Origin of the sequence: Sinomicrobium soli (genome assembly GCF_003285545.1) — a bacterium.
Classification (GTDB): domain Bacteria; phylum Bacteroidota; class Bacteroidia; order Flavobacteriales; family Flavobacteriaceae; genus Sinomicrobium.
The window spans coordinates 173,014-230,684 of the sequence record NZ_QLNV01000007.1; the positions used below are offsets into that span (position 1 = coordinate 173,014).

Consider the following 57,671-nt stretch of genomic DNA (forward strand, 5'->3'; position numbering starts at 1 on the left):
GGTGTATTGTATGTCCTGGCCGGATTATTGTTCCTTAACAGCTGTAAGACTTCCCACCGGGCTGAAACGGCAACATGGCTGGAGAAATCCGTAAAAACAGCTACGCATCAACTAAGCCGGGCAGCGGAGCATTATACCCCGGGGATGAATCCGCGTTCCGTAAAACCGGACGGGACCGTACGCCTTGCCCCGCCGGATGACTGGACCACCGGTTTTTTTCCCGGAAGCCTCTGGCTGGGATATGAAATAAGTGGTGAGAAGAACCTGAAACGGCAGGCCGAACGCTTTACACTGGCATTGGATACCATAAAGAATTTCCGGTATACCCACGATCTGGGCTTTATGCTCTTCTGTTCCTATGGCAATGCCTACAGGATCACTGAAAATAAAGAGTACCTCCCTGTTCTTCGAAAAGGTACCGCAAACCTTTACAGCCGTTACAATGAAAAGATAGGCTCCATACGTTCCTGGGACTTCGGCGAATGGCAGTATCCCGTGATCATAGACAACATGATGAATCTCGAAATGCTGTTCTGGGGTTCGGACAAATTCGGGGAGCCGAAATATGCAAAGGCTGCCGAAAGGCATGCCATGAACTCTTTAAGGGATCACTACCGCAAGGATTACAGTTCATACCACGTGGTGAGTTATGATACATTGTCCGGAAAACCTGTTCAAAAAGGGACCCACCAGGGATATGCTGATGACACTGCCTGGGCAAGGGGACAGGCCTGGGGACTTTACGGCTTTAGCATGAGCTATAAAAATACCGGGGAAAAGAAATTTGTAGACCAGGCAGAACACATCGCGCATTTTATGATGAACCACCCCCGGTTGCCCGAAGATAAAATACCTTACTGGGACTACGATGCGCCTGACATACCCGACGCACCACGGGATGCATCGGCCGCGGCGATTACGGCATCGGCCTTACTGGAACTGAGTACACAGGTAGAAGACGGACACCGGTATTTCGCCTTTGCGGAAGATATTCTGAAGTCACTTTCTTCGGATGCCTACCTGGCTGAACCCGACAGTACGGATTTCTTTATTCTGAAGCACAGTGTCGGGGCCCTGCCCAATAACTCTGAAGTGGATACCCCCATCAATTATGCCGATTATTACTTCCTGGAAGCACTGTTGCGGTATGCACAATTAAAAAACATGGATCTGACCAAAATATGATCCGTTATCACTTAATATTCCTGATATGCGACATTTAAGAGTATTTTTATGGCTCCTTGCCCTTCCCCTGTGGAGCCTGGCGACAACTCATAAACCTCTGCCGGACCAGGAAGGATCCGTATTCGAAAAAATCGACCTCGATTATCCGGGCCTGGAAAAAGTAAAGGCACTGGTACACCATAAACAGTATGAACAGGCTGCCGGAGCGTTACTGCAATATTACCGGAACCGCACACATATCAGACATCCTGAATACAACAGGGAAGACCGTGGCGCGTATTCGGGAAAACGATTACCTGCAGACATCATGGAAAAAGCCGACAAGGGACTGGAGCACTTGTTTTTTGTTCATAAGGGATACGGGTACCTGGACTACGGAAAGGATATCAACTGGCAGTACTGGCCCGTACGTGACAATGAAATACGGTGGCAGGTAAACCGCATGTACTGGTGGGAACCGATGGGATTGGCTTACTGGTCTACAGGAAAGGAAACCTATGCCAGGGAGTGGATATTTCAGTACAGGGACTGGATCAAAAAGAACCCGGAAGGATTATCTGATGAGAATGACCGGTTTGCATGGAGGCCGCTGGAAACCTCACGGCGCCTTCAGGACCAGACGGCACTGTTTAATATTTTTATCAGTTCCGAAAACTTTACGGCACAGTTCCTCACGGAGTTCCTGGAGAATTATTACCGCCATGCCGAACGTGTCCTGCACCACTATTCGGAAAAGGGAAACCACTTGCTCTTTGAGGCACAGCGCATGATCTATGCCGGGGCTTTCTTTCCTGAATTCAAAAGGGCCGGGGAATGGCGGAAAAGCGGTATTGACATCCTGAATAAGGAAATTAAAAAGCAGGTATACGCCGACGGGCTCCAATACGAATTATCGCCAAATTATCACACCGGGGCTATCAATACTTTTCTCAGAGCCTACAGCATGGCACAGCTTGCAAATCTTGAAAGCGAATTTCCCGAAAGTTATAAGGCCACCATTGAAAACATGATCACAGCCCTGGTCAATTTCTCCTTTCCGGATTACTCCTACCCTATGTTTTCCGATGCCAAACTGGAACAAAAATCCGGCATGATCAAAAAATTCCGGACCTGGGCCAGGGTTTTCCCCGAAAATTCCGTTATCCGCTATTACGCCACCGAAGGGAAAGAGGGAACGCCACCTCCGTATACATCACACGCCATGAAAAAAGGCGGGTTCTATACCTTCAGGAACAGCTGGAAAGACACGGCCACCGTTATGGTCATGAAGGCCAGTCCGCCCGCATTCTGGCACAGCCAGCCTGATAACGGGACATTCGACCTGTGGGTAAAAGGACGAAACTTCATGCCCGATACCGGGGCATACGTCTACGGAGGTGATGATGAGATCATGAAGTTGCGGAACTGGTACCGACAAACCAGGGTACATAAGACCCTTACCCTGGACGATGCCGATATGGATATCTGTGATGCCAGTCTCCGGTTATGGAAGACCTCAGACAGCCTGGATATACTCTCGTATACCAATCCCAGCTATAAGGACCTGGAGCATACGAGAACCGTACTTTTTATCGATAAAAAATACTTTGTCATTTTCGACAAGGCCGAAGGGCCTGCCAGGGGTAAGGTCGCCATTCACTTTCAGCTGAAAGAAGGCAAGGCCGTCATAAACAAAAAAGACCATAGTGCCCGGACAGCGTACAAAGATGGTAATAACCTGCTGGTAAAAAACCTCGATACCGGACAGGCAGGCATGGTTCGTGAAGAAGGTAAGGTTTCCTATGCCTACAGGAAGGAAGTAAAAAGACCTGCATTTGCTTTTGTCCGGGACAAAAAAGATCCTGCCGCAGTAAGATTTGCCACTTTGCTCTACCCGTTTGACGGTAAAAAGCCCCCCGTGATAGAGGTCACGGAAAACGAAAAAAATGATCCCGAACGGGGAGTTATCGATATTTCGATAAGCATAAACGGCAAGATACGGAAAGTAGAGAAGGATTTTAGCCTGTAGACCGGATACACACTCAGTACATGTCGAATATTGAAAAAACAGGGGATGGCCTTGATAACAGCCATCCCCTGTACTACTACAAAAAGATGCTAATTCAAATAATCTTTTTGAGAACAAGGTTTGTGGTGATTACAGCTGGTCACTGTCTTTTAAGCAGCTGATCGAGTTGCTCCCGCAATTCGGGATTCGAGGGACGGAGAGCATCTGTTGAAACGATCTTACCTTCCCTGTCGAAGAGTAGGAACCTCGGGATACCATTGATGTCATAATTCTTCGTGATCCCTGATTGGAAGTCCTTATCGGCCATTAACTGTACCCCTCCCAATGCCTCCTTTTTCACAAAATCCTTCCACTTTTCGCGATCTTCGGGTTTGTCTACAGAGATACTCATAAAAACAATATCCCGGTTGTGATAGTCTTTTTCGAGTTCTTTAAGGAAAGGTATTTCCTTTTTACAGGGCCCGCACCAGGTAGCCCATACATCGACATATACGTACTTTCCTTTAAAATCACTGAAGGAAACGGGTTTTCCTTCCGTATCGTCATACGTAAATTCAAATCCGGGCTGGCCTACATCCTTGTGCAGTGCTTTTTCGAACTCCAGGAGAAAATCTCTGCCTTTTTCAGAGACCACATATTGATGGGCCAGGGCCTTTATCTTTCCGTATTCCTCAATTTTCACATGACCGTTCCTAAGTCCTTCCCGCACATAGACTTCCTTAATTTCGGGAACGACAATGGTATTTACAGCATTTTCCATAACCTCTTGCCTCGGGGTCCTGAAACCATTCTGAAAATCCCAGTAGGTAAAATACGAATTTACAAGCTCATGCCCGTTGCCAAGCCTGAGTATACCGGGATTGGCAAATTTGGCTTCCTGCCTATACCGATCGTATATTTCCGGTCTGGGAGTATCCTTTCCCGGATGTTCCATACGGGGTAAAAAAGGAAATTTGTACATGGTCACTTCCAGGTCGGTATCTACAGTGAGCTTCAGCAATTCGTTAAAGTTCTCATCTGCCGTGTTGATCTTTTTCTTAAATTCCTCTACCATGGCGGGTGCCTCCTGTTCGATAAAAGGGTAGAAATTCTTATATGTGGCATTCATCTTTCCCAGTGTCGTATAATGTGACAGGGTATCGAAGATCTTGTTAGCCTCCCGTACCAGGTTGTTATGTCCTGTCTTTTTTCCGGATAGTTCATAGTCCTTTTTGGCTATGTCAATATCGATATCCAGCCCGGGCTCCATATACAAACGTATCAGCTGGTCTTTCCTGTTAGCTCTCATCTGCCCGTAATCCACATAATAAAACCCGGGTTCTTTTACCGGAACCATAAACCCGAAATCCCCTTTTTCATTTTTCAATGTGGTGGCATACGTTTCGGTCATGCCGTCTACCACATATAATAGTTTAACTTCTTCTGTACCGGTATCAAAGTCAAAATGTCCCCTGAGCCCGGCAAAATCAGACTGGGGGGCATTACATGCCGAATTCAGCATAAACAGGCCATACAAAAAGGAATAGACTATTTGATTTCTTATTTTGTTCCTCATCTTGAATACTTATATAGATTTTACTTGATTTTATCTTTGGGAGGTCCGGAGTGTCTTCGCTTCCTTTATAAAGTTTCTTTTCACTATTCCAGGATCATGGGCTTGGGGTCGAGAGCTGCCTTGGGCTGGAAAGATGCGGTATCCCCTGATGCTATAGCCCGTTGTAATGCCGTTATATCCTCTTCGTTCAGATAATAGGAGGTTTTTGCTCCGGAAATATGCTGTAAGGTTTCAGTAGCCTCATCATGCTTTCCGAGATAAAACTGTATCAGGCCCATTTTATATATGTCAGCGGCCGTGGAATGATCAGTCCGGTTCTTTTTATATAAGGAAGCCAGGGTACTCAGAGCCTGTTTATTGTTTCTGGAATCGATAATTACCTGCGCATAGGCATTGCTTCTCTCCTGCCAGTCATATGCTCCCTCTTCCACTTTCTTAATAAACCAGAACGTATTTCCGGATGCCTTGTAATATGGGGTATAGAAACTTCCTATACTCAAACGGTTCCAGTCGCCTTTATCAAACATTTTCCTTATATCTTCCAAAACAGTATCGTAACCTTCTATATCGTTATCTTTACCCAGCTTATCCGCTTTTTCCCGTATCTTATCCAACAGGCTCATGGCTACGCGTTCCTTTCCGTACATATCGCCCAGTTTCCGGGAATTCCGTATATAGTAATCGGCATATTTTCCGCGGTTTACCAGTTTCATCATGATGAGAAAAGGAACTTCAGCCATTTTATCATCCCGGGCATCCAGGTAAGCTTCGATATCATCCGGAGTGGCCGTCAATTTTTTACTTTCAAAATAGGCATTATAAAAATCCGGGAATTCCATATCAAAGGAAGTACTGTATTTTTTGTATTCCCTGCTTTCGTTTTTCCTTTTTGCATCCTTCAGCAGTCCCACCAGCTTGTCTACCCCGGCAAAACCTCCTTGAATGTTTATCACATGCTGATCCGGGGAGAGCAACAGCAGTGTCGGAAAACCTGTTATAGCATATTTTTTCATGAGTTTCTCTCCCAGTGCCTTTTCCTGGTCATGAAATACATTGACTTTACAGGTTATAAAATCGTTGTTGAGCAGGGCTGCCACCTTTTCATCGGGGAATACCCTCTTATCCATCTGCGCACAAGGCATGCATCCCGTAAAGTACAGGTCTACAAATACAGGTTTGTTTTCATCTCTGGCTTTTTTCATGATATCTTCCCAATCCCCTTGGAGAAAGCGGGTCTGGGCCAGGCCGGTATTGATCAGTATCAAACAGATCACAACCGGCAGAACTTCTCTTAAGTGTATCATTATGCTGCTTTATATTGAAATTATACGTTAACTATCGCGGCCTATAGGCCACACTGACTATTTTTCCGAAACCGCTGTAGGATTCCTCCAGGATCAAATCGCCCTGTACCGGGGGTACAGTATACAATTCCATGGTTCCGGTTGTATCATAACTGCATACGACCAGTTTGTTCCTGAGGTTTTCTCCGGATGAACCGGGAGCTGTCTTATCGAACTTCAGCAGGGTGATCTCCTCCGTTCCCTTATCGAGCATGAGCTTTGATGATTTCGCCGAAAAATTATATTCGTAGACCTTATTTCCCACAGTATAGAAAATATATCCGAAATCAGGGTTTATGGCAAAATGATCTGCCGCTGCCATATCTGCTGCTATGGCTTCGGGAACCTCTTCGTAATATACCTGGTTTATATTGTATACCCCGGAACTCATACGCGCGAGATAAACCCTGTTACCGGAAGGGTCTTTCAGAAGTGCAAAGACCTCTCCTTCATTGTATTCCGTCCGCTGCATATACAACAGGTCTTTGCCGGTATTATAGTCGAACAATGTCCCCTCGGGCATTACACTTACCCCTTTGGTATATGGCATCTGCCGGACAAAACGCTTATGAGTATCATCATAGAGAAGTGTAATCCCCAGGGTATTGGCTCCTACACCTATAAAAGGGGCTGCTTTAAAAGTTGTGGTCTCCCCCTGCATAACATTTATGGGCAGATCGTACCGGTACTGATATGTCCTGTAATAGTAATAGAGATCTCCATCCTTGTACATCATGCTCTCGTGTCCGTTCCCCATGGGCTGGATAAAATCCGCTCCGAAATCTGTGGGTACATTGGCCATCATTTCAAAGGACAGGGAATACTCTATATTCCAGTCGAAGGTTTCGGGATGTATCTTGGTGGTTCCGTTTCCTTCCGTGGTCACATAAATACCATAGAATTGCTGATCGTAGTCATAGCAAAGTACATTTACCGGTGTCCCCTCCAGTGTCAATGCGGAACCCGAACGGTACAGCACATCGTAAAGCGGAGTATATTCTCCTTCAATTTTCGATATCATGTCCAGTCTCGCCGTCCCGTCTACAGCTCCCAGTACCATCCAGCCTTCGTAAATACTGGTTACAATATGGAGATCGGCCAGCTGTTCCCAGAAAACCCCGGTTTCCGTATCGGTCACCTTATAACGGAGTTCGTATTCACCCGGAACCAGGGCTATGGCATCCATATCCAGGTCTCTGGTATAGGCCAGTTCGTGCCGTTGGTCCATCGGCAATGCACCGCCTCCTCTGAAAGCCACCCATTCATAAGTATACCTGGCTTCGTCATCACCTGCAGTATCCTCGGTGAAGGTCAATTCCGGCGTTATGGAAAAAGGGTCCCCGGAATACGCGGTGTACTGCTCTTCAAAACCATTAAAATGTACTTCATTGATCCCTATATAGTCATAATTGCCCAGGTCTTCTGCACAGGACCAGAAAAACAGGCTCCCCCCGATCAATATCAAACAGAATTTTATACACTGTAACATACTTGTTTTTTTAGTTAGATTATTTTGTAATTACCCCTACATGGTCATTTCCGTTCCGTCTTCTTCGTATATGGTCTCCCCGGCCGCTTTCTTTTCATCCAGATAGCGTTGCATAAAGAGTCCGTGATACTGGGTTTCGGGGAGCGACGGCCGATTGCTGTTGTAATAGTCGAACGGTATATTCAACAGTTCGCTCATCAGGGTCATTTTCTTGATTGTAAATTTTCCCAGGTAAGGTTCGAACCAGTATTCCGGAGTCTCCAGAATATCGTTTACAGTGAGTTCGAAACGGGTATAGCTCCTCATTTCGCCGGTAGCGGCATCAATAATATCTCCGTCCATTTCCGTATTGAAATCTTTGTTGGGAAGTATTTCGAGCACTATGGAGAATACCTCTTCTTTCATATCGGGGGTTCTGTAGAGGGTAACCGGGATACTGTCTTTCCGCGAATTGGCCCTGAACGTCACTGTTTCCGGAATGCTGAAATGGGTACCTGCAACAGCGGTCGATGTTTCGAGTACTTCGACCTGTATCAGCCGGTCTGTCTCCGACAGTTCCCCCTGTACATACACCGGTATCTTATACACATACTCCACTGCTTCGGGAGGAAAGAAGCCGAAACTGAACCCGATACTGTCTATCCCTTCTACAGTGCTGCCACTAAAAATGCTGTCTACCGTCCATTTGAAATAAATGCTGTCCTTACCTTCATAAGTGTTTATTTCATCTTTGGAACACGCTGTCAGTAGTATTGTAGTTACCGTACATACTACTGTGATATAACTAAATATATTTTTCATGTTTGCCCAGTTTTACTGATATTTTGTCTCTGAATCGGGTAAGGGAATTACATATACTTCTTCTCCCGTGTTTATGGTCCCTGAAGACGATGAACCGTCAGGGATATTCGCCGTGTTTTTTCTCTTGTAGTAAAAAAACAGCTGACCTTCCCCAAAAAATTCTTTCCGGTACTCCTTGAGCAGTTCGGTATCTATATCCGTCCCGGTTTCCAACGCATGCAACCCCCTGTTATATCTTACGGTATTAAGATATTCCAGTGCCTGTGCCTCACTGGTTTCCGCTTCTGCGGCGATATAATACATTTCCGACATCCTGATCAGGGGCTGCATAAACCTGAAAACAATATTTTTATCCTGTATATCCTCATATTTAAAGAAAGTACGCCCTTCCTTTCCTCCGGATGCCGGTATTTTCCAGGAAGAATTATAGCGATAATCACTTTCGTTATTTTCAAAAACCTCTTCGATACGCGTTTGCTCGGGTGCCAGTATATTTGCATCTTCCAGGTCACTGGAAAAAAGATCCCTGTGCTGGTTGTACAGATTGAGATTGGACAACCCGAAAATCACCTCGGAGGAAAATATCCTGTCGGGATTACCTCCTGCCGAGACTACGGCTTCCGGGACGGTCCAGGGAAAAGTATCCCCTGCCTCTTCTATAACCATTTTGGCAGCGGCAAGAGCTTCCGGTCTGTTTCCTGCATAGAGATACGCCCTGGCTTGCAACGCTTTAACCGCATAGTAATTTAGCCTGTGATTTCTCCGGGAGGCATAAAAATCCACATCGCCCTCCCATGTAATTGCACCGTCCAGAACAGGATCATCCATCAGCAGTTCCTCAGCGGCCTCCAGATCGGCTATGACCATTGCCATAACTTCAGAAGCCGGAAGTATCTCCCCGTTTTCAGTTTCTACCTGCGTATAGTATGGGATAGACAAACTCCCGGGGTTTGTACCGTATACAGGGCCAAACAACCTCAGCAGGTCGAAATGCAACATCGCCCTCAACCCGTAAGCTTCTCCCTTTACCAAACTGGCCTTATACGCTGCCAGGGCCCCATAGGCATCTACATTGGCTATCAGATCGTTAATTTTAAGAATATTGCCATACATAGAGGTCCATATTTCATCAAAATACTCCCTGGGTTTATTCTCTTCATAGGCATAGTGACCGGTATCATACCATCTGGAATCAGTTCCACTGACAGCTACATAGCGCTGGGCCAGTAATTCTACGACACTCATGGTCAGATATCCGCCGTAACTCTCATTTCCGGCCATATCGGTATATATACCGTTCAACACACTATTTATCCCGGCTTCTGTAGTATATACCTGGTCTTCCAACAATTTATCTTCCGGTTGTACATCGAGATAATCACTACAGGATATGAGCAGTCCCGCAAATGCCGGAAACAGTATTTTAAGTATATTTTTTTTCATAGTGCTTCTGGTTAAAATGATGCGTTAATACTAAATGAAACAGTACGTGCAAAGGGATAGTCTATCCCACGTTCGACCCTTACGGAAGAGATCCGGAATATATCATTCATATAGGCCGTTAAGCGTAAACTTTCTATTCCCAGGGTTTCAAGCCAGGGTTTGTTATACACATTATACCCGAGGTTAAAGGACTCTCCTACAATATTATTGTTGTCCTGGACAAAACGCGATGAGATAGGAGTATTCCTGGATATTGATATGCCCTTAAACCTGGCCTGGTCACCCGGCTGCTGCCAGCGGTCGTACAGTGCCCTCCTGTCCTGATTCCAGGTAATTTCCTGCTGCCCGATATTTTCTACCTTGTTATACAGCGCCCCGTTAAACAATTGTCCCCCGACCCTGTATCGCATATTGATCCCCAGGTTAAATCCCTTATATGTAAAGCTCGTACTGATCACTCCTTCCACATCCGGCCTGGTATTTCCCACGATCACTTCGTCCTCGTAGTTGTGATCAAAGGTGGTTTTGCCGTTCTTTTTCAGAAATACTTCCCGACCTGTAGCCGGGTCTATTCCCAGTGAGGGCACGGCCCAGATATCATCGGGATTTGCCCCGTCCCTGAAGCGTCTCAGGCTTCCGCTTTCAAGGGCGTCTTCATCGAGATTCCGAAGAGCATTGCCCACATCCCGATATTCCATATCCTGGATCAGGGCAGTAATCCCGACCCTCCAGATTACCTGTTTTTCCAGATCGTAAACAGGTCTGAAATTCAGAATGGCCTCAATACCATTAACCCTGAGCTCTCCCACATTCAGGGGGTAAGCCACCAAACCTGTCGAAGATGCCAGGTTTACCGGAACTACCAAGGGTTTCGTCTTTTTGGTAAAGAGGTTGATCTGTCCGTCCAGGCGGTTTTCAAACATGGCTATATCCAGTCCGAAATTAGTATCAAAAGTTTTCTGCCATTCCAGGTCGGGATTCCCGAGTGTTCCTATACGGATGGCATTCCCGAAATAGTTGTTTACCGAACCGTAACTGTATACCGAGGTCGAAGCTACACTCCCCATATTCTGATTCCCCGTATACCCCAGGGTTTGCCTGAGTCTCAGAATATTTACTATCGATTTGTCCATCTGGATTTCCTTGTGCAGGTTCCACCCCAGACCAATCGCCCAGAACGGTTCATATTGTTTGTTGGACCCGAATGCCGTTGATCCGTCGAGACGGTAATTGGCATCGAGGAAATACTTATCGGCATAACTGTAATTTACCGAGCCCAGTATATTGTTTCTCCTGTAGATATTACTGTAATAGTAAGGTTTTGCATCCGGTTCGTAAGAAATTGAAAAGTTCGGATTGCCATTGGACCCCATTGGAAACCCAACTGCAGTATACGATTCTCCCTTACTGTTCTGTTCTTCTATATCAGCTCTCAAATTCAGGTTTACGGTATGTTTTTCGTTCAGCACCTTGTGCCAGATAAGCATAGCATTGGCCATATAGGAAAAAGTATTGCCCCGGGTATTGGTATACCTTCCTTTTTCCAGATAACTCACATCGTCGAACTCGGCATTTTCGGGGGCAGCGAATATTTGGTGTTCTGTCGTTCCCTTTCGCAGCTGTATCCCGCCCTGTAACCTCAGGCTTTCGTCAATGGTCCAGATGGCATTCAGGTTATTTCTCAGGTTAAAACCTTTGTTATTATCCGTATTTGCCACTGTAGCCCGGTATAGCGGATTGGTTACTTTATAAGTCCTCCAGCCCTCTATCCAAGCTTCTTCTTCCAGATATTTCGGCGCTTCGCCAAATTCGTTTCGCTTTCTGTAATACGGACTGGCCCTGGCAAAATCTGCAAATGCTCCGTAGGGCGATTCGTCGGCTTCCGATCCGTTGACATACAAACGGTTGGAAATATTCAGTTTTCCCTTGCGATAGGTGAGATCTATGTTTCCTCCCCAGGTTTCCCTTGCCGAACCTTTCATCACCCCTTCCTGTTTGCGGTAATTGATATCCACCCCGAAGCGGATCTCTTCATTTCCCCCGTCTGCCCTGACCGAATGTGTCTGTGTAATTCCCGTACGGGTAGGTTCGTTCAGCCAGTAGGTATCCACTCCCCGACGAACCTCCTCCAGTTTGGCATTGTACAGACTGTCTAACCATACCTGTGTATTCGGATTATAACCGCCACCATAAGTATATCGCCCGGCCAACCTTTCAAATTCCAGCTTTTCTGCAGCATTCATCAGGTTGTAATCAGAGAGATCAGGGATATCCACGCTGAAATCGCCCGTATAGGTTATATTTACCCTTCCGGGTTTTGGCTGCTTGGTTTCTACCACTACAACACCATTCGCAGCTTTAGAGCCATACAGGGCCGTGGACGCCGCATCTTTCAGGATAGTAATGGATGCCACCCGGTTCATATTCAGGTCTACGATGCTCTGCAGGTCGGTCTCAAACCCGTCCAGTATAAACAATGGACTGTTCGGGTCTGCCCCGTACTCGTCTCTCAGGCCATCTGTAGACACACTGGTCTGCCCCCTGATCTCTATGGTCGGTAATACATTCGGATTGGCTCCCTGTATATTGTTCTCCATCACAATAAAAGAAGGATCCAGTGTTTTGATGCTTTCAATGACATTCCTGTTCCCGACAGCCTTCAGCTCCTCTCCTGAAATACTCCTTACCGCCCCGGTAAACGTCTCTTTTTTACGCTCTACGATACCTGTAACCACCACTTCATCCAGTTCGGAAACATCAGGCTGAAGCTGCACGTCAAGCCTTGTCCCCTCTACCGTTACCTCCCGGGTAACATAGCCTACATAACTAAAGGAAAACACCGTTCCCGCAGAAGCGCGGATCTCGTATTTCCCGTCAAAATCCGTAGTGGTCCCGCGCCGTTCCTTCATGATGATCACCGTAACCCCCGGAAGGGGTGTTCCATTTTCGTCAGTCACCATGCCTTTTACGATAAAGTCCTGAGCTTCGCGATCTTCCGAAGGGACGATCAGGAACAAACGGTCGCCCTGTTCCTCAACCCTGAAATTGTGCCCTACCAGGCTGGAGACAGCCTCGACAAGGTCTACATTGTCGAAGTGAACTCTAACCACCTGGTTTACATCCAGTTCTTCATCGCTGTAAAAGAAATCGGTATCGGTAAGTTTTCTGATCTCTTTTAAAGCCTCATAAATGGTAACTTCACCCAGGTTCAGAGTAACTTTCTGTGAAAAAGCAAAAGCCGTAAAATTAAAAAACAGGATAAAGCACAAGAAAAGCGATCGTTTCATAATCAGGATAATAGGTCGCTCATACCGTTGGAAAAATCGCAGGATTTCCCCCGATAGAATTTTTTTCATACATTTACTCGTTTAGTTAGTTAATTCGCCAAAAACATTTAACAGCTAAATACCTACCGGTGAGTGCGGCCAACACTTTCCGGTTTTTTATGCTGTTATTTTTCCGATATGGTTATTTCATATTGTGCATTGTCTTTTTTGGTTGCCCTGTAGGAAATACGCGCCGTTTTACGGATCATTTCCAAAAGATCTTCTATAGGGGCATTTTTCCTCGCTACTCCCGTAAAGAGTACATTTTTGAGTTTTTCCTGTTCGAATTTCACTTTCACTCCATACCAGCGCCCCACTTTTTTCAGGATATCGCCCAGGGGCTGCCGTTCAAAATAGAACCTGCCGTCTTTCCAGGAAGTATAGTTTCGGGGGTCTACCGTTTTTACCGCCACCGGAACCTCCCGGTCAAGATCGAGGTATCCGCGTTCTCCGGGAGCGAGAAATACCGCGTTCGTACCGCGATGCGACAGTTGTACCTTTCCCTCTACCAGGGTCGTTGCAAAAAAACGGTCATCGTCATAAGCGCTTACATTAAAGGAGGTTCCCAATACGGTAATATCCTGTTGTTTTGTCTGTACTACAAATTTCCGGGCATCCTTTACAACTTCGAAATAGGCTTCTCCCGTAAGTTCGACCATCCTTTGACTTTCGCTAAAAACCTCGGGATATTTCAGGGAAGAACCGGAATTCAGCCATACCTTGCTTCCGTCGGGCAGTATCACCGTGTATATTCCCTTTTCGGGTACGTATAATGTATTATAACCTGTCACAATACTTTGATTGTCATCATTTTCCACCTGGTATTCCAGGACATTGTTCCGGTTTTTGATAAGTGTATGTCCCGAAGACCGGATAGCCTGGTCCTGATCCGCTTCCAGGGTTACGGTCTTTCCGTCCGAAAGCAGCAGCACGGCTCTTTGGTCCCCCGGTTCTATTTCGGCAAGTGTCTCTTCGGTCATGGCCGCTGTCCTGTCTTCCATCCCGGAAAAATGATTCCAGGTCAGGATAACAGACAGGCAGAGCAACAGCACTGCGGCATATCTGCCGGCCGTGTAAAAGAGTTTTATCCTGTTTTCCTTTTTCTGTCGCAGGATCCTGCCTTGTAACTTCTGATAGATCTTTTCCTTGTCCAGGCTTGCATAAAACTCCTGCTTGGCATTGATATTTCCGGAATGGACAATCCGGTGATAGAGCTTCCGGTGCTCCTTATCCTTCAGCCAATCGTTCAATACCGCCTCTTCTCCGGCTTGTAGTGTTCCGCATACCGAACCGGCGATAAGCCTTGCTATCTCGTCTCTGGAAAATGTGTGCTTTGCCATATTTTATATTAACATACTTTTCACGAAGAGTGTTAATCTTATGTTATTTATCCATAAGAGCAGGCAAAGCGTAAAATGGGTGGAAAAAAGTTTAAAAAATCTGGTCTTTTAACAAAAAAGATAAATATACCATGAGTACAGGGTAATCTTTCAGCCGTATTTTAAGCAATTCAATAGCCCTTGCCCGCTGTGATTTTACGGTATTGACCGATATGTTCATATCTTCGGCTATATCCTTGTACCTGATCCCTTCCAGGCAGGACAATTCAAAAACCCTGCGGCATTTTTCGGGCAGGGTATCCAAAGCAGCCATCAGGATGGCATGTACTTCCTCTTCCACGACATACCCTTCATCGATATCCGGAACGGTTTCGGAATGTGCTTCCATACGAACTACCCTGCGATGCTGTTTCAGGTAAGCCAGGGCTTTATTCCTTACCATCATATACAAATACGATTTCAGGTCTTTTACCTTTTCCATATCGCGTTTCCGCTCCCATAAATAAAACATGCAGTCTTCCACTATTTCATCGGCTACAGACCTGTCGTTCACATATTTTAAACAGAATGAAAGCAATCTCGGGTACATGGAATGGAATATTTCCTCAAATGTACTTGTGGTAATTTCTATATGTCCGGTATGAGATTTAATGACAATGTGATTTTTCGGTTACCATATCTTCGGAAATTGCGATAAATATAAATTTTCTTTTTTGTTTCTTAACACTCTTTCCGAAGAACAGTGCATAAAAACAGGTGATTTATCCATTATTATATATCGTATAGTCAATTCATCAACAGTGACTCAAAAAGTATACTCCTTCCGGTCGCTATGAATACATAAAATTCTTATGTTAAAAAGTACTTTTATAAGTACTTAATATGTATTTTTGTGATATGGAAACTGTAAACTATACTCATTTTCGTTCCAACCTGAAGTACTGGTTCGATAAAGTGGTTAATGACGTCAGTGATATCATCATCAAACGTAAAGGAGGAAAAGATCTCGTACTTATTTCACTGGACGAATACAATTCCCTGAAAGAGACTACGTATCTCTTGTCCGGAAGAAACAGGGATGTATTATTAAAATCCATCAAAGAACTGGAAGAAGGTAACGGAACACAAAGAGACCTGATCGAAGAATGAAGCTGGTCTGGTCTTCATCTTCCTGGGAAGATTATCTGTATTGGCAGAAAGTGGATAAAAAGATCTTAAAACGTATTAATGATCTTATCAAAAATTGTATGCGTACCCCTTTTGAAGGGATCGGAAAACCTGAAGCCTTAAAAGGAGATTTACAAGGGTATTGGTCCCGGCGTATTACTTCAGAACACCGTTTGGTATATAAATATGACCGGGAGCAATTATGGATTGCTGCCTGCAGATATCACTACGGAAAATAGGCCGGTCTACGGTCACTTGCAGTATTTATCTAAGGAATAACCAAAAAAAGGAAGAACCCCGGTAGTTTATAAATCACGGGATTCTTCCTTTGTTTTCGGGATCAGCCTGCTTCTGAAAGCGGCCTATCATTATACCATATACCGAATCAGGATTTTGGCAACAACACTCCTTCCACAATATCGGCCTTCTTTTCCATATTCCGGACCGTCTCCTTGATATCTTCGGCAGTGATTGCATTCACCGTATTGATATAGTCATCCAGCGTATGAATCTCTTTGCCATAGAACACATGAGAAGATAGTACACTCATCCAGTAGTTGTTATTATTCACCGCCTCTTTCCGGGACTTGATCATGGATTCCTTCACTTCCCTGAAATCTTCCGCATCTATGGTCCCGGTCAGCTTTTCTATTTCATTGTATACCACCTGTACCAACTTATCGGCCATTTCCGGATTACAATCGAAACCTACCGACATGGAGAACGCTTCCCTGGGGCGGTCACCCAGCGATGCCGAGGCCCCTACCCCGTAACTGCCTCCCTCTTCTTCCCGGATCACATCATGGCAGCTTTTCTGCAACAGCTGGCCTGCCATATACACCTTTATGCTATTGCTGTAGCTATAGGGCATCTCCCCTTTGTAAACCACATTTACCGTCGCCTGCGGGGTTTCCATTTCCTCGGTTACCCGGACTACCGTCTTGCCTTTGGCAGGATTGTAATTGTGATCTACATAATCCTCTTTTCCCTTACCTGCGCTGATATTTCCTATATATTTCCTGGCGAGCTCTACCAGTTGTGCTTCATCAATATCTCCTATGAATACAAAGGTAAAATCATCAATCCCCTGAAATCTCTCCTTGTATACTTTCTCTATTTTACCAAGATCGATCTCATCGATAAATTCCGGAGTGAACAGCAGGGTCCTCTCATTGTGGGAGGTAAGCGCCATAGACATGGAATCCTGTAAAATGCTCTTTTTATTCTTCTGTTTCTGTTCCAGGCTCTTGGAAAACCTTTCCCTGGCCAGGTCATAGGCCTCCCGGTCGAACCTCGGGGCTTCAAAGCTCAGGTAGATCTTCTGGAACAGTACTTCCAGGTCAGACCTGGTACTTTGCCCGGACATGGATTCCGACAGTTCGTTAATATCCAGTCCTAACGAAGTATTCGTCCCGGCGAGTTTTTTTCCCAGCTCGATTTCATCGAAATCCCCGAGCCCGGATTGCGACGCCACATAAGTAGCCACATTGGCGGAAGGCAGCAGGTCTTTACCGAGCAAAGAGTTTCCTCCGGGACTGTAAGCGCTGAGATAGATCTTGTCTTTGTCATAAGGAGTGGGAAAGACAACCACACGGGCACCATTACCCAATTCATATTTACGCGCATCCATCCCCGGGATATCAGTCTTGCCGGTCACAGGCTGTTCTTCGAGGGTCTCTGCGATCAGGGGTTTATCGTCTACCGTATCCTCATAAGGTTCCAGTTTCATGGCATTTACCTTATTGAAAATATCGACAAACTGTTCTTTTTCCGGATAGGTCTTGTCTGAAGTGCCCTTTACAGCGATCACGATATCTTCCTTTTTGTAAACCCCTGCCATATAGTTCAGGATATCTTCATTGGTAATGGTTTCCAGGCGATCTACCCTGTAGTTCACATTCCAGGTCACATCCGGCAGGGGGTCGCCGGTAAAGAAATGTTGATAAATGCTTTCCGCATAACTGTCGCTGCTGATCTTGTCCTTGTTTTTCAGGTACGACAGATTGCTGTTCTTTATCGATAATTTTGCCCTTTCGAGTTCACTGTCCGTCGCGCCGTATCTTACAAACCGCAACAATTCTGTCAGGGCAAATTCAAAACTCTCCAGTTCCTTATCGGTTTTGGGCTGAACGGCCAGCCCCATAACATCAAGGGGCCTTACAAAGTTCGAATACGAATACCCGGCAGACAGTGCAGGACAGGTTTTCTTTACGGTCTGTTCTTTAAACCTGTTATTCAACACATAAGAGGCAATTCCTTTTACCAGGTTGTCATCCAGGTAATCATATCCTTTCAGCCTCCGGGCCTCGTTCTTTACCGAGAACTCGATCCTGGTACTCCCCACTTCCTTATCCAGGGATTCGATAAAGGTAATGTCGCCGTTCATCTTTGCCGAAAAGGGCTTTCGTTCCGGGAGCCCTTTTTTCAGGGGAACAGGCGAAAAAACATCTTTTATTTTCGCCTCCATATCATCTACATCCACATCCCCCACAACGATAACAGCCTGCTGGTCGGGGCGATACCACTGCCTGTAGTAATCCCGCAGCTCGTCGTATTCGAAATTGTTGACCACGGACATCAGTCCGATAGGCATACGCTCTCCGTACAGCGATCCCTTGAGTATTCCCCTGGTCCATACTTTCTCGGCTACCCGGAAAGAGGGGGTGTTCCGGGTTCTCCACTCTTCGTTGATCACTCCCCTTTCCGCATCGATCTCCTCATCGGTAAGCGACAGGTAGCCCGACCAGTCGTGCAGGACCAGTAATGTGGAGTCGAGCAGTTTCCGATTGGTTACCGGAACCTTGCTGATGTTGTAAACGGTTTCGTCGAAAGACGTAAATGCATTGATCTCGGCCCCGAACTTGATCCCGTTTTTTTCCAGGTATTGCAACATGCTTTTTTCCGGGTAATGCTCGGTTCCGTTAAAGGCCATGTGTTCCAGAAAATGGGCCAGTCCCCTCTGGGATTCCTTTTCGAGGATAGACCCTACATTCTGGGCAAAATAGAAAGAAGCCCGCTCTTTGGGTTCTTCGTTGTGCTTGATATAATACGTCATTCCGTTGGGCAGGACACCATGCCGTACAGAAGGGTCAAAGGGAACTTCTCCCTTATCCTGGGCATTCAGCAGAATCCCGGACCATAAAAAAAGGCTTACAGTGGTAATGATCTTCATATAAATCAGGTTTTTCTATATCCTAAAGAGTCCGAAAGGAACAAAATGGGTGAAATATTTCCGGTTTATTTAATATACTTTAACATTTCAGGTCCTGCTTAATTGTATTACTCTTCCGCTATCGTAAGAAAACCCGCAGGATATTCCAAAAGCACGGAACGACTTCCGCCGTCCCGTGCCGTACTTCAAAAAGACACTAATTCAAAATAATCTTTCTGAGACCAGGTGTTGTTTTTGTCCGGAACCCGGAGATCCTTCGCTTCGCTGCGCTACGGCCCGGATGACATGACACCCTACCTGAAAACCGGTTACAATACCTCCTCAAACAGTTTTTTCAATTCAGGATCGGAAGGGCGGGGAGCATTGGAAGACACTATCTTTCCTTCGGGATCGATAAGGATAAACTTGGGGATTCCTTTTATGACATAGGCCTTGACAAAGTCGGATTCCCAGTCTTTATCAGCGAGCAGCTGTACTCCTTTAAGCTCTTTTTCTGCTATCATGGCTTTCCATTTGTCCCGGTCCTTATTCCTGTCTACCGAAATACTGACAAACTCTACGTTCCTGTCGCGGTACTCCTCTTCAACCTCCTTCAGGAACGGGATCTCCGCCTTGCAGGGCCCGCACCAGGTAGCCCATACATCGATATATACGTACTTCCCCCTGAGGTCGTTCAGGGACGTGGTTCCTCCCTCGTAGTTTTCATAACCGGAAAAAACCGGGGAAGGGTTTCCCCCTGAAAGTGCTTTTAGTTCCTCGTAACTTTTTTTGATAACGGCATTGTTTTCCTCGTCGGTAGAAGCCGACGCATATATGCTGTAATACGCTTCGAGATCGCTTACGAAGGTAATGTTGTTACTGGCATGCCCGAACAACAGGCCATTGCGGATAGTTTCGTCAGGAATTGTTGTCAATACCTTCATATAAGCTATCTCCCCGGGGAGCGAATCCGATTCCGACAGTTTTCCGGACCTCTCCCGGTAATGGTCCTGTAACAACTGCCGGTATGACGAAGAAAAATTATAATCCTCTACAAGGTTGTAATCCATCCCGGCCAGTTCATCCAGAAATCCATCAGATACCTTAAAATCCGGATCATCGGCGAAATGGGCATAATAGTTCTGATAAATATTCAACGCATTTAAATACTCATAATGCAGGTTTCTTTTTTCTTTCCGTATAAAACCCTCATCCAGTCCGGGCATGGAATCGAGTATTTTTTCCAGCGCTGTTCCTATTCCTTTGTTAGCCTCTCTATACGCTGTTTCATCCTGTGCATAAAAGGATTTCATATCCCCGGTCAGGTCGGTTATCGTTTTTCCCTTTAATTTCAGGTACCTGCCCGAAGCGGCATCTTTGCCTGAAAAACTCAAGGTATTGTCAAAATCACCGGCATCTGCATTTACCCTTACCTCGTTTCCGGGAGCCAGGTACAGCCGTACCACATTTTTCCCGTCCCGCAAAAAGAAATGCCCGGGCTTCGTTCTTATGGTATCTGAAAAACTACCGTCTTTCCCCGATTCGAGTGTTTTTGAAAAAGTCCTGTCTTCAGACATGAGCGTCAGCTCTCCTTCCTTACCGGTTATATTGCCCGATACCAGGGCATAGTCTACGGGCCCGGTTTGCTTACAGGAAACCAGAACAAGCGTCATTACCAGTAAGATGTATATCGTTTTTTTCATCGGGTTTGTTTTTATGGTGTCCATTTCTGATCAAAAATAAAAAATTATGAGAACTCTTCTTCAACAGGATCTATTCTCCGAATATTTCCTGTAACCTGGCATCGAGAGGCTCTTCTTCGCTTCCGTACCTCCCTATGATCATCCCGTCCTTATCTACAAGGATTTTTGTAGGCAGATAATGAATATCATACGGTTCCGAAATTCCGCCATCCAGAATTTTATATCTGTTGGACCTGTCTACTCGTAATCCCCGCAAAACATGACGCCAGATCCCGATACCATCGTCTTTTACGGCTTTTTTCCACGCTCCTTCATTTCTGTCGTCATCAGAGATCCCTATGATCTCAAAACCTTTCTTGTTATACTTTTCGTATAGTTTAACCAGATGTGGGTTTCCTTTTCTACAGGGTTTGCACCAACTCGCCCAGAAGTCCAACAGCACGTATTGCCCCCTGAAATCTTCGAGTTTAAGAGTATCTCCGTTAATATCCGGTGCCGAGAACAGCGGAGCCTTCGCTCCCGGCGATGCCCTTTTTAGTTTTTCCAATTGTTTTGAAACCGATTTACCGTAGAAACCTTCTTTCACTTCAGGGCTAAAAGCATTGTAATAGCCGGTGGATTTCTCCAGGCCGTAATCAGCGATCTTTGCGGATAGCAGATAGGAAGATATATAGGAATCGGGGTAAACTTTTATATAGTTTTCATCTACAGCATCAAGACCTTCCCTTATCCCGGACATCAATTCCCTGATACTGTCGAGTCTGGCATCAAGAATGGCCGCTTCAGTTTCATTCTTTCCCTTTTTTGCTGCAATATAGCGGGTATTCAACGTATCAAAAGAAGCATTATGAGGTTTTAGTTTTTCCCTGATCTTTTTCCCGAGATCCAAATATTCCTGATATTCATCCTGTAATTCCGATCCCCGTACCTGTGCTATGAGCGTGCTGTAGTTCTCATTCCTGAAATCATACCTGGCAGTATCCAGTTGTACCTGTATACCGGAGTTTTCTGCAAAGAAATTACTGTATAATGTTTTTTGTCCTGTGCGGATCACAACCGATAATTGTCTGGGAGAAAGCAAGCTTCCCTGTAGTTCGAATTTTCCTCCGTGTACCATACCCGAATCGATTACGGTTTCATTCCCGGCACGCATATCCCTGGACACTATACGCACCTCCCCCTGTTCAACGCCCCTGATATTCCCCTCTATACGAAATGTATCTTCCGGTAATAGCTTTGTGCCGGAATTACATCCCAGAAGAAATACGGGAATTACCATACTTAAAATACGTATACCATTCATGATGTGACTTTTTTAAGTGTTTTTTGAATCGTAGTATATCAATACCCCGGATTTTGTTTTACGACATTTCCCCCGGCCTCGATAGTATTTCCGTCTATGGGCAGAATATACTTATCAGGATCTGTTGCCGAAGGTTTTATCGCAGTGATATCCAGACCGTCGACAAAGTGATACCGTACCAGGTCGAACCATTCTTCTCCCATCTCGGTTCCGAATTCCACGTATTTTTCTATCCGCACGGCTGTCAGGAACTGCTCCGGTGTAATAGTGGCAGGGTATATTTCAAACCCATCTCCCCCGGTAGAAGTAGCCCCGACACGTATACGTACCGCATTCAGTGCTTCCAGGGCTTCTGTCGTCACACTGTTATTACCCCGTACAGCCGCTTCGGCATAAATAAGGTAAACCTCAGCCATTCTGAGGTGATAGACCATTTCATACTGGTCGCCATTCTCCGCATTTCCCTTGTAAGTATCAATACCCATAATGTCGGCATCGAATGTTGTTGACGTTATTCTTTCGCCATCATGAGTAATGTCCTGACCTCCTACCGTCATCGATTGTTCCCCGAAAGTAATATAGCCGGGGGCAATCGATGCCCAGAATCCTGTAAAGTTTCCCATACCAACTCCGGCCTGTGGCTCTCCCTTCGAGGCAAAGAGAATTTCAGGACTATCGAACAAGGCCGGGGTAGAGTGGTCTGTGAAGATACCGGCATAATCTGCAGCCAGGGCAAAATCTGGTCCGGAACTTTCAATAACTGCTCCGGCCAGTGAAGCCGCAGCAGCATAATCACCCTTGTAGAGCAATACTTTGGCTTTTAACCCCCTGGCATAGGTTTTATTCACATAATATTTTGCCCTTAAATCTGGAGCCCCTGCAATGGCTTCATCCAGATCGGCAATAATAGCGTCATAAACCTCGGTTACGGTATTTCGCGGAAATGCTTCATCCGACCTTGCCGGTTCTGTTCTCAAGGTAATGCCATACTCCGATGTGGTATCGTAAAACTGTCCGAAAAGACGCAGGAGGTAAAAATTTGCAGTGGCCCTCACGGCTCTGGTTTCGGCCAGTATTTCCGTTTTCCGGTTCGGGGTCGTAAACGCATTTTCCGAAAGTACCTCGACTTTTTCAATGAGCCAATTACAACGATTAACAATATCGTACATACACGTATAAACTCCCAGCCCGGATGTGGCCCCTATGGCTATGGGGTTGTTATTTACATATCCCAGAACCTCAGCAGTGTTATTAAACAACGAATTATTGATCATACTCCCACTCATCAGGGAAGGGACCAGGTATATTTCAGGGATACCTCCGGAAGAACTCCGCTGGCGAAAGCCGGAATAGACTCCTGCCAGGGCCAGCTCTGCACTGGCTTCATCCACAATGGCCTTATCTGCATCCAGGGCATAATTGGGTTCATAATCGTCCAGGTCCTTTGCCAGTTCACACGATGACAGGCTCATGATAAGCGTCCCTGTCACAGTGGCATATATATATTTTAATATTTTCATTTATCTGTTTTTTAACGGGTTACAGGCTTAGTCTTGCTCCTATGGTAAAGGTTCTCATCTGCGGATAGAAGATACCTTCATCGCTCATCAGGTCCATGGTAGCTCCTCCTCTCTGGGGAGATACACTTTCCGGGTCTATGCCCGGATATCTGGTAATCGTAATCAGATTGTTACCGCTAACCGAAAGCTGTATATTGCTGATTCCGGTATTGGCCAGCCAGCTTTTGGGAAAGTTATAGGCTATCGATGCCGACCTCAGCCGGATATATGAAGCGTCTCTCACATTCCTGCTGGTCACCAAATGCGTCTGCGATCCTACCCGGGCATATTCGGCACCGGTATTTTCAGGGGTCCAGGTATCAAATACATCGGTGGTTACATTGTTGAAAGCCTCGACAAAGGCAAACTGGTCAGCTCCCCTCCTCCATACCTTGTCATTACCTTTTACAAAATTAAAGTTGAATCCGAAATCAAAGTTCTTATAGGATATACTATTGTTCCATCCCCCGAAAAAATCGGGATTGATATCCCCCAACGGGGTCCGGTCGGCGTTGGTAATCTCTCCATCTCCGTCCATATCCCTGTAAATATAATCACCGGGCTGCACCAGGCCGCTATAGTAATTGCCGTCCGGAGCCCCGGCGTTGAGGGCATCGATCTCTTCCGGAGTCTGTGCAATAGATACCACGTCGTATCCAAGGGTTACCCCCACAGACTCTCCCTCTACAATCCCTGCACTGCCATAGGCAGAAGTGGCACCACCATGTAACGCATCTACATTGTTATTTACAAAAGATATGTTGAACGATGAGTTCCACCTCCATTGCGACGACCTGATGATATCACCGCCCAGTGCAAATTCCCATCCCTTGTTCGAAACGTCGGCAATATTGGCATTCCAGTACGAAGAACCCGTCTGGGCCGGAATGGGAACCATTAAAATTATACCGCTGGTCTTCTTATCGAAATACACAATCTCGCCGCTGAGCCTGTTATTGAACATGCCAAATTCAAGTCCCAGGTCTAACTGGTCGGTCTGTTCCCACCTGATCCCGGAATTCGGGACTCCTTCCACCACAATCCCGTTAATGCCATCATAAAAAGAGTCGCTATTGCCCATGGCACGGTAATATGACAGATAGGTAAAGGCAGGCAGGTTATCTAAACCGGTACGTCCCAGGCTGGCCCTTAATTTCAACTGATCCAGCCAGCTACTGCTGCCCTTTAAAAAATCTTCATGATGTATGTTCCACGCCAGTGCCCCGGAAGGGAAAAATCCCCACTGGTTATCCGGGCCAAATTTTACAGAGCCGTCATAACGTGCCGTAAAGGTAGCCAGGTATTTATCTTTATAATTGTAATTCACTCTTCCGAATACGGAATTCAATGCAGTTTCACTAACATCACTGTTTGCATTTACAAAATCATTGGCCGAATTGATGTCAGTCAACACTTCATCATCCGGGAAACCTGCATACTTCTGTGATTCGAGATCAAGCCTATAGTGGTCCCAGGAAACCCCTGCCACGGCATCTATGGTATGCGCCTCAGCAAAGGTTTTGTTAAAGTTCAGCGTGTTGGACCAGGAAGTACTTATCCCTGAATTGTGTTGCACATTGAGTAGAGCCCCTTCGGTACCATCATAAATTCCCCACAAGGCTTCGCGGGTGAACGACGGACTAAATTCAGAAGTTCTGTCATTCGTCAGGTTTATACTCAATTGTGATCTGAATTTCAGGTGGTCCAGGATCTTGTATTCTCCATAGATATTTCCCAGTACATTGCGGGAAACAGCCTTGTTTCTTACTTTTCCGGCATCACCTACCGGATTTCTGAGTATAAACCCCCTGCTCGCCGGTGAGGTAGAATAGGTCCCGTCTTCATTGAACACCGGCAGATCCGGTCGGAAAAATGCGCCCGACGAAAGACTGATAAGTCCTGAACGCTTGTTAATGGCATGGTTATAACTGAAATGGGTTCCTGCTTTCAACCTTTCCGTAATATCGACATCAAGGCTCGTTGTAAAACTGTACCTCGTAAATTTATTGCCCAGCATAACACCTTCCTGATCTGCAACTCTCCCGGATACCAGGTAATTCACCTTAGACGTTCCACCGGAAATGCTCAGGTCGTATTGATTCCAGATAGCATTGTGGTTAACGATCTTGTCCTGCCAGTCGGTATCGGCGTCACTAAGATCTATTTCCCCGTCCAGTCCCTGCGCAGTAATAAACTCACGGAACTGGTCTCCGTTCAATACATCATAAGTATTGGCAGGATTCTGAATAGTTGTACTATACGAGAAATCAAGTTTAGCCTTCTGGTTGCGTCTGCCGCGTTTTGTTGTAATCAGCACCACCCCGTTGGCAGCACGGGAACCGTAGATGGCAGCAGCCGAAGCATCTTTTAATACGTCTACCCGCTCTACATCTGCCGGATTGATAGAGAGCAACGGATTTTCCCGGTTGCCAAAAACCCCGATACTTCCCACTTTTTCAAATTGCGGGTTCATCACAACGGGTACTCCGTCAATCACATACAAAGGCTGGTTATCACCTGTAAGCTGGCTCAGCCCCCTGATATGTACTATCGCTCCACTACCGGGGCCTCCCGATTGTGAAGAGACATATACCCCGGGGATCTTTCCCACAAGGGCCCTTTCCACAGTTTGCGCCTTGATCTGCTCTATATCCTTCGAGTCTATAGATCCTACCGAACCGGTGAGATCCTTCTTTTTTGTAGTTCCATACCCCACCACCATAACTTCTTCAAGGGCACTTACTTCTTCCTTTAAAACAATATTGTAAACGGTCTGCTCCGCAGTGATCTCAAGATAGGTAAACTCATAACCAAGTCCCGTTACCACGAGGAAGTAACCCGGTTCTGCCTCCAGGGAAAAACTACCTTCGAGATCGGTGGAGGTCCCCCTTATGACAAACTCCCTGTCAATGCGTTTACTACTGGGTTCCACATTGGTTACATATACCGTAATTCCCCCTATAGGCATCCCGTCTTCACCGGTAATGGTTCCCGCAATCTGGAGTGACTGCGGTATGTTATATTCTTCCGGAATAGCCTCTTTTCGCTTTACTATAATTGTATTGTCTACAAAATCGTAATAATAGTGAATCGGTTCCAGCCCCATACGCAGCAGGTCTCCGGCAATCATCACCCCTTTACTGACTTTGACCAGAGGAGCATCCTTTATGGCATCATGCCGGTAAATAAACTTATAATCGGTTTGATACTCTATCAGATTAAATATCTGTTCGACAGATAAGGTCATATCCGCATCTATCTTTATTCTTGCATTCTGTGAAAATCCGTGATACGATCCCAGACTGAATGCCACGGTACAGTAAAGAAAAATTAAAGTTTTCATCGCAAATAGCAGAACTTTTCCCCCGCCGGGGAGAGGTACCCTCTTCCGTTTTATTTTCATAAATTTGTGGTTTGTTAGTTAAACTTTGGTTTTAATTGACGTATCTAAGGAATGAAGCCACGCCCGTGGAAAGATGTTGGCTTTGTTCCTTTTTTTATTTTCTTTTGTTTTACAAACGGTTTAAATATTATTCTTTTCGGCAAGCTCAGGACATTGACATTGCCTCTGGTTCTGACAGGTTTATTTTACGATCAGGGTTTTGTGTTCCATCCGGAAACTGACTTCCCCGGTACGCTCTATATTTTTCAGCAGGCCATTGATATTTTCAAAACGGTTCAGAATTCCCGAAAACACTATTCCCTTTTTATCTTCCGTTTCGAATTTCACGTCCAGGTCATACCACCTGGATAAGATCTTCATCATCTCTTCGAGGGACATTTCGTGAAATACAAAAAGACCGTTTTTCCAGGCTACTTCCGTGGTGGTATTCACCTCGGTGATCTCCAGGATATCCTTTCCCGTTTCGGTTACCGACTGTTGCCCCGCAAGCATCGTTTCCTTCAGGGTACCCTTGCGCACTGCTACCTTTCCTTCTACCAATGTGGTCAATATCCGGTTCTCATTCCGGTAGGCCTTTATATTAAATTCCGTCCCCAGCACTTCCACGGTCTGACTGCCCGTCTTTACCCGGAAGGACCTGTTCCCGTGATAGATACTTTTCGAAACATCGAAATAGGCTTCTCCATACTCCAGTTCCACTTCCCGTGGCCGGTCACCGATAAAATGTACCGGGTATTTTAACCTGGATTCGGAATTCAGCCACACCCCGGTACTGTCCGGAAGCTGCACATAAAACTGTCCGCCCCTGGGTACCGTGAGATAATTAAATGACGGGGCACCGGTACCTGCCGGTGTATTTCCCGAATAGACCAGGCTTTTCCCGTCACTCCTCACCTTATCCGTAGTAAACCCGCTCCCCTGTTCCAGCACAACATTGCGTCCGTCCTGCAGGGTCAATACGGCCTTATCCATTCCCGGGGGAACCGTGGCGACCGTATTTACTTTATCACTTTCGCTATTCCCGGAAACATCGTTCCGGAAAAGGAACGGAAGCAATACTAACAACAGGACCGCGGCAGCTACGGCAGCATACCTGGTATATCCTACCCGCCGTCTGGCTATCGCCTGTTCCTTTTCCTTTTTTATCACAGCGCGCAGTTTTTTTCCGGCTTCGAGATGGTCATAGTCGTCCATAAGATCGTCCAGGGTATAATTCAATTCTATATACGACCTGAACACTTTGTCATTGACAGGGTCTTTCAGGTATTCCTCCAGTTGCTCCAGCTCTTCCACCGTAATGGACCGGGTGATGTATTTGATGATCAAGTGCTCTGATGACATGGGATCCTCTGTTTCCTCTTTTCTTTACTGCTATGACGAATTCCGTTTCCAACACCACTACGTTATTTGTGTTTTTTTCTTAATTTTGGTAAAAACTTTTCCCTGAAGCCTTCAAATCCCTGTATTTCATTGAATATAATCTGTTAAAAAGCATTTTTTGAAAGCCGACTTTAATGATAATCATCAATTGATCTCAGCCCTGAAACAAGGGGATGAGAAAGCATATGTATATCTCATGGAGAAATACTATCGCAGGTTGTGTATTTATGCCAACAGCCTGACGAATGACCGCCTGGCTGCCGAAGATATCATCCAGAATGTTTTTGTACGGTTATGGCGAAGGAGGCATCTTCTTACGATACAGACCTCCCTGAAAAGTTTTTTGTACAAGTCGGTCTACAACGAATACATAGATCAGCACAGAAAAAATACGGCCTTGTTAAACACGGAAAAACGCTATATAAAACACCTCCATGAGATCATAGATACCGAAGATACCGAAGACAGCCAAAAACTGGTAAAACGGGTATTTGAAGCAGTACAGGACCTTCCTCCCAAATGCAGGGAAATATTCCTGCTGAGCAAAAAGAACGGACTGACCAATGTGGAAATCGCCGAATATCTCAACATCTCATCCAATACCGTGGAAAACCAGATCAGTAAGGCTTTCCGGATCTTAAGGAAAGAACTCAAAAACTGTTTTCACACGCTATTCCTGTTACTTCCGGGAGCAAAAAAAAGGATGATACGCCACCTGAAGGTGTAAGGAAAACAAGAGACCGGATCATATTCATATTACCTGAATTCATATTTAAGGGTTACCCCATAAGTCACCGGGTCTCCCAGTACCGCAGCATAATGCCCGGCGCTTCCGCCGGCAGGCAGCAACTGTTCGTAATAGTCCTTGTCCAGTATATTCCTGCCCCATACAAACACAGAAAGCCCTTCAACCGCCCGAAAACCGGCCCTGGCATTGAAAATGCCGTAACCCGGGACGTTGAGATACCTTGAAGGTGACGGACTGGAAGAAAACCCGGAACGGAAAAAGGAATCGAAACCAAAGAAAAAGGTACCGTTTTGTCTCCAGAAGTCCACGGAAGCAGAGGTAAGTTCCCCGCCGAGGGAACCGGCCCACCTGGAAATCCCGGGAAGCCGTCCGCCGGAAACATCTTTAAAGGCTTGTTCTCCACCCACCTCTTCCAGGGGAACCGGGGCATTTTCGAACTTCACGTATTTCCCTTCAGTATAGGCTGCAGCGCCGAAAAAAGAAAAATGTTCGCCGAAATAAACATTGCCTTCCAGTTCTGCTCCCCTTACCCTTACCTTATCGGCATTGGAAAGGTAACCCCGGTTTACCCCCAGTTCAGGAGTCTGGACCACGGTCTGGAAATCTTTTATTGAAGTGTTATACGCCGTAAAATTCAAAGACGCATTGGGTGCGGGTTTGGATTTGAACCCCACTTCGAAATGTGTGACGTATTCCGGTTCCACCTCGGCAAGATCGAGAAGGGGTTCCCCGTTTTCGGTGGGTAACCCACCAAGGTTTACCCCTATCGGTTTATAGGCCGTGGAGAAAGTACCGTAAGCATTAAAAGAGCTGACAGGTTGATATTTCAAGGTCAGCTGACCGGAAAAATTGGTGTTGTTCACATCGGTAGTAAACTGCTGGTCGGAGTATACCCGGTCCTTCAGTGCGAGAAGATCAGGGTCATCGGTCTCCAGTCCGCCATAGGTCTCCCTTTTGTAATCTACATCCTTGGTATCGTAATTAAACCTTATCCCGGGCAGTACGTGAAATACCTCACTGACCTCCCAGTCGATATTGGCAAATACAGCGCCGCTGAAGCTTTTCAGCCTGTTGGTGGTCTTAATGCCGTAGCCCTCCAGAAGTCCGGGTGTCTGCCATAGGGGATCCTGTGTATTCTGTGCAAACCGCCACTGTGCCGCACCGGATTCCTGGGTATGCACGGGATCGGATTTCAGGTCCTGCCACAGTACAAAAACACCGAGTACGGCACTCAAGCGGGACGAAATTTCACCGGCATAACGGATCTCCTGCGACCACTGATCGTGCCTTGAAGGGGCCTGGGAGAGGTTCAGTACCGGAAGCCCGGTAAAATCGCGGTCGTTGGAGGGGCCCCAGTTCCAGTAACGCCAGGCCGTGGTAGAGGTGAGTGTTCCCCCGGCAAAATGGAAATCGGCATTGACAGACAGGCCGCCAAGCTGGTTCAGCGAACGCCAGGGCGTGTCGTGATCTATAACGCGATCGAACGGGTTCCGGCCCGGCAATTCGTAATCCAGGTCGGCAATGATCTGGTCGAACTGCCGGAATTCCGGACGCTGTGTTCTGACCACCCCGGCAAAGACCTGGGCATAACCATTGGGCTTCTGGCTCGATATGTCCCCGATAAGGGTAATGTCTATATCTTCATTGGGGGTAAACAGCAGCTGCCCGCGAAAACCTATGTTGTTAAGCGTATTGACGTGTTCATCCCGCGCCACATTGTAAATGGTACCGTTTCGATGCGTACCGGAAAACGATATCCTTCCGGCCAGCTTGTCCGCGATCAACCCACCGGTTACCGAGCTTTTCGCCTGTACAAAACCGTATTTACCAAAGCTGGTCTCAAAGCTGGAAGACGGATCGAAAGACGCTTTCCGGGTGGTGATGTTAAACGCTCCGGCGGTAGTATTTTTCCCGAAAAGCGTTCCCTGCGGGCCGCGGAGTACCTCGATCCGGTCTATATCGATAAAATCGAGCGTGGTCACCGCCGGGCGGGCATAATACACCCCGTCGACATAAAAGCCCACCCCGGGATCGATACCGTCATTGGTAAGCCCGAAAGTAGATCCCAGTCCGCGGATATTTAAGGTGGTATTCCGGGGATTGGAGGAATAAAGCTGTACCGTGGGCACCAGTTCCTTGACCCGGTTGACGTTAAAGGCCCCGGTTTCCTCTATTTTTCCACCTCCCACTACAGACACCGGAATGGGAACCTCCAGGGCCGTCTCATCTCTCCGCCTTGCCGATACGACCACTTCAGCCAGAAAAGCAGAGGACGGAGACAGGCCTACCGACAGGAATTCTTCCCTGCTTACCGTTAATTCCCTGGATTGATACCCGAGATAGGAAAACTGCAGGCGAAGCGGATAGTTTCCTGTAAATTTCAGGGAAAAAACGCCGTTAAAATCTGTCGTGGTCCCTTCGGTGCTCCCCCTTACCTTTATGGTGGCGCCGGGCAAAGGCTGCCCGTCGCCGGCATCGACCACCTTTCCTTCTATATACTGCTGCCCGAATGAAACAGACAACCCGGCAAACAGGATTGCGTAAATAAGTGTAAAAATCTTTCTCATTATTACTTTGTTTATATAACTATTCCTATATGAATAATATGTTTTTATGTTTAAAATTACCGGAACAACAGGTACCGGGACCCTTCATATCATACCGGGTGGACGGCATCGGTTGGTGCCCCGAGCGGAATCGAACCGCTGTAAAAGCTTTTGCAGAGCTTCACCTCGCCACTCGGACACGGGGCAATTACTTCCCTGAATATCATCTCTCCAATCAATTATACTACCGTTATACCCGAATATCAGCACCACAGGCTCCTTCACTTCTCCTGTGTGCCAACAACACGCAAATATATAAATCAATAATTAAACTACAAAACCTATAGATGAAATAGGAATTAAATATTCAAAGTGATATTTCCACCGGGGAAACTTCAAAAAAGGACCCTCATGTCAATTAACGGGTCCAATTTTTTTTGAGTAGCTTAACTTATCTTCTTATTATTGCATATATTTCAGGGAATATGCTATCGAGAAAGGCGAAATACGCCATTAAGGCTTTGATTTATATTTATGAACATCCGGAACTGGTTCCGGTGTCTACCAAAGAAATTTCAGAAGCTGAAAAAATACCCTATAAGTTTCTGGAGGCGATTATGAATACCCTGAAGCAAAACAGGGTTGTTACCAGCAGGCGCGGTCCCAGGGGCGGGTACAGTTTTGTCGGGAACCCGAAAGATATTACGGTCGCTTCGATTATGCGCATTATTGACGGGCCCATTGCACTGACTACCTGTACCTCGGAAAACTTCTACGAGACCTGCGAGGAATGCATTGACGAAAAAACATGCAGGGTACGGGGTATTTTCCTCAAACTCAGGGAGTCCATGCTTCCTGTCCTGCAAAGATCCATTACGGAGATGTAGGAAACCGGCATTATCCCAAAAAACATTACAGGTATTTAAGCACCTTTATGGGCATTTGATAGCCACACGCCATGAGCCCCACCTCCGGGAGGTGCTGAGGAAGAACAGAGGAATATCACTCTCCAGCCTTACAGGCTTCGACCTTACTCCGGAGATCCCGGGCGGCATGGCTGGTATGTCCCTCTTCGGAATAAAACAGGGCGTTCATGTTTACATTCTCCTTCCGGGCGTATTCCCGGAATCTTTCATTGCCCGGAAGATGACGATGTATAAAAAGCAGTACTGCCTGGACCAGGGCTACGGCGACAATAGCGATACCGAGTTTAATAATTTTACGCTTTATCATAACTGTTCGGTTATTTCGGGAAACACGATATAAAACATCAGGTAGGCTATGCCGAGTGTAAGCAGTAAATTAAGGGCCTGCCCGCATGCATAGAGTACAAGTGGTTTGCCCCCGCTGAACCGGGAACGAAGTTCCCTGATGTTAACAGACAGGCCGATACTTACAAAGGCCAGGCAAAAAAGCCACCCTCTCAGGTCTTTGGTAAAACTGCGTATCAGCCCGCGGTCTACAAGCGCCTCTCCCATATGGTCTCCCGCCATGTGATACAGCAGGGATACCAGTACCGATGCCCCGACAAAACCGATAATAAACTTCGGGAAGCGCAGCCATAGTTCATTAAGCCGCAACCTGCTTCCCGTGGCGGAATTTTCCCCGGAATTCCTCGTAAAATAATACGCCACGAAAAAGGCTATTACCCCGATAAGCATATTCTGGATCATTTTAATGGTGGCTGCAACCTGCAGGGCCGTTTCGCCGAGAAATGCCCCTGCGGCAACTACCGCACCCGTAGCATCGATGGTCCCCCCTATCCATGCACCTCCGAGGACCTCAGGCATACCCACGAGGTTGATAAACCCCGGGAGCACCACCATCATCACGGAGGTAAATATCATGGAGAGGCCTACGGCCAGGGTCAGTTCTTCCCGGCTGGCTCCCGAAGCGGCTGCGGTTGCTATGGCTGCGGAGACCCCGCAGACCGACATATCGGCGCTGATCGTAATATTCAGCGACCTGCTGGTTATTTTAAGTACCTTCTGCCCGAACCAATAGGTGACCACCAGCACTATGGGGGTTACGATCCAGGCCACGAACAAACCGGGCAGACCGATAGACAGTATTTTTCCGAACAAGATCTCCGCCCCGAGGAGCACCAATCCCGTTTTTATATAATATTCGGTCTTTACTGCCGGTTGCAGCCACGAAGGCGTTCCGGTCGTATTGGATATCAGCATGCCCAGTACAATACCCCATAACGGGTACCCGAACCCCATAGAACTGATATCACGCTGCCCCCCGAGAATAAAGGCCAGTACGGAAAGGGAAAAGACCCCGGCAAACCCCTTTAAAAAGGAAAGAAACCCGGTCTTCATAAAATACGCCCCTACAGCAAACAGTATACCCAGCAACAGTGCAAGGACCGGCAAACTCCGGAAAAGGTTATAAGAGGCCCCGGACTTTTTTGCTTTTTCTGCGGCTTCATGTGCCGTATACCATTGGCTTGAAGCATTTTCCGCCTTCCTAACCACATCAGTCCCTGCCTTATCTCCCCGGCTTATAACCTCCCCATGCAGATCCCGGGCCTTTCGTTCCAGGCCGGAGAGCTGCTGTTTGTCTATATCTGCCTCCGGTTGTGCTTCTTTATACAACGAAATCAGGGGATTAAACTGCCATTTTTCCGGAGTGGCCAGGATTTCCCTGACCCGTTTTCCTGCGGTGGTCTGCCCGGAGGAAAGACGGGCTGCCGCATCAGACCAATGGTACCAGTCTACCGTTTTATAAGGATGTTGTTCCTCTTTCTCCAGGTCAGCGGTCAGTCTTTCATTTTTTTCCCTGATATCGTTATAGGGCAATACAAAAAATATCAGTAATCCGAAAAGGATAAGGGCTCCTCCGATCAGCAAAGCCCATATATCTTCACTTCTCAATATATTTTTCATCTATACAAAAATTCGTAAGTCATTGGTTTGGTTTTATGCCTGGCTGGCCGGCCCCAAACCTGTTTCGGATTTATGAGCTTTCATACTCTCCTGTTTTAATCACTTTTAAGCTCTGTAAAGATACCATCTTTTCAAAATCTTTTCTCTAAAGGTCAATACGTCCTCAGAAATTCCTCCAGTCCCACATCCTTTCCCAAACCGAACTTCTGCTTTAAACGGTATTTGAACATCCGTACGCTTTGCGGTTCTACGTGGAGCACCTGGGCGATTTGCCTGGTGTCCATTTTCAGGTACAGGTACGTACAGTATTTCAGATCCAGGGGAGTCAGTTTCTGGATGGCCTTTTCGCTTAAGCGGTTAAAAAAATCGGGGTGCAGTTCCTGTATCTGCATCCTGATGTCTTCAAAATCGGCCTGCATCAACATTTCTTCCTTGATCAGTTTCTGGATATGCCCGGCTTCCCCGCTCTGAATTTTGTCCTGAATCTGCCGGAGTGTATCATTTTTCCGCTCGATAATCAGCGAATTGGCCAGGGCTTCCTTTTCCAGCTGCTGCCGTCGCAGGTCAAGCAGCTCCTGTTCGGCCTTAAGCCGGGCCTGTTCCTCCTTTTCCAGTTTCAGCTGTATTTGTGCCTGCTGCCGGGCATCTTCTTTTTCCCGGGCCAGTTTTTTCTCGCGCTCTATGGAATATCGCAACCTGAAATGGTACGACACAAACATAAATACCAGCCCGAACAGTGAGGCAAGGGCAATGCCACCATACAGGTAGTTCTGCTTCCTACTGAAATCTTCCCTTTCTTTCAGCAGTTTCAGTTCCTGGTCCTTCTTCCGGGTTTCATACTGTACTTCCAGTTTCTGGGCATTGAAAAGCTGTTGCTCGTTAAACGATTTCTTCAACGCATTTTCCGCATTTTGCTGATAATTTACCGCCAATCCGGGATTGCCCTCTTTCAGGGCAATATCCGTAAGGTCTTTATTTACGGCATATTCCAGCCTGTAATGGTTTGTATCATCGTTGACCAAAAGGGCCAATCCCTGTAAAAGGTACTGCTCGGCAAGTGCCAGGTCGCCTTTCTGTTTCGCAAACCCGCTTTTGATACCGAACACGTTGATCCATTTTTCGGAAGAAGCTTCCTTGTTTTTGAGTTTTTCTTCGGTGAGCTTCAAATAATCAAATGCTTTTTCCTCCCGGGCTTCCAAATCTCCGGAAGCATGGTCCAGATAGTAATTGGCCAGGTTGATACAAGTGATGACGAAGGTGTTGCCGCTTACTTTTCCGGGGTGTTTTTCAAGAAGGGCAAAAGACTGGTTCAGGTAGTGATAACTACTGTCTAACAGGCTTTTTTCACGATCCCTTTTGTAATGCGCCAGATACATGCTTGAAATACCGTTGTTAACATTGACCTGAAGGTTGATGCTTTTTGCCTTTATGGCATAATCCCGTGCTTTCCGGATGTATTTTTCCATTTTATCACCCTCGTCCCATCTGCTGTATGCACCGTATAAAAGATAATTAAGATGGTATTTGGTAGCCGGGTCTTCGTCACTGTGTTCCGCATATTTCAGCCCGGCGAGAGCATTTTTCACCACGGCATCAGGCATATTCATTATACTGTTGAGATAGGCCCCGGCCCTGTATGCAACAGCAAGAGATAAATTGTTTTCTGATTTTCGGGCATTTTCCATGCTGAGATCTACCAGTTGCTTTGCCTGTAAAAGGCTGTCGGAAAAAGTATAAAAACTGCTTTTATAGGCATACAAATAGGCCAGATCGGCAGGAGACGAAGTCGTTTTTATACTCGTATCCAGCACCTTAAGGGCTTCTTCCGGCTTATTGCGCAATTGTAATTCTTCTACCTGGTCCAATACCGCTTTGGTCGCCGGCAAAACCTGCTGTGCCCCTGCCGAAAAGCCGGTAAAAAGGAGGACCGGCAATAGTAAAAAATGCTTTAGCGTCATATTTTCGTATCTACAATTACGACAAATTAAGGAAAAAATCGGGGATATTCGCACGACAGGCTGTTGTAAACAACAAAACACACAGCTATGGTCAACTAAACCCTGAACCCGATGTCCACAGGTTTTCGACAAGCAATGAAGTGGTTATTGGGTTACTGAGTTATTGGGTTATTGGGTGGCTCCCTGAATAACTTATCGTTAGTTTGCAAACAGCGAAATGGTCAGAAGTCGGGAGTCGGGAGTTGTCATTCCGACGATAGAGCCTGTCCCGGCCTTTTCGGTCGGGGAGGAATCTGTGGGGCTTCCGTTATGCTGTCGAAGCTCCTTTGATCGTGGGGGGAGATTCTTCACTCCGCTGCGCTGCGTTCTGAATGACAGGATTGTCCATGACAGCAACTACAAACTAACAACTAACAAACCAAAAAACCAACAACCACTTCAGACCACTGAAACAGCGCACAATAAAACTCGTGTAGATGCTTTGTATATACAATATTCAGTCGCTGTAGATGCTTTGTTAAAGTGTTTGCAGGTGTTTTTAATTCATTTGTCACCATTTTTGCTCAGAACAAATTTCTGACACAGATGAATCCAAAAACACAGTCCATAATCAGCTATCTCGGGATATTCTGGCTGATTGCCTATTTCGGGGGGAAAAACGAAAGAAACGATTTCAGTACCTATCATTTAAAACAAGGGCTCGGACTTTTGCTGCTCACCATATTGTTTAACGTGGCCGTGGTCATTATTTCAATGGTTTCCCCGTCATTGGGAGGTATCATCGGTTATGCCGGTATTTTATTTCTTCTCATAATGGTCATAGGTATTATCAATGCCGCTAACGAAGTAAAAAAACCCCTGCCCCTTGCAGGCAGAATGTTTGAGAACAAATTTCCTTTTCTGGATAAAGAATGATATTCCCACTGAATACACGGTATTGAAAACACGTTAAAGCCGATAAAACTCAATACGTATGTTTTTTATAATAAACAAAATAGAACAGGCATCCCATTCGACTGAAAGGCTGAGAAATCCCAAAAGCCCCAACAGCCCGATGGTATTGAGCGTTTACAGAAATAAGGTGCGGACCATCATTTATACCTTATACACCAAAAAAGCCGCCGGGGAATTTCGCGACAATACCACGGGCAAGAAAATTGCCCGCCGCCATTGGACGCCCGAAATGAAAGCATTTGCAAGGCAAAAAATTGCGGAAGCCCCAAAGCCTCCTTTCGTGTTTAAAATGACCGTCGTCGGGTGGCTGTTTGCTCTTTTCTTCACAGGGGTCTTCGGGTACCTGATTTATGATAGCGTAAAGCCGCCTTTGCCCAAGCCTGAAAAAGTAGTGGCTATGGAACAGGCCCCGGCGGTGGGCGATATCTATTTTGGCCGGTACGAGATATACAGGGAGAAAGGAAACCCCCTGGGGATGGAAGGCAATTTCGGCTGGTTCAAGATCCTGGAGGTCGAAGGGGATGTATATCACATCGCAAAATCCGTAGAGATGAGCAAACAGCACAAGCCGGGATCACAGCTCAACAGCACTGATTTCGAAACCGGGAGTATGACTCCGGTGAAAATATCAGAGCAAAGCGGCTATGATATCCGGTTTAAATCGGAGGACGGGCTGACGGAAATCTATATTACGGACAAGAAATAAATAACAACAGGAAGTCGGGAGTTGTCATTCAGAACAGCCTGTCCCGGGCACAAAGGAGTTTCAAAAGTATAGCTGAAGCACCGGAGATTCTTCCCCGACCGAAAAGGCCGGGACAGGCGCTATCGTCCGAATGACACACTACGAACCAAGAACTAAGAACTAATAAACCAATGACACGCGAAAAACACACAGGCTGGATACTGCACCTGGTCATCCGTTTGATCTCGGTTTTCCTGCTATTTCTGATAGTTTACCAGATCATCCTGGATGGCAGGGAAGACCCGATGGGACTTGGGGTGATTTATGCTTTTATACTCACCAGCTGTTTATGTTTTTTGTGTTTCGGGATAGAAAGCGTGGTGCTATATCATAAAAACCGGAAGACCAAACTGTATATCAACCTCTTTCTGACGGCAATTTCGACCCTCGGAAGCTTAACCACCTTTCTAATCCTGTAAACCGCTATGACGACAAAGAAAATTATGGGTATCATCGCACTGGTTATTGTCGGGGGTGCCGGGCTGTTCCTCTTTATGCTTTACGCCACCATTAAAACTAAATCTACTAATATAGATCAATATGAGCCCTTTAAGGAATGGGTAGGGAAAACAGTGACACTCGACAAGGAAACCGTGGTGTTCGAGGAAAAGATAAGGATGGTGACCACCAATAAATATCCCTATACCCTGACAGACAGCCTGCATCCGGATTGGCAATACATACACAATATGGAAGAAACGGGCGATGCGGTCAGGATAACCTCATTTCCGGCGGGAACAAAACTGAAGCTGGAAAAAGCCGTCCAATATACCGGTGGTGTTTCGGGATCTTCTGAACCGATGTTATTCGGTACCATAAACGATGGGGAAAAAGCGTATAAAGTAGGGTATCAATGGGGAAAAACAGACCTCAATATAGATTTTGACAAGATAGAGAAATCCTGGCTGTTCCACAGGGCCCCCTGGCAGGAAGAACAGGATACGGCCCATTATGCCCTGCCCCGGGCGGAATGGTGGTAAAGGAGCGTAGTGAAGGGAAAGCATAGAGCAATAAAATTTAAAAACTTCTGAAGGTGAACATCTCAATAAAAAACCTGGTCCCGTTATTTATCCTGCTGTTGTTCAGTACATTTTCAAGTGCCCAGATTTATGTTTCCCCTACCGGTACCGGCGACGGAAGTTCGTGGGAACAAGCGAGTAGTTTGCCCGATGCTGTTTCGGACGCGCCGTCGGGAGCGACCCTATGGCTTAGAGAGGGAACTTATACGGTAGCATCGACAATCGTTATCAACCGGACAATGGAAATTCTGGGAGGGTTTTCGGGCTCCGGGAACCAAAGAGATCCTGCTGCTTATCCCAGTATCATCGATGGTCAAAATATAGTGTATATGATAAGGACGGGTAATAGCACCAACAATACGCTTTTTGATGGAATTTCCTTTATTAACGGTTATGCCGACATAGGTACCGATGTTAATGATGTAAAGGGAGGAGCGCTATATATCCAGGGGAACGGCACAAGGATCAACAATTGCATTTTCAGGAATAATACCTCGGAAAACAGAATAGGTTCCGGAGCCATTTACTTATGGAGTGTAGATAATATTGTGATTGAAAATTCACTGTTTGAAAACAACCGTGTCCTTCAAAACGACATGTGGGAAGCAGGCAACATTGGTGGCGGGGCCATTCATATACGGTTTGGAACCAATAACCGGGTTGAAAACTGTCGGTTTATAAACAATTCCTCCTACTATCCCGGCGGGGCTATTTTTGCTTGGGGAGAGAATGCCCAAATCATAGATTGCCATTTTGAAAACAACCAGAGTAACGATAACGGGGGGGCCATCTATGTCAATTTTGACAGTACCAATATTTATGGCTCTGTTTTCAGGAGCAATATTTCAGAAGAAGACGGAGGGGCCATTTTTTTTAAAGGGGACCCATCAACCGTTACAAACTCCACTTTCACCCAAAACCATGCTGTGAACGGGGGAGCCATCTCCAATAGTACCGAACTCTCCATATTCAACTCGTCATTCAGTCAGAATATTTCATCAGATCATGGCGGAGCCATATTTAACAGGCAAAAACTCTCCGTATCCAATTCGCTGTTCGATAAAAATACAACAGCAACCATAGGCGGTGCGATATACAGTGGAGAGGAATTGTATGTAACCAATTCAACCTTTGTGTCCAACGAAAAAACGGCGATTGTCCACCCTTCCCGGGAAAGTTCGGAATACTACACCTATCAGACTCATATTTTTAATTCCGTTTTCTTCGATAATACTGCCGGAACCATAAATGGTACCGGTTTATGGCCTGATGTAGACAGGGACAGTAACAATCCGGATCAGAGTGAAAAAGATTTCAGGAGGAATATATTTCAGGAAAACACGAATGGTTCCAACAATTTAACAGGAACAGACCCCTTGTTCCAGGATTTTACCGGGGGTGATTTTAGCTTGCAGAGCGGTAGTCCGGCCGTTGACTATGGAAGAAATAACCTTTATACCACGGTGAAAGGGAACGGACCGGCAGCGGACGAGGATTTGGCCGGGAACGACAGATTGTTCGGCACGTATGTGGATGCCGGGGCTTATGAATTACAGTCGGCCTCTACATTGCCCCCACCCGATTGCACCACACTTTCCGGTCCGTTAAACGGTGATACCGATGTGGAGGTGACATCGACCATTCAATGGAATGCCGTCGCCGATGCGGACGGATATTATATTTCCATCGGAACTTCTCCCGGGGCAACCGATATTGAAAACAACCTGGATGTCGGGAATACAACCACTTATACACCAACAGCGGATTTCCCCGAGAACACGATCATTTTCGTGACGATCGTTCCGTACAATACCGCCGGCGATGCTACGGGATGTCCGGAAGAAAGTTTTACCACCGAAACCCTGGCAACAGCGCCAGACTGTACCGCTATTACCTCCCCGGCCGACGGAGCGACGAATGTTGGTATAAACACCAATATTACCTGGAACGCCATTGCCGATGCGGACGGATATTATATCAGCATCGGTACCACTTCAGGAGGAACAGATATTGTCGATAATGAAGATGTAAGCGGTACTTCCTATAATCCTACAGCAGATTTCCCTGAGGATACGGTCATTTATGTTTCCGTAATTTCCTATAATTCAGAGGGAAATGCCACGGGCTGTACGGAGATCAGTTTTACTACGGAAACCCTGACAACAGCGCCAGACTGTACCGCTATTACCTCCCCGGCCGACGGAGCGACGAATGTTGGCATAAACACCAATATTACCTGGAACGCCATTGCCGATGCGGACGGATATTATATCAGCATCGGTACCACTTCAGGAGGAACAGATATTGTCGATAATGAAGATGTAAGCGGTACTTCCTATAATCCTACAGCAGATTTCCCTGAGGATACGGTGATTTACGTTTCCGTAATTCCCTATAATTCAGTGGGCAATGCCACGGGCTGTTCCGGAATCAGTTTTACTACGGAAACCCTGGCAACAGCGCCAGACTGTACCGTCATTACTTCCCCGGCCGACGGAGCGACGAATGTTGGCATAAACACCAATATTACCTGGAATGCCGTTGCCGATGCGAACGGATACTATGTCAGTATAGGCACCACTGCAGGAGGAACAGATATTGTCGATAATGCGGATGTAAGCGGTACCTCCTATAACCCCACAGCAGATTTCCCTGAGGATACGGTGGTCTATGTTTCGGTCGTTCCATACAATTCAGTCGGCAATGCTACGGGCTGTTCCGAAATCAGCTTTACCACGGAAACCCTGGCAACAGCGCCAGACTGTACCGTCATTACTTCCCCAACCGACGGAGCGACGGATGTTGGTATAAACACCAACATTACCTGGAACGCTATTGCCGATGCGGACGGATACTATATCAGTATAGGAACCACTGCAGGAGGAACAGACATTGTCGATAATGAAGATGTAAGCAGTACTTCCTATAATCCTACAGCAGATTTCCCTGAGGATACGGTGATTTACGTTTCCGTAATTTCCTATAATTCAGCGGGAAATGCCACGGGCTGTTCCGGAATCAGTTTTACTACGGAAACCCTGGCAACAGTTCCGGATTGTACAGTCATTACTTCCCCAACCGACGGGGCTACGGATGTTAGCATAAACACCAATATTACCTGGAACGCTATTGCCGATGCAGACGGATATTATATCAGCATCGGTACTACTTCAGGAGGAACAGATATTGTCGATAATGAAGATGTAAATGGAACAACCTATAACCTCACAGCGGATTTCCCGGAGGATACGGTCATTTATGTTTCCGTGATTCCCTATAATTCAGTTGGAAATGCCACGGGTTGTACGGAGATCAGTTTTACTACGGAAACCCTGGCAACAGTTCCGGATTGTACAGTCATTACTTCCCCAACCGACGGGGCTACGGATGTTAGCATAAACACCAATATTACCTGGAACGCTATTGCCGATGCAGACGGATATTATATCAGCATCGGTACTACTTCAGGAGGAACAGATATTGTCGATAATGAAGATGTAAGCGGAACAACCTATAACCTCACAGCGGATTTCCCGGAGGATACGGTCATTTATGTTTCCGTGATTCCCTATAATTCGGCAGGCGAAGCTACCGGATGTCCCGGAATCAGTTTTACCACAGAAACCGGTAATTCCGTAATAGCCGATGAAACCAAATACGGCTTTTCACCTAATGGCGATGGCATCAATGATGTGTGGATCATTCACGGAATCGAAAGTTATCCCGGAAATATCGTTTCTGTCTACAATCGTTGGGGCGATATGGTATTCCGGGTCCGGGGATACGACAACCGGACGAATGTGTTTAAGGGAAGGGCAAACCGGCTCACCACCCTCGGAGCCGGCGAACTGCCCTCCGGAACGTATTTCTTCCAAATCGAAAATGTTCCGGAAAACCACCATTTCAAGAAATTAAAAGGTTTTTTGGTCTTAAAACGTTAAGATGAAACCACTCTATACAGTTATGATCACCGCCTGTACGATATTCATATCCGTCAACAGGCATGTTTGCCATGCAAAACGTCTCGTTTTCTGGAGGCCAATAACAATTGCCCATTGGATAAAGGAAAATATCTTAATCCTCAATAAAATCATCCAGAGAAAATGTAATACCGAATACATCAAAGGTTTTCAATTGTAATCCGATAGATATCCTGACCAGTGTTTTCAGCGTAATATTGTCGTAAACCCCTCTTTCAATCTTGCTGAACGCACTCGGGTCTATATCACACAGGGCATCCATATCTTCCAGTATATACCCCTGCTTCTCTCTTTCCTCTTTTATTTTTCGACCGATGGATAACAATATTTCCTTTAAAGTGATATCTATCTTCCCTGAATTCATGTACTTGTTTTCGACAAGTTTGCATTTATTCAATAATATTCTTTGGAAATATATTTCCAATTAAGTGATTTTTGTTATATTTGGTTCAGATTACATATTTTTGCGATTCTTCTGAAGGAAAATATTAGAAGCAATTGCTTTGAATCTCGAACTGAAAACTGGTAATTTTTATGGAAACGGGATGATAAGTAACTTTGCTCACGACCCGGGCGTGGGCTCTGTTACCGTTTCCAGGGTATACCAGTACCTCAGTTCGGTAATTTGAGTGCCACGCCTTTTTGTTTGTAAAAAGGGTATTCTTCTCAACCGTTTTCAAAGCTATCTTCTCCTTATAAAACGTAAGAACTCGCATCAGCTATTTAAACGAGGTCTGTTATGTCATGTAACAATTATGAACTATTAAAAAGAGGCGACCCTGCCGCTTTGGAACAAATTTATGCGCAATACAACAGAATTATCTTTTGGATTGGTAATCGAATGCTAAACGATCATTTTGCAGTAGAATCCCTGGTCCAGGATACTTTTTTAAAGTTATGGGTGCTCAGGGACAGGATAGAAAGGCCTGAGCATATGCTCCATTTCTTAAAGTTTGTAATGAAAAGGGAATGTATTTCATATTACACCAAACCCAGGAACAGGTTTTTCAGGAAAATCAATTCGTTGGAGAACTACGACAACTACCAGGACTATATGGCGGGGTACGACCCGGCAAGCGTGTCTGAAAACCTGAAAGACCAAGAGTCGGAGCAAAAGGCCTTCGACCGGGTCAAAAGCATTCTGCCCCTGCTCCATGCGGAGAGAAGACACCTGATTGAGCTCTGCTTAAAATACGGCTTTCAGTATAAAGCCATTGCCGAAGTGATGGGAAAGGGGATCACCGAAACCAGTAATGAGGTCAAGCGGGCTATCCGGGACATTAGAACCATCGTCCATCAAGGGGGCAAGCTTAAAACGGAACAAAAGTCTGCCGTTGAAAGGCAGGCCCCGGCTGTGATGACCGAAGAACAGGAAAGGGTATTGGAACTCAGATGCGACAAGAAGTACTCCTTTGCTTCAATTGCCGAAACGCTGAACCTGTCCCAAAAGGAAGTTCACAAAGAATTCGTAACCGCGTATAAGCTCATGCAGGAGAAGCATAATCTACAAAGGGCTGAGCATGCCGGTGTTGAACGGATTACAGCCTGAAAATTTAATTTGAGGGTGCTTGTACACCTGTATGGTGAGGTCAACGACACTCATTAAATGCGAACAGCATATACAAAGCAGTAAAAGCAAGGTAACAATATCCTTTAGAATCCGCCCAGTATGGAAAAATCAACACTCAAGCTCACAAAAAAGATCCAGGTATTGATAGACCTGCCTACCAAGGAAGAAAAAAAAGAGGCCATAGGTAAGCTATATCAATGGCAGAACAGATGCTTTAAGGCAGCTAACCTTATTGTTTCCCATTTGTACGTACAGGAAATGATCAAGGATTTCTTTTATCTCTCCGAAGGGATCAGGTATAAACTGGCCGATGAAAAAAAAGACGAAGACGGCATCCTGCAATGTTCCCGGATCAATACGACCTATCGTATGATGTCGGACCGCTTTAAAGGGGAAATCCCTATGGATATACTGTCCTGTTTAAATACATCCTTAATTGCTACTTTTAATAAAAACAAAACGGAATATTGGAAAGGCCTGCGTTCACTGGAAAATTTTAAACGAGACATGGCGTTTCCATTTGGTTCGCGTTGTATGAGCCGGTTATCCTATACTACCAATAAAAAGGCCTTTTGCTTCCGTCTATTTTCAATACCGTTTAAGACGTATTTAGGAAAAGATTTTACCGACAAACGAAAACTATTGGAGCGTCTGGAAAAAGGGAACATCAAGTTGTGTACTTCGCATATTCAACTCAAAGACGGAAAAATATTCTGGCTGGCGGTATTTGAAATTGAAAAGGAAAAGCATCGCTTAATGCCGGAAAAAATAGCCGAAGCATCGCTCTCTCTTGAATATCCCATTGTAGTAAAAACAGATAAAACCAGGCTTACCATTGGTACCCGGGAGGAGTTTCTGTACAGAAGGCTGGCCATACAGGCCGCCCGAAAGAGGGCCCAGACCGCTGCTACCTATTGCAAAGCGGGAAAAGGACGTAAGCGAAAACTCAAAGCGGTGGACAAATTCCGTAATACAGAAACTAATTATATATCCCAGCGTATCCATGTATACAGCAGAAAACTCATTGATTTCTGTATCAAACACCAGGCAGGAACACTTATTTTATTAAACCAGGAAGACAAGATCGGAATAGCCAAAGAGGAAGAATTCGTATTGCGGAACTGGAGTTATTATGAGCTCATGACGAAAATAAGGTATAAAGCAGAAAAAGCAGGTATTGAACTTATTGTAGGTTAAGAGGTTTATTGAGGGTGCTTGTACACCCGTAAGGTGAGGTCAATAACACTCACTAAATGCATATAGCATATACAACCAAATTTTTCGGGTTTCCCTTTTTTTAAGCCTTCTTTAAATGTAGTTGATTATAGATTTATTCGCTATAAATTTTTGAGCCTTCCTAAATTTTGATGATTTGATGACAGATTTGGTGAAACTCTTTCTCCATAAGGGTTTAGGCTGTCATCATTTTGTCATCAAACGGTCATCAAAAATAAAAGTCATGACAGGAAAGGATATTTAAAAAATTTTAATTTATACGTAATCGCTCTTCCTCCAGGTCCAGCTTATGCAGATAATCCCTGATGATTTCCTCATCTATTTCGGGATTGTTCCTATTTTCATCCAGAAGCCATCTGCGTTGTTCTTCCAGTGTTTCAAAATAGATTTTCTTAGCGGTATCCGAGAGTTTAAAAACAGAACCTGCCCGATCTTCCCGTTCCCACCTGTCCATAAGTTTGCCGAAGAACTCGCTTTCGCCCTTTTTATCACGATGGTTTTCATTCAGATAAGAAAAAGCGGCATGGCGCATCCCATTTCTGAGTAGGGCCTTGGTTTCTTCTTCCGGCATATAACCTATACTGGTCTCCGGAAATCCCAGTTTTTTGATCAGTGCCGGCAAAGTGAGCCCTTGCAGGGTTAATGTAACAAAAATTACGATAAACGTGATGAAAAGGATAAGGTCGCGGTGCGGGAACAACGCTCCGTTGTCCATAGTCACGGGAATGGACAAAGCCGCAGCCAGGGAAACCACGCCGCGCATTCCCGTCCACCCCATTAATACCGGGGCTTTTGTTCCGGGGTCCGGATAGGCTATCCTGATAAAGTTTCGCATTATGACCGTAACGGCCACAGCCCCAAAGGAAGCAATAAACCGTACGATAATAAGTACAGCGGTAACCAAGAGTCCGTACCCAATGGCTTCCGGAAGGGCTATCCCTTCGTTGTCCAGTCCGTACAGGATCTCAGGCAGTTCCAGGCCGATAAGCAGAAACACGATCCCGTTAATAAGAAAGGTGAAACTCTCCCATACATTGGAGCCCCTCAGGCGGGATTCAGAAGTACGAAGGAACTCATACCTCCTTATGGAAAGGAACAATCCGCCGCTTACGACCGAAAGCACACCGGAAGCGTGCAGTTCCTCCGCTGTAATGTACATGATATAGGGTGCCACCAGGCTCAAAACGGTATCCATGTTGACATCGGTCGGAAATATCTTATGGACCTTTAAAAAGACAAGGGCGATCATTAAACCGATACCCACACCGCCGGTAACCATCCATCCAAAACTCAATACGGCATCCTGCCAGACAAACTGCCCGGTGGCTACAGCTACCATGGCAAAGCGGAAAATAATAAGCGAAGAAGCGTCGTTGAACAAACTTTCCCCTTCCAATATGGTGGAAATACTCTTGGGGACCTTGACAAATTTCAGGATAGCTCCTGCACTTACCGCATCAGGCGGGGAAACGATCCCTCCCAATACAAAACCCAGGGCCAGTGAAAATCCGGGAATAAAGGAATTTGCCACAAAGGCTACTACCAATGCAGTGAGAAATACAACCGTAAAGGCAAAATTGGTAATGACCCGCCTCAGTTTCCACATCTCCTTCCAGGAAACGGCAAAGGCAGCCTCATACAACAAGGGAGGCAGAAAAATAATAAAAATCAGTTCCGGGTCGATCTTTACCGCTGGCATTCCCGGAATAAAACTGATAAGCAGACCTGCGATGACCAACAGTATCGGGTAGGCGATCTTTAATTTGTTGGCCAGCATGATCGCTGTGATGATGACGAGCACCAGCCCTATATAAAGTATAAAATTCTCGACCATATTGCGTTGTCGGGTTTGTTACATTAAAACATGGTTTTTAGCAGGTATCGGTTCCGGTGTACATTATAATTTTTAAAATCTGCGCAATCTGCGGGATACCTGTTCCTCCGATTTTTCTCCCGCTGATATCGCTGATATTCGCTGATTTTTTTGCGCAGATTGGTGTGATCTGCGGGAAATTTATAGTCCATTTACTTTTCTAAAGATAGATTTATCAATTTCCGTACAATTAAAATTAACAAGTATGCCTAACTTTTTATTGGACAATTTCAAATAAGTGATTACCTGTTTATGATGAACTTCCGAAAGATTTTCAACGGACTTGATTTCAATAATGACTTTGTTTTCTACCAACAAATCTATTCGGTAACCTACTTCTAATTTAATATCATCATAGATAAGAGGGAGGCCCACTTGCGATTGAACATTCAGCCCTTCTTTCCTCAATTTATATTGCAAGGCTGCTTCATAAGCCGATTCCAACAAACCCGGCCCAAAATGGTTATAAATTTTGAATATTGATCCCCTGATTTTATATGATATTTCATTTTCGGTCATTTTTTCCTACTAATATAGGTGTTTTCTACCACTGATATCTCTATTTACTTTCCTTAACTGATTTTTTCTGCGTCCATCCGCGTAATCTGCGGGAAACTCATTCCACCAATGTTTCGTTTTTATCGCCGAGCCATGAAGATCGTAAAGCCATCAGCCTGAACACTAAACTTTAAGGTATGAACGACAACAAAAGATCCAAATAAGGGTACTGAGATTCTTCAATATTGACCCTTTCTTTCAATTCGAGATATTCTTCAACATTTTCAGCTGCTTTTTCTTTGATCTCCAGGTCAATATCATTTGGGATATGCCCTTTCGGAACAGCGTATACAAACCTGCCGTCCTCACCACTTGCTACAGGTAGTTGATAAAAGTCCCTTTCGACAAACTCGCCTTTTTCCACGTTAGTTTTTGAAGCTTCCACAAAAAAATCGACCGCGTGGTCCGGATACCCGAATAAATATCCATAAGCCCTGAACCGGTCCGTCTTATCTTCAAATTCGTACAGGGTAAGCAATATCTCCGGGGAAACCGATGGAGTAATTCCCCGTTTCAGGAAAAAACCGGATTTACCCTTAATCAATTCGGCCACAGATTTTCTGTTGTAGACCAGTATTTCATAAGTTCTGGTGTTTCCATAAACGGATTTAAAGGGTAAGAGAATATAACCGATATTATCATTTTCCAGTAACTCCAGGCTTTTACGGATAAATTCCAGTTCCTCTTTCACTTTTTCGGGAGCTGTAAATTCCGCAGTTACAGAATCAATTGCAAATTCTACATGTTTCACGGTACTAATAGGCTTTAGTCCGCTGTACACCGTATGCAGCCCCTCGTATTCCAATACGCGTTTTGCTAAAGAATCTGCATAAGACAGTACGGTATTGCGGCTGGCCTGTTGTGCAGAGACACTAATTGTAGCAAGCAGAAAAAAGCTTAATGCTGTTTTTATAATATTTTTCATCTGTTTGTTTTTGACGTCTGAAGTCCGGAATCCGAAGCCGGAAGTACATTTACTTCAGACTCCGGGCTTCCGGCTTCCGACTATTTCGTCATTTCCCGGAGTGATTAAAATTTATTCATGTCCGTTTCATGTATACAGAAATTTAAAAAACAAGACCCGTTCTCAGATTGAAGTAAGAATAAGCCGTGTCCGGGTTTTGGTGTCTTGTTAACCGGGCATTTATTAAAAGCGTCTGTTTTCCAAAAGGTTTCTTCCATTCCATTTCCAAAGCACCTTTAAAATAATCGGTTTTAAAAAAATCCTGCTCCCTGATGAGTATTTCGCGGGCAAGGTCAAAGGCAGAGGTAGAAAGAGAAGCTTCAATAGATTTCCGGTATCCAAGCATGGGTTTTAAATAAAGGCCCTGAGTAAAAATTTTACCTATGTAAAAAAGATAAGTAGCCTCAGTTTCCAGGAATTGATATTTTACCCGGTCATTGCCGGCCAGGTCTGATCGCTCCTCATTGCTGTAATATAAATCAGCTCCCAGTTGATGGTTTCTGTCCTTCATCAACAAGAGATTAGAGAAAGCGATGCTGTGTGTTTCCGATTCGTAATTTATAGCTTTAAAAACGGGGTCAATTCCTTCTGTTTTCCCGTAATCGATCTTCAGGTCGGATTGCCATTCCGCTTTTTCGTTAAACATGATCCGGCTTCCGATAGTGATATTGCTTTTTACCAGGTTGAGCTCTCCTGAATTTACCGGGTTAACGATGGCATTTCTGGCTGTAAAATCCCCTTGCGCTACTGAGATATCGATAAAACCTTTATAATTTTTTCGTTTTATCCTGGAAAACAGGTGTAAACCGTAAGTATCGTATTCTTGATTTCGCTGAAACGACCTGAACGTATTTTTACTAAAAGTGCCGAGCCCGCGCAACTGATACAATACCAGGTCCTGCGTGGCATAACTTCCTATCAAATTCTCTTCCTTGGTTTGTCTGTAGAACCCTGCCATACCCACATCCAGCCAATCCTTGAGCGCGATTAATTGTCCTAATTGTACATAGATCCGGTTATGCCGGTATAACGGCCGCGGCTCATTGTTTCTATTGGAACTTCCTACCGTATATTCAATCCGTACAAAAGATCTGGCAGCCCTAAAATAAGACGGGCTAAGCACAGCCAGCGAAAAATCAACCCTGCCACCGGACCAGGGACCACTATGGGTATCTGCCAGCCGGTAAGGATTTTGGTCTTCGTTATCGCTCTGTAATAAATAATCCCTTACGCTCTTCAGGTTTTTTTCATAATCAAATGAACCGTTAAAAGCCCAGTTACCAATTGCTTTTTGCGATTGGGAACTAAATTTTACCGTACTGAATTGTGAAGTTTCGAATACTTTATGCAGATCACCTTCACCATAGTTATAACTGAGGTGGGCCTGGTAAAATTCCCTGAGGCCGGACGCTAATAAATAAGGATGAGAATTGTTCCATTCCAGCCTTTTTTCCCTGCTGTAAAACGACCAGTCTTTTTGGTTATCCTGAGCTATCAGCCTTCCGGTAACACAAAAAAGGAAAATTGAAATACAACTTATGATTCTCATCCCCATCCTTATTTAGTACGCACCGGGTTGCGGGTTACTGCTCGACTCAAAATCTTCACTACTGTTGTTCGTATCGATAAATAAGATATTTCCGTCGATGCTTGTCGATTTTCTGATGATGGACTCTCCGGTATAAGTATCGGAAACATGTGTAAACCCGACATCCAGACTCGATGGTATCCTTTTAAAATTGCCATCCTCTTCACTTCTTAAGGCCTCCACCGCATCTATGACATGGGTTGCAGGAACTTTTAACACCTGGGGGTAATCAGGGCCTGCATCGGGAATAGCCGCGCGTTCCAGGTTTTCAATATCTTCGCCTCTCCAGATAATTGTACCGGGCCCGAAAACACTAACCAGTGAAAATGTAGTATTAAACGGATGGTACAGCATTTCCAGGTTAGGCACATCAGGCGCATCGATATCGCGGGTAGACCCTTCTACAAAAAATTCCCAGTCGGCACCACTTAAATCTACGGGGCTTCCGGGATTGGCTTCTTCGCTTTGGTGGTTAATTCCCTGTTGAGCTATGGTTATACTTGAAAAAGGTTCGAGGATATGTTCTTCACCAGACCCGGGAATTCTCCAGGCTGTGCTGATGTATACATGCGAATCGTCATCGGTGAACGGCGAAGGAATGCTGCCGGGATTTATTAAGCCGGAAACTCCATACACATCAGAAATAATAAGTCCGTCCAAAGCAATAGGTTCACTGGAATTATTATAAATCTCGAAAAACTGATCAAAGAAATAGTTGGAACCCTCGGGAGTTTTTGAACCTGAATAATAAACCTGGCTAATGACCAGGTTTCCCACTATCGAACCTGCCAGCCTGATATCCAGAACGCTACTGGCAGTTGTATGATTAAGGTTAAAATCATTATCGAGATAGTTCAGGTTGATCTCTACTTCATTACCGGTGACTGCCAGGGCTTCTTCCCCCTGCAGTAATTTACCGGCCTGCACATTGTAGGTACCCGGTACCAGTCCGGAAAAGGTAGCCATCCCGTCGGCATCGGTGGTTTGCTCAAATTCCTGTCCGGAGGCATTATCAACCATTGTTACCCTTACACCTACAGCGGTTTGTATTTCGAAATCTTCAGGGTAAAGCACATGTACACTCAACTCCAGCTGTTCCAGGCGCTGATTGTCATCATCTGAACTACAGGCCATGAAAAGCCAGAAGAACGATAATAAAAGGATTAAAGACTTGTTTGTTTTGTGTTTCATCGTGATTAAGAATTAAGTTAGAATTGATAATAAATTTCGGCTCCGAAAAAGAGTTCGAGGTTTCTTTCGGTATAATTTCCACTTCTTACACTTTGATAAAGCGGCCTGTGGTTATTGATGTTGTTCACATAAAAGGCAAAGCCGCGCCCGGGCTGAAACTCTTTGTTTAACCTGAGGTTAAACAGGAGCAGCGGCGGCATTTTTTCCTGCAGCAGCATATCCCTGTTGATCTGGTTCCAGTACTGCCGGTATTCAAAATTTTTGCGCTCTTCCGGGCTTAAGGGGGTTATGATGCCGTTTTTATCCAGTAGTGCCGTGGGATACGGGCTAAATCCCGTCATTTGCTCTGTTTTGAGCCAGGTGATCTGTGCCAGCGAAGATATAACCATTCCCGCCTTGGGAATACGGTGTATGAAGCGCAGGGACGTATTAAACTGACTGGAGACATTTCCCTGTCCCGCCTGAAAATAAGGGATATATTCCGAATCAGGATCCCGGTACACAAAATCAGGCTGCGCCTGCTGCCCGTTGGTGTAGCTTTCAGATCTTATATAAGCACCGTTTACGTTTAAAGATGTTTTTAAAACTTCCCACTCCGGAAAGTTGATGGTATATTCTATTCCGGTGTTATGAATGTCCCTGTTGTTGGCCGGGGCATCATACCCCAGGAACCTTTTCTCGTACCGGGCGGGAGTATCGGACAGGATGGGAGGAGCATTTTCAGGACTTTCCCGGATACTGTAAACAGGGTAACCGGCAATATAAGGGTGGCGGATAAAGCCTGGCCCGTTTTTAGTGTTTTCCTTAAAATAGGTAATTAGAAAATCAATATTTCCCAGGTTCCCGTCAAGTCCGGCCTCAAACTTTTCCGTAGTGTAGCTTGTTATATTACCGGCGTCCGGATCCAGCTTTCTTGTGGTTACAATCAATAGCCTTTCATTGGGGTTGTTGGCATAGTGGTTAAAATTTATCAGGTCGAAAAACCTGGGGCCGGGCGACAGGTAACCAAGACCGGGTGTCTTTGAATTTATTCCGTAAGCCGCCCTGATCTTCAGATGAGGCAGCACCTCAAAAGAACTATTAATCCTGGGTTGTAAATCCTGACTTATCAAGCGGTTTTCAGCTCCCGACAGAAAATAGCGATCTCCCCGCAGCCCTACCTGCCAGGCCCATTCCCTATCGGCTATTACCAATGAGAATTGATCTTCAAGATAAAAACTTAACTGGTTCAGCGTGGGAACATCATCAAAACTCCTGGGACGATCGCCGGCATTATAATTTTGCCGTGGCGGAGTTAGCAAATCAAACTGCCGGCCCGGCCCTTTATTCCGGTCCAAACGAAATTCGGTTCCGGCAACGACTCTATGCGAAGTATTGAAAATGCGTAAGAATTTGCTCAATTCCAGGCGGTGGTAATAATTAAACGGCCTGCCCGCTACGGTAGTCTCGTTTCTATATCTTGCGGTCCCGTAAGGCACCGCTCCCGTGGTATCGGTTACAAATGTAGGCCGGGGCCCTACGTTGGTGGTGATAAACTCTTCAAAGAAAGAATTTTGTATACTGTAAGAAGCTGAAGCATTTATTTTTAAATGATCGAATACGGGATTATCTACAGGGGAATATGAAATATCGGTATTCCATCTGAACCGGTAATCCTCGGAACTCCAGCTTCTTTGGGAGGGTTCGTTTTCGGCATCCCGGCCACGGGTAGCCACATTACTGCTTATATACAATTTATTTTTTATAAGCATCTGGTTATCCGGAAGTACCCTTATCTGATGTCCTGCCGATACTGAAATTCGTGTAAACTCATTCAGCACATCCCTGGGGTCCGGTTTTGAATTGGTAAGATCGAGGTCCAGGCTTAAGGCCTGACCGGATTCATCAAGATCAATTCCTGCGCCGGCAGCAACCTGGAATAGATTTGGGTTTGCTCTTAGCCTTATATTAGGTGAAAATCCACCGATTCTCGTATTTACCAAAACGGCACCGGCCGTAAAATTGCCATGTCTTGCCGAAGGTACTCCCCGGATAACCTCTACAGATTCAATCTGGTCTGCCGGAATCTGCCGTAAATCGAATCCGCGGTTTACCACCGACTGGAAAGGTGGGGAAGCCCCCGGATCGGAATTCAGGATATTTACGTTATATTGGAGGTTGGCATCATTAGACACCGGACTACCGTCCATTATCAGGGCGGTCCCCAACTGGGCCACGGCATTGCCTGCCGAATTGGTGGGCGTTTGCCGCAGGAGGATTTGCTGTGGTGAACTTAAATCGGGGTTTATCGCCAACTGGCCGGGTAACAGTTGTAATACATCGCGCAGACTGGACGGCTGGACGTGCTCTATGGCAGCTTTTTCAATGAGCGACCGGGTGCCCAATCCATTGCTGTTTTCCCTGGCCGTTACGATAACCTCGTCAATTTGAAGGTTCCTGCTTCGAAGCTGTATTTGAACATTTAATCTGTGGCTATGTAAAATAAGAGTATCCAGGCTTACATACCCCAAATGAGTAATGTTTAAGTGATGTTCGTTTTCACCGGGATTTATCTTTATGGAAAACCTGCCTTCCAGATTCGTAATGGTAGAATGGCCGGAAGTGTTTTGGCGAATCAAGGCGCCTGTTAAGGGTTCATTTTCTTCATTATGAACAATACCGGTAATAATGTTGTCCTGGGCACTTATGTACCCAATAACCACAAAGTAAAACAAGGCCGGCAGGAGAAACTTCATTAATGCGATTTTGTTGCAAAAATAGAATTAATTTCATTAAACGCAACAAAGTAGCATTACTATTTTGAAATTGCCGATGGATCCTTATGAAGTTATCTACAACCCAAAAAAGAGGCTGTCTTCTTCTAAAAAAAACGACCGGAAAACAGTGACTCCTTTACCAGATATTAAATGCTCCCTAAATAACTATTGTTAACTTTGCACTGATGAAAGAATTTATAGAATACATCCTGCAGTTCGGTAATCTGAACGTGCAGTAAATAAACCTTATTAACAGGAAGGCCAAAGAAATAGAACTTAATAAAGATGACTATTTTTTAGAAGCAGGCAAACTTTCCGTTGCACTCACCTACGGCCCCGGCAGACTTTTTATACTTCAACAAATACATGAAACCATGATTCAATTAGCCAGGCTGGGGTTAAATTAATAATATTGTAGTCGGTTTAAAAAGTACATCAAATGAAAACTCTCTTAAAATTAGAAGAAGCTGCAATATTGCTATTTTGCATTTTCTTATTTAGCAAATTAAATTTTGCCTGGTGGTGGTTTCCTGCACTATTGTTATTGCCGGATATTGGTATGATTGGCTATGTTGTAAATCGTAAAGTCGGGGCATTTACCTATAACCTGACACATCATCGCCTGATAGCGACAATGGTAGCATTATATGCCATTACTTATGGTAACGATTCCTGGAAACTAACTGCTGTCATACTTTTTGCCCATATTTCTTTTGACAGAACTTTAGGGTATGGTTTAAAATATAATGACAACTTTCAGCATACTCATTTAGGTACTATTGGAAAAAAAAGCATAAACTGAATTAACTATATCTATAATGGACTCATCCTGAGTTATTATAATTTGCTGGAAAACCCTCTTTTGCACCAGCTCACCACCTGCCCCCCTTCACTAAAAACAGCTCCCTGCTGGCCCGGTCCTGTCTTTTTCTCTCCTCATAGCTATGGCCATATGGTTCGAAAAACCTTCATCCGGGTACAATCCGATCACTTTCATTCATAAAAATTTGTTAAACATGATGTAGGTATTTAGGTAATTACCTAAATTTGTCCCATGGAATTATTAGAGGTTATAAAGTCATTATCAAACGAAACACGTTTAAACATTCTTGAATGGTTAAAGGATCCCTTTGCCCATTTTCCGGAAGAAGAGTTGAGCCGGGACACACCGGAATTAGGGGTATGTGTGTCCGATATTGCTAAAAAAGCCGGGATGTCCGTCCCTACTGTCTCAGATTATTTAAAGACCATGTCTGCTGCAAATATTCTGATTGCTACCCGAAAGGGACAGTGGACGTATTATAAAAGAAACGAAAAATCAATTCAGGATCTGGCAACGCATATTAAAAATAAACTATAATTTTTTTTGTTTAACTTTTAGGTTTTTACCTAATTACATAAATTTACAAATATGAAAGCAGCAATGTTAAAAGAGTTCGGCCCTATTGAAAATTTTGAAATTGTAGATATACCAAAACCTGAACCCGGATTCAAGGAAGTTTTGGTCAAGGTATTTGCAACTTCCGTAAACCCTTTGGACTACCAGGTTCGGCGTGGGGATTATAAAAATGAACTGGAGCTACCGGTTATTACAGGTCACGACATTTCCGGTGAGATCGTAGCGCTCGGACCCGGGGTGGAAAATTTTAAAGTCGGTGACGAAGTGTATTATACTCCGGAGATCTTTAATGGCCCCGGGAGCTACGTTCAATACCACGTTGCACATGAGTCTATCATGGGTTTAAAACCAAAAAGCCTGAGCCACCTGGAGGCCGCAACCCTTCCCCTGGCCGCAGGAACAGCCTGGGAGATGCTGGTTACCAGGGCGCAGCTCAAAATCAACCAATCCATTCTGGTTCACGGTGGTGCCGGTGGTGTAGGCATACCAACCATTCAAATTGCCAAGGCTATGGGAGCCATTGTGTATACCACTGCCAGAAAGGCCCATCATCAATTTCTTCTGGAATTGGGTGCAGACTATGTTATTGACTACGAAAATGAAGACTACCTTCAGGTGGTCAATCAATTGACAAACCATAAAGGCGTTGATGTCATCATCGATACCATAGGAGGCGATACACTTTCCGATAGCGGAAAGATACTCAGTCAGCTGGGGCAGGTAGTTACATTGGTCGACATAGAGAAACCCCAGAACCTTATTGAAGCATGGGGGAAAAATGCCACTTATCACTTTGTCTTTACCCGGCAGAATAGAAATAAACTGGACGAATTAACTAAATTGGTAGAAAGCAAAAAGCTAAAACCGGTTTTAAATAAGGTCTTTCCCTTGTCGGAGATTGGTAAAGCCCATAGCTTATTGGAATACAGAACAGGTGATAAAAACTTCTATGGCAAAATAGGAATAGAAGTGGAAAAAGAAGCTTAACAGGTTTTTCAATACACAACAATGACCTCCCCGAGCTATGATCGGTGCCTAAAATGGCAGGAGGTCAGTTGTTTACCGTGATAGCTCAAATCGAAAAACAGATTCTATTTTAAAACAATTAAAAAAATATAACAATGAAAGCAATTGTATTGAAGGCCCCGGGAGGTGCAGAAAACCTATCCATTCAAGATTTGGACAAACCGGCCGTCACGACGGGCGAAGTATTGGTCCGGGTCAAAGCGATAAGTATCAATCCAGTGGATGTAAAATCGAGATCTGGTAAAGGAGTATATGGACGGATAAAGGATGAAAATCCTCTTGTTTTGGGATGGGATATCTCGGGTACGGTTGTTGAAAGCCACGATACTAAATTTCAAATTGGCGACGAGGTATTCGGAATGGTAAACTTTCCCGGTCATGGAAGGGCGTATGCAGAATACGTAGCAGCCCCGGCATCGCAACTAGCCCTTAAACCTCAGAACATTACCCATGAAGAGGCAGCCGCAGCAACTCTGGTTGCCTTGACCGCCTGGCAGGCCCTGGTCACAAACG

Annotated in this window: 42 protein-coding genes and 1 tRNA gene (2 of these 43 only partly in view); 17 read left to right on the forward strand and 26 right to left on the reverse strand. The window is 45.3% G+C overall.

Annotated features, from left to right (window positions below; translation table 11 throughout):
* Both DN748_RS11145 and hepC read left to right on the forward strand, forming a co-directional pair.
* Positions 1-1,185: the 3' portion of a YyaL domain-containing protein gene (locus DN748_RS11145; protein ID WP_112371904.1), read on the forward strand. Its footprint begins 18 nt before the window's first position; the window shows 1,185 of its 1,203 coding nt (coding positions 19-1,203); the start codon falls outside the window, past its left edge; its stop codon occupies positions 1,183-1,185.
* A gap of 25 nt (positions 1,186-1,210) precedes the next feature.
* On the forward strand, positions 1,211-3,193 hold the full coding sequence (gene hepC / locus DN748_RS11150; protein ID WP_112371905.1) for a heparin-sulfate lyase HepC: 1,983 nt from the start codon (positions 1,211-1,213) through the stop codon (positions 3,191-3,193).
* Positions 3,194-3,332: 139 nt separating this feature from the next.
* Here the strand turns inward: hepC and DN748_RS19400 are convergent, their stop codons facing one another.
* The 8 genes from DN748_RS19400 to DN748_RS11190 all read right to left on the reverse strand — a co-directional run bounded on the left by DN748_RS19400 (position 3,333) and on the right by DN748_RS11190 (position 15,148).
* Positions 3,333-4,748: a TlpA family protein disulfide reductase gene (locus tag DN748_RS19400; protein ID WP_112371906.1), complete on the reverse strand. Its 1,416-nt coding sequence runs from the start codon at positions 4,746-4,748 to the stop codon at positions 3,333-3,335.
* A gap of 83 nt (positions 4,749-4,831) precedes the next feature.
* On the reverse strand, positions 4,832-6,052 hold the full coding sequence (locus tag DN748_RS11160) for a thioredoxin family protein (protein ID WP_112371907.1): 1,221 nt from the start codon (positions 6,050-6,052) through the stop codon (positions 4,832-4,834).
* A gap of 31 nt (positions 6,053-6,083) precedes the next feature.
* The gene (locus tag DN748_RS11165) at positions 6,084-7,580 is read right to left on the reverse strand and encodes a PKD-like family lipoprotein (RefSeq protein WP_112371908.1); all 1,497 of its coding nucleotides are present in this window, start codon (positions 7,578-7,580) and stop codon (positions 6,084-6,086) included.
* A gap of 36 nt (positions 7,581-7,616) precedes the next feature.
* On the reverse strand, positions 7,617-8,381 hold the full coding sequence (locus tag DN748_RS11170; protein WP_112371909.1) for a DUF4843 domain-containing protein: 765 nt from the start codon (positions 8,379-8,381) through the stop codon (positions 7,617-7,619).
* Between the two features lie 12 nt (positions 8,382-8,393).
* Positions 8,394-9,824 (reverse strand): RagB/SusD family nutrient uptake outer membrane protein, encoded by a 1,431-nt coding sequence (locus DN748_RS11175; protein WP_112371910.1) that lies wholly within the window; start codon positions 9,822-9,824, stop codon positions 8,394-8,396.
* An 11-nt stretch (positions 9,825-9,835) separates the two neighbouring features.
* A complete protein-coding gene (locus tag DN748_RS11180) occupies positions 9,836-13,180 on the reverse strand; it encodes a SusC/RagA family TonB-linked outer membrane protein (protein WP_112371911.1) in 3,345 nt (1,114 codons plus the stop codon).
* A 95-nt stretch (positions 13,181-13,275) separates the two neighbouring features.
* Positions 13,276-14,490: a FecR family protein gene (locus tag DN748_RS11185; protein WP_112371912.1), complete on the reverse strand. Its 1,215-nt coding sequence runs from the start codon at positions 14,488-14,490 to the stop codon at positions 13,276-13,278.
* Positions 14,491-14,581: 91 nt separating this feature from the next.
* Positions 14,582-15,148 carry an RNA polymerase sigma-70 factor gene (locus DN748_RS11190; protein ID WP_317047423.1) on the reverse strand — a complete coding sequence of 189 codons (567 nt, stop codon included), beginning with the start codon at positions 15,146-15,148 and terminating at the stop codon, positions 14,582-14,584.
* Positions 15,149-15,387: 239 nt separating this feature from the next.
* On the opposite strand from DN748_RS11190, the gene DN748_RS11195 reads away from it, so the two are divergent.
* Positions 15,388-15,639, forward strand: a complete 252-nt coding sequence (locus DN748_RS11195; RefSeq protein ID WP_112371991.1) for a type II toxin-antitoxin system Phd/YefM family antitoxin — start codon at positions 15,388-15,390, stop codon at positions 15,637-15,639.
* Positions 15,636-15,896 (forward strand): Txe/YoeB family addiction module toxin, encoded by a 261-nt coding sequence (locus DN748_RS11200; protein ID WP_112371914.1) that lies wholly within the window; start codon positions 15,636-15,638, stop codon positions 15,894-15,896. Before DN748_RS11195 ends, DN748_RS11200 begins: the two co-directional genes overlap by 4 nt.
* Before the next feature lie 146 nt (positions 15,897-16,042).
* On the opposite strand, the gene DN748_RS11205 is transcribed toward DN748_RS11200, so the two are convergent.
* From DN748_RS11205 to DN748_RS11230, 6 genes are all read right to left on the reverse strand, one after another.
* Positions 16,043-18,829 (reverse strand): M16 family metallopeptidase, encoded by a 2,787-nt coding sequence (locus DN748_RS11205; RefSeq protein ID WP_112371915.1) that lies wholly within the window; start codon positions 18,827-18,829, stop codon positions 16,043-16,045.
* 308 nt (positions 18,830-19,137) lie between these two features.
* A complete protein-coding gene (locus DN748_RS11210) occupies positions 19,138-20,511 on the reverse strand; it encodes a redoxin family protein (protein WP_161554542.1) in 1,374 nt (457 codons plus the stop codon).
* A 70-nt stretch (positions 20,512-20,581) separates the two neighbouring features.
* Positions 20,582-21,814: an AhpC/TSA family protein gene (locus DN748_RS11215; protein WP_112371917.1), complete on the reverse strand. Its 1,233-nt coding sequence runs from the start codon at positions 21,812-21,814 to the stop codon at positions 20,582-20,584.
* A 38-nt stretch (positions 21,815-21,852) separates the two neighbouring features.
* Positions 21,853-23,334 carry a RagB/SusD family nutrient uptake outer membrane protein gene (locus DN748_RS11220; RefSeq protein ID WP_112371918.1) on the reverse strand — a complete coding sequence of 494 codons (1,482 nt, stop codon included), beginning with the start codon at positions 23,332-23,334 and terminating at the stop codon, positions 21,853-21,855.
* A 19-nt stretch (positions 23,335-23,353) separates the two neighbouring features.
* Positions 23,354-26,716: a SusC/RagA family TonB-linked outer membrane protein gene (locus DN748_RS11225; protein WP_161554543.1), complete on the reverse strand. Its 3,363-nt coding sequence runs from the start codon at positions 26,714-26,716 to the stop codon at positions 23,354-23,356.
* A gap of 240 nt (positions 26,717-26,956) precedes the next feature.
* Entirely contained in the window at positions 26,957-28,117 is a 1,161-nt protein-coding gene (locus tag DN748_RS11230) for a FecR family protein (protein ID WP_112371920.1), read from the reverse strand.
* A gap of 157 nt (positions 28,118-28,274) precedes the next feature.
* Here DN748_RS11230 and DN748_RS11235 point away from each other — a divergent pair, with 157 nt between their 5' ends.
* A complete protein-coding gene (locus tag DN748_RS11235; protein ID WP_112371921.1) occupies positions 28,275-28,883 on the forward strand; it encodes an RNA polymerase sigma factor in 609 nt (202 codons plus the stop codon).
* Positions 28,884-28,912: 29 nt separating this feature from the next.
* Here DN748_RS11235 and DN748_RS11240 read toward each other — a convergent pair whose 3' ends face one another.
* Both DN748_RS11240 and DN748_RS11245 read right to left on the reverse strand, forming a co-directional pair.
* Entirely contained in the window at positions 28,913-31,471 is a 2,559-nt protein-coding gene (locus DN748_RS11240; RefSeq protein ID WP_112371922.1) for a TonB-dependent receptor, read from the reverse strand.
* 115 nt (positions 31,472-31,586) lie between these two features.
* Positions 31,587-31,657: transfer RNA gene (locus DN748_RS11245), tRNA-Cys, on the reverse strand.
* 278 nt (positions 31,658-31,935) lie between these two features.
* Between DN748_RS11245 and DN748_RS11250 the strand changes: the two genes are divergently transcribed.
* The gene (locus DN748_RS11250; protein WP_112371992.1) at positions 31,936-32,337 is read left to right on the forward strand and encodes an RrF2 family transcriptional regulator; all 402 of its coding nucleotides are present in this window, start codon (positions 31,936-31,938) and stop codon (positions 32,335-32,337) included.
* A gap of 115 nt (positions 32,338-32,452) precedes the next feature.
* Here the strand turns inward: DN748_RS11250 and DN748_RS11255 are convergent, their stop codons facing one another.
* The 3 genes from DN748_RS11255 to DN748_RS11265 form a co-directional block, all read right to left on the reverse strand.
* Positions 32,453-32,683 carry a hypothetical protein gene (locus DN748_RS11255; RefSeq protein ID WP_112371923.1) on the reverse strand — a complete coding sequence of 77 codons (231 nt, stop codon included), beginning with the start codon at positions 32,681-32,683 and terminating at the stop codon, positions 32,453-32,455.
* Entirely contained in the window at positions 32,680-34,341 is a 1,662-nt protein-coding gene (locus DN748_RS11260) for a YeiH family protein (protein ID WP_112371924.1), read from the reverse strand. Before DN748_RS11260 ends, DN748_RS11255 begins: the two co-directional genes overlap by 4 nt.
* A gap of 152 nt (positions 34,342-34,493) precedes the next feature.
* Complete coding sequence (locus DN748_RS11265; RefSeq protein ID WP_146746599.1) at positions 34,494-36,299, reverse strand: flotillin family protein; 1,806 nt, start codon at positions 36,297-36,299, stop codon at positions 34,494-34,496.
* 585 nt (positions 36,300-36,884) lie between these two features.
* Between DN748_RS11265 and DN748_RS11270 the strand changes: the two genes are divergently transcribed.
* The 5 genes from DN748_RS11270 (at position 36,885) to DN748_RS11290 (ending at position 42,958) form a co-directional block, all read left to right on the forward strand.
* Positions 36,885-37,214 (forward strand): DUF4870 domain-containing protein, encoded by a 330-nt coding sequence (locus DN748_RS11270; RefSeq protein ID WP_112371993.1) that lies wholly within the window; start codon positions 36,885-36,887, stop codon positions 37,212-37,214.
* A gap of 58 nt (positions 37,215-37,272) precedes the next feature.
* Complete coding sequence (locus DN748_RS11275) at positions 37,273-37,959, forward strand: hypothetical protein (protein WP_112371926.1); 687 nt, start codon at positions 37,273-37,275, stop codon at positions 37,957-37,959.
* 170 nt (positions 37,960-38,129) lie between these two features.
* Positions 38,130-38,417, forward strand: a complete 288-nt coding sequence (locus DN748_RS11280) for a hypothetical protein (RefSeq protein WP_112371927.1) — start codon at positions 38,130-38,132, stop codon at positions 38,415-38,417.
* 6 nt (positions 38,418-38,423) lie between these two features.
* Entirely contained in the window at positions 38,424-38,978 is a 555-nt protein-coding gene (locus DN748_RS11285) for a hypothetical protein (RefSeq protein WP_146746600.1), read from the forward strand.
* A gap of 53 nt (positions 38,979-39,031) precedes the next feature.
* The gene (locus DN748_RS11290; RefSeq protein WP_112371929.1) at positions 39,032-42,958 is read left to right on the forward strand and encodes a T9SS type B sorting domain-containing protein; all 3,927 of its coding nucleotides are present in this window, start codon (positions 39,032-39,034) and stop codon (positions 42,956-42,958) included.
* A gap of 133 nt (positions 42,959-43,091) precedes the next feature.
* On the opposite strand, the gene DN748_RS11295 is transcribed toward DN748_RS11290, so the two are convergent.
* Complete coding sequence (locus DN748_RS11295) at positions 43,092-43,361, reverse strand: helix-turn-helix domain-containing protein (protein WP_112371930.1); 270 nt, start codon at positions 43,359-43,361, stop codon at positions 43,092-43,094.
* Positions 43,362-43,736: 375 nt separating this feature from the next.
* Here DN748_RS11295 and DN748_RS11305 point away from each other — a divergent pair, with 375 nt between their 5' ends.
* The gene (locus tag DN748_RS11305) at positions 43,737-44,546 is read left to right on the forward strand and encodes an RNA polymerase sigma factor (protein WP_112371932.1); all 810 of its coding nucleotides are present in this window, start codon (positions 43,737-43,739) and stop codon (positions 44,544-44,546) included.
* Between the two features lie 120 nt (positions 44,547-44,666).
* Positions 44,667-45,764 carry a hypothetical protein gene (locus DN748_RS11310; RefSeq protein ID WP_112371933.1) on the forward strand — a complete coding sequence of 366 codons (1,098 nt, stop codon included), beginning with the start codon at positions 44,667-44,669 and terminating at the stop codon, positions 45,762-45,764.
* Between the two features lie 289 nt (positions 45,765-46,053).
* On the opposite strand, the gene DN748_RS11315 is transcribed toward DN748_RS11310, so the two are convergent.
* The 6 genes from DN748_RS11315 to DN748_RS11340 all read right to left on the reverse strand — a co-directional run bounded on the left by DN748_RS11315 (position 46,054) and on the right by DN748_RS11340 (position 54,712).
* Positions 46,054-47,637 (reverse strand): Na+/H+ antiporter, encoded by a 1,584-nt coding sequence (locus DN748_RS11315; RefSeq protein WP_112371934.1) that lies wholly within the window; start codon positions 47,635-47,637, stop codon positions 46,054-46,056.
* A 180-nt stretch (positions 47,638-47,817) separates the two neighbouring features.
* Positions 47,818-48,195: a GxxExxY protein gene (locus tag DN748_RS11320; RefSeq protein ID WP_112371935.1), complete on the reverse strand. Its 378-nt coding sequence runs from the start codon at positions 48,193-48,195 to the stop codon at positions 47,818-47,820.
* A 169-nt stretch (positions 48,196-48,364) separates the two neighbouring features.
* The gene (locus DN748_RS11325) at positions 48,365-49,159 is read right to left on the reverse strand and encodes a hypothetical protein (RefSeq protein WP_112371936.1); all 795 of its coding nucleotides are present in this window, start codon (positions 49,157-49,159) and stop codon (positions 48,365-48,367) included.
* 142 nt (positions 49,160-49,301) lie between these two features.
* The gene (locus tag DN748_RS11330; protein WP_112371937.1) at positions 49,302-50,747 is read right to left on the reverse strand and encodes a DUF6850 family outer membrane beta-barrel protein; all 1,446 of its coding nucleotides are present in this window, start codon (positions 50,745-50,747) and stop codon (positions 49,302-49,304) included.
* 12 nt (positions 50,748-50,759) lie between these two features.
* Positions 50,760-51,977 (reverse strand): DUF4876 domain-containing protein, encoded by a 1,218-nt coding sequence (locus tag DN748_RS11335; RefSeq protein WP_112371938.1) that lies wholly within the window; start codon positions 51,975-51,977, stop codon positions 50,760-50,762.
* Positions 51,978-51,994: 17 nt separating this feature from the next.
* Positions 51,995-54,712, reverse strand: a complete 2,718-nt coding sequence (locus tag DN748_RS11340) for a TonB-dependent receptor (protein WP_112371939.1) — start codon at positions 54,710-54,712, stop codon at positions 51,995-51,997.
* Between the two features lie 460 nt (positions 54,713-55,172).
* Here DN748_RS11340 and DN748_RS11345 point away from each other — a divergent pair, with 460 nt between their 5' ends.
* The 4 genes from DN748_RS11345 to DN748_RS11360 all read left to right on the forward strand — a co-directional run.
* The gene (locus tag DN748_RS11345) at positions 55,173-55,535 is read left to right on the forward strand and encodes a DUF4260 domain-containing protein (RefSeq protein ID WP_112371940.1); all 363 of its coding nucleotides are present in this window, start codon (positions 55,173-55,175) and stop codon (positions 55,533-55,535) included.
* A gap of 252 nt (positions 55,536-55,787) precedes the next feature.
* Positions 55,788-56,093 (forward strand): ArsR/SmtB family transcription factor, encoded by a 306-nt coding sequence (locus DN748_RS11350; protein ID WP_112371941.1) that lies wholly within the window; start codon positions 55,788-55,790, stop codon positions 56,091-56,093.
* Between the two features lie 51 nt (positions 56,094-56,144).
* Positions 56,145-57,119, forward strand: a complete 975-nt coding sequence (locus DN748_RS11355; RefSeq protein WP_112371942.1) for a zinc-dependent alcohol dehydrogenase family protein — start codon at positions 56,145-56,147, stop codon at positions 57,117-57,119.
* A gap of 134 nt (positions 57,120-57,253) precedes the next feature.
* On the forward strand, positions 57,254-57,671 hold the start of the coding sequence (locus tag DN748_RS11360; protein WP_112371943.1) for an NADP-dependent oxidoreductase. The gene runs 518 nt beyond the window's last position; 418 of the gene's 936 nt are visible here — the first part of the coding sequence; its start codon is at positions 57,254-57,256; its stop codon lies off the right edge, out of view.

Excerpts from the sequence above, each read along its gene's own strand:
- hepC (WP_112371905.1), top strand. The coding sequence starts at position 1,211 with ATGCGACATTTAAGAGTATTTTTATGGCTCCTTGCCCTTCCCCTGTGG.
- DN748_RS19400 (WP_112371906.1), bottom strand. The coding sequence starts at position 4,748 with ATGAGGAACAAAATAAGAAATCAAATAGTCTATTCCTTTTTGTATGGC.
- DN748_RS11160 (WP_112371907.1), bottom strand. The coding sequence starts at position 6,052 with ATGATACACTTAAGAGAAGTTCTGCCGGTTGTGATCTGTTTGATACTG.
- DN748_RS11165 (WP_112371908.1), bottom strand. The coding sequence starts at position 7,580 with ATGTTACAGTGTATAAAATTCTGTTTGATATTGATCGGGGGGAGCCTG.
- DN748_RS11170 (WP_112371909.1), bottom strand. The coding sequence starts at position 8,381 with ATGAAAAATATATTTAGTTATATCACAGTAGTATGTACGGTAACTACA.
- DN748_RS11175 (WP_112371910.1), bottom strand. The coding sequence starts at position 9,824 with ATGAAAAAAAATATACTTAAAATACTGTTTCCGGCATTTGCGGGACTG.
- DN748_RS11180 (WP_112371911.1), bottom strand. The coding sequence starts at position 13,180 with ATGAAAAAAATTCTATCGGGGGAAATCCTGCGATTTTTCCAACGGTAT.
- DN748_RS11185 (WP_112371912.1), bottom strand. The coding sequence starts at position 14,490 with ATGGCAAAGCACACATTTTCCAGAGACGAGATAGCAAGGCTTATCGCC.
- DN748_RS11195 (WP_112371991.1), top strand. The coding sequence starts at position 15,388 with ATGGAAACTGTAAACTATACTCATTTTCGTTCCAACCTGAAGTACTGG.
- DN748_RS11200 (WP_112371914.1), top strand. The coding sequence starts at position 15,636 with ATGAAGCTGGTCTGGTCTTCATCTTCCTGGGAAGATTATCTGTATTGG.
- DN748_RS11205 (WP_112371915.1), bottom strand. The coding sequence starts at position 18,829 with ATGAAGATCATTACCACTGTAAGCCTTTTTTTATGGTCCGGGATTCTG.
- DN748_RS11210 (WP_161554542.1), bottom strand. The coding sequence starts at position 20,511 with ATGAAAAAAACGATATACATCTTACTGGTAATGACGCTTGTTCTGGTT.
- DN748_RS11215 (WP_112371917.1), bottom strand. The coding sequence starts at position 21,814 with ATGAATGGTATACGTATTTTAAGTATGGTAATTCCCGTATTTCTTCTG.
- DN748_RS11220 (WP_112371918.1), bottom strand. The coding sequence starts at position 23,334 with ATGAAAATATTAAAATATATATATGCCACTGTGACAGGGACGCTTATC.
- DN748_RS11225 (WP_161554543.1), bottom strand. The coding sequence starts at position 26,716 with ATGAAAACTTTAATTTTTCTTTACTGTACCGTGGCATTCAGTCTGGGA.
- DN748_RS11230 (WP_112371920.1), bottom strand. The coding sequence starts at position 28,117 with ATGTCATCAGAGCACTTGATCATCAAATACATCACCCGGTCCATTACG.
- DN748_RS11240 (WP_112371922.1), bottom strand. The coding sequence starts at position 31,471 with ATGAGAAAGATTTTTACACTTATTTACGCAATCCTGTTTGCCGGGTTG.
- DN748_RS11250 (WP_112371992.1), top strand. The coding sequence starts at position 31,936 with ATGCTATCGAGAAAGGCGAAATACGCCATTAAGGCTTTGATTTATATT.
- DN748_RS11255 (WP_112371923.1), bottom strand. The coding sequence starts at position 32,683 with ATGATAAAGCGTAAAATTATTAAACTCGGTATCGCTATTGTCGCCGTA.
- DN748_RS11260 (WP_112371924.1), bottom strand. The coding sequence starts at position 34,341 with ATGAAAAATATATTGAGAAGTGAAGATATATGGGCTTTGCTGATCGGA.
- DN748_RS11265 (WP_146746599.1), bottom strand. The coding sequence starts at position 36,299 with ATGACGCTAAAGCATTTTTTACTATTGCCGGTCCTCCTTTTTACCGGC.
- DN748_RS11270 (WP_112371993.1), top strand. The coding sequence starts at position 36,885 with ATGAATCCAAAAACACAGTCCATAATCAGCTATCTCGGGATATTCTGG.
- DN748_RS11275 (WP_112371926.1), top strand. The coding sequence starts at position 37,273 with ATGTTTTTTATAATAAACAAAATAGAACAGGCATCCCATTCGACTGAA.
- DN748_RS11280 (WP_112371927.1), top strand. The coding sequence starts at position 38,130 with ATGACACGCGAAAAACACACAGGCTGGATACTGCACCTGGTCATCCGT.
- DN748_RS11285 (WP_146746600.1), top strand. The coding sequence starts at position 38,424 with ATGACGACAAAGAAAATTATGGGTATCATCGCACTGGTTATTGTCGGG.
- DN748_RS11295 (WP_112371930.1), bottom strand. The coding sequence starts at position 43,361 with ATGAATTCAGGGAAGATAGATATCACTTTAAAGGAAATATTGTTATCC.
- DN748_RS11305 (WP_112371932.1), top strand. The coding sequence starts at position 43,737 with ATGTCATGTAACAATTATGAACTATTAAAAAGAGGCGACCCTGCCGCT.
- DN748_RS11310 (WP_112371933.1), top strand. The coding sequence starts at position 44,667 with ATGGAAAAATCAACACTCAAGCTCACAAAAAAGATCCAGGTATTGATA.
- DN748_RS11315 (WP_112371934.1), bottom strand. The coding sequence starts at position 47,637 with ATGGTCGAGAATTTTATACTTTATATAGGGCTGGTGCTCGTCATCATC.
- DN748_RS11320 (WP_112371935.1), bottom strand. The coding sequence starts at position 48,195 with ATGACCGAAAATGAAATATCATATAAAATCAGGGGATCAATATTCAAA.
- DN748_RS11325 (WP_112371936.1), bottom strand. The coding sequence starts at position 49,159 with ATGAAAAATATTATAAAAACAGCATTAAGCTTTTTTCTGCTTGCTACA.
- DN748_RS11330 (WP_112371937.1), bottom strand. The coding sequence starts at position 50,747 with ATGAGAATCATAAGTTGTATTTCAATTTTCCTTTTTTGTGTTACCGGA.
- DN748_RS11335 (WP_112371938.1), bottom strand. The coding sequence starts at position 51,977 with ATGAAACACAAAACAAACAAGTCTTTAATCCTTTTATTATCGTTCTTC.
- DN748_RS11340 (WP_112371939.1), bottom strand. The coding sequence starts at position 54,712 with ATGAAGTTTCTCCTGCCGGCCTTGTTTTACTTTGTGGTTATTGGGTAC.
- DN748_RS11345 (WP_112371940.1), top strand. The coding sequence starts at position 55,173 with ATGAAAACTCTCTTAAAATTAGAAGAAGCTGCAATATTGCTATTTTGC.
- DN748_RS11350 (WP_112371941.1), top strand. The coding sequence starts at position 55,788 with ATGGAATTATTAGAGGTTATAAAGTCATTATCAAACGAAACACGTTTA.
- DN748_RS11355 (WP_112371942.1), top strand. The coding sequence starts at position 56,145 with ATGAAAGCAGCAATGTTAAAAGAGTTCGGCCCTATTGAAAATTTTGAA.